General features: G+C 39.0%; 50 protein-coding genes and 1 tRNA gene (1 of these 51 running past the window's edge). 23 read left to right on the forward strand and 28 right to left on the reverse strand.

The annotated features are described in order from the left end of the window. Positions 1 to 578 precede the first annotated feature (578 nt). From RIB54_RS17910 to RIB54_RS17975, 14 genes are all read right to left on the reverse strand, one after another. Positions 579 to 1,103 (reverse strand): GNAT family N-acetyltransferase, encoded by a 525-nt coding sequence (locus tag RIB54_RS17910; RefSeq protein WP_350102171.1) that lies wholly within the window; start codon positions 1,101 to 1,103, stop codon positions 579 to 581. Between the two features lie 18 nt (positions 1,104 to 1,121). Next, entirely contained in the window at positions 1,122 to 1,553 is a 432-nt protein-coding gene (locus RIB54_RS17915; RefSeq protein ID WP_350102172.1) for a DUF2141 domain-containing protein, read from the reverse strand. Between the two features lie 9 nt (positions 1,554 to 1,562). Beyond that, positions 1,563 to 3,749, reverse strand: coding sequence for a hypothetical protein (locus RIB54_RS17920; RefSeq protein WP_350102173.1), 2,187 nt, complete (start codon positions 3,747 to 3,749; stop codon positions 1,563 to 1,565). Further along, on the reverse strand, positions 3,746 to 5,782 hold the full coding sequence (locus RIB54_RS17925) for an OmpA family protein (protein WP_350102174.1): 2,037 nt from the start codon (positions 5,780 to 5,782) through the stop codon (positions 3,746 to 3,748). The genes RIB54_RS17920 and RIB54_RS17925 overlap by 4 nt, the downstream gene beginning before the upstream one ends. Before the next feature lie 19 nt (positions 5,783 to 5,801). Next, positions 5,802 to 9,815, reverse strand: a complete 4,014-nt coding sequence (locus RIB54_RS17930; protein ID WP_350102175.1) for a CHAT domain-containing tetratricopeptide repeat protein — start codon at positions 9,813 to 9,815, stop codon at positions 5,802 to 5,804. A 174-nt stretch (positions 9,816 to 9,989) separates the two neighbouring features. Continuing rightward, positions 9,990 to 12,374: a penicillin acylase family protein gene (locus tag RIB54_RS17935; protein ID WP_350102176.1), complete on the reverse strand. Its 2,385-nt coding sequence runs from the start codon at positions 12,372 to 12,374 to the stop codon at positions 9,990 to 9,992. A gap of 18 nt (positions 12,375 to 12,392) precedes the next feature. Beyond that, positions 12,393 to 13,067, reverse strand: coding sequence for an MCP four helix bundle domain-containing protein (locus RIB54_RS17940; protein ID WP_350102177.1), 675 nt, complete (start codon positions 13,065 to 13,067; stop codon positions 12,393 to 12,395). A 103-nt stretch (positions 13,068 to 13,170) separates the two neighbouring features. Beyond that, positions 13,171 to 14,064: an SDR family oxidoreductase gene (locus tag RIB54_RS17945; RefSeq protein WP_350102178.1), complete on the reverse strand. Its 894-nt coding sequence runs from the start codon at positions 14,062 to 14,064 to the stop codon at positions 13,171 to 13,173. Beyond that, positions 14,061 to 14,918, reverse strand: a complete 858-nt coding sequence (locus tag RIB54_RS17950) for a peptidylprolyl isomerase (protein WP_350102179.1) — start codon at positions 14,916 to 14,918, stop codon at positions 14,061 to 14,063. The genes RIB54_RS17945 and RIB54_RS17950 overlap by 4 nt, the downstream gene beginning before the upstream one ends. Then, positions 14,915 to 15,283, reverse strand: a complete 369-nt coding sequence (locus tag RIB54_RS17955) for an endonuclease domain-containing protein (protein WP_350102180.1) — start codon at positions 15,281 to 15,283, stop codon at positions 14,915 to 14,917. The genes RIB54_RS17950 and RIB54_RS17955 overlap by 4 nt, the downstream gene beginning before the upstream one ends. Before the next feature lie 84 nt (positions 15,284 to 15,367). Further along, positions 15,368 to 16,297 (reverse strand): hydroxymethylbilane synthase, encoded by a 930-nt coding sequence (gene hemC, locus RIB54_RS17960; RefSeq protein WP_350102182.1) that lies wholly within the window; start codon positions 16,295 to 16,297, stop codon positions 15,368 to 15,370. Continuing rightward, positions 16,298 to 17,416, reverse strand: coding sequence for a DNA polymerase III subunit (locus RIB54_RS17965; protein WP_350102183.1), 1,119 nt, complete (start codon positions 17,414 to 17,416; stop codon positions 16,298 to 16,300). It lies immediately after the preceding gene. A 3-nt stretch (positions 17,417 to 17,419) separates the two neighbouring features. Then, positions 17,420 to 18,604, reverse strand: coding sequence for a GlmU family protein (locus RIB54_RS17970; protein ID WP_350102184.1), 1,185 nt, complete (start codon positions 18,602 to 18,604; stop codon positions 17,420 to 17,422). Positions 18,605 to 18,675: 71 nt separating this feature from the next. After that, positions 18,676 to 18,918 (reverse strand): type B 50S ribosomal protein L31, encoded by a 243-nt coding sequence (locus RIB54_RS17975; protein WP_350063889.1) that lies wholly within the window; start codon positions 18,916 to 18,918, stop codon positions 18,676 to 18,678. 142 nt (positions 18,919 to 19,060) lie between these two features. On the opposite strand from RIB54_RS17975, the gene RIB54_RS17980 reads away from it, so the two are divergent. From RIB54_RS17980 to RIB54_RS18000, 5 genes are all read left to right on the forward strand, one after another. Beyond that, on the forward strand, positions 19,061 to 20,728 hold the full coding sequence (locus RIB54_RS17980) for a hypothetical protein (protein ID WP_350102185.1): 1,668 nt from the start codon (positions 19,061 to 19,063) through the stop codon (positions 20,726 to 20,728). A gap of 35 nt (positions 20,729 to 20,763) precedes the next feature. Further along, positions 20,764 to 22,590 (forward strand): ABC transporter ATP-binding protein, encoded by a 1,827-nt coding sequence (locus RIB54_RS17985; RefSeq protein WP_350102186.1) that lies wholly within the window; start codon positions 20,764 to 20,766, stop codon positions 22,588 to 22,590. 63 nt (positions 22,591 to 22,653) lie between these two features. Further along, positions 22,654 to 23,025: a hypothetical protein gene (locus RIB54_RS17990; protein WP_350102188.1), complete on the forward strand. Its 372-nt coding sequence runs from the start codon at positions 22,654 to 22,656 to the stop codon at positions 23,023 to 23,025. Positions 23,026 to 23,035: 10 nt separating this feature from the next. Beyond that, positions 23,036 to 23,614 carry a D-sedoheptulose 7-phosphate isomerase gene (gene lpcA / locus RIB54_RS17995; RefSeq protein WP_350102189.1) on the forward strand — a complete coding sequence of 193 codons (579 nt, stop codon included), beginning with the start codon at positions 23,036 to 23,038 and terminating at the stop codon, positions 23,612 to 23,614. Beyond that, a complete protein-coding gene (locus RIB54_RS18000; protein WP_350102190.1) occupies positions 23,614 to 25,152 on the forward strand; it encodes a YifB family Mg chelatase-like AAA ATPase in 1,539 nt (512 codons plus the stop codon). The genes lpcA and RIB54_RS18000 overlap by 1 nt, the downstream gene beginning before the upstream one ends. Positions 25,153 to 25,234: 82 nt before the next feature. On the opposite strand, the gene RIB54_RS18005 is transcribed toward RIB54_RS18000, so the two are convergent. Further along, positions 25,235 to 25,675, reverse strand: coding sequence for a Dps family protein (locus tag RIB54_RS18005; RefSeq protein ID WP_350102191.1), 441 nt, complete (start codon positions 25,673 to 25,675; stop codon positions 25,235 to 25,237). Between the two features lie 152 nt (positions 25,676 to 25,827). Here RIB54_RS18005 and RIB54_RS18010 point away from each other — a divergent pair, with 152 nt between their 5' ends. The 6 genes from RIB54_RS18010 to RIB54_RS18035 all read left to right on the forward strand — a co-directional run bounded on the left by RIB54_RS18010 (position 25,828) and on the right by RIB54_RS18035 (position 30,707). After that, on the forward strand, positions 25,828 to 26,289 hold the full coding sequence (locus RIB54_RS18010) for an NADH-quinone oxidoreductase subunit A (RefSeq protein WP_350102192.1): 462 nt from the start codon (positions 25,828 to 25,830) through the stop codon (positions 26,287 to 26,289). Positions 26,290 to 26,384: 95 nt separating this feature from the next. Further along, positions 26,385 to 26,900, forward strand: coding sequence for an NADH-quinone oxidoreductase subunit B (locus RIB54_RS18015; RefSeq protein WP_350102193.1), 516 nt, complete (start codon positions 26,385 to 26,387; stop codon positions 26,898 to 26,900). After that, complete coding sequence (locus RIB54_RS18020) at positions 26,893 to 27,429, forward strand: NADH-quinone oxidoreductase subunit C (RefSeq protein WP_350102194.1); 537 nt, start codon at positions 26,893 to 26,895, stop codon at positions 27,427 to 27,429. The genes RIB54_RS18015 and RIB54_RS18020 overlap by 8 nt, the downstream gene beginning before the upstream one ends. Positions 27,430 to 27,432: 3 nt before the next feature. After that, positions 27,433 to 28,650, forward strand: coding sequence for an NADH-quinone oxidoreductase subunit D (locus RIB54_RS18025; protein WP_350102195.1), 1,218 nt, complete (start codon positions 27,433 to 27,435; stop codon positions 28,648 to 28,650). Beyond that, the gene (locus tag RIB54_RS18030) at positions 28,650 to 30,134 is read left to right on the forward strand and encodes an NAD(P)H-hydrate dehydratase (protein WP_350102196.1); all 1,485 of its coding nucleotides are present in this window, start codon (positions 28,650 to 28,652) and stop codon (positions 30,132 to 30,134) included. The genes RIB54_RS18025 and RIB54_RS18030 overlap by 1 nt, the downstream gene beginning before the upstream one ends. 207 nt (positions 30,135 to 30,341) lie before the next feature. Further along, positions 30,342 to 30,707: a T9SS type A sorting domain-containing protein gene (locus tag RIB54_RS18035; protein WP_350069014.1), complete on the forward strand. Its 366-nt coding sequence runs from the start codon at positions 30,342 to 30,344 to the stop codon at positions 30,705 to 30,707. 80 nt (positions 30,708 to 30,787) lie between these two features. On the opposite strand, the gene asnS is transcribed toward RIB54_RS18035, so the two are convergent. Then, positions 30,788 to 32,230, reverse strand: a complete 1,443-nt coding sequence (gene asnS / locus RIB54_RS18040; RefSeq protein ID WP_350102197.1) for an asparagine--tRNA ligase — start codon at positions 32,228 to 32,230, stop codon at positions 30,788 to 30,790. Positions 32,231 to 32,367: 137 nt separating this feature from the next. Here asnS and rpoN point away from each other — a divergent pair, with 137 nt between their 5' ends. The 3 genes from rpoN to RIB54_RS18055 are packed head-to-tail and all read left to right on the forward strand — an operon-like array spanning position 32,368 to position 35,205. Continuing rightward, a complete protein-coding gene (gene rpoN, locus RIB54_RS18045) occupies positions 32,368 to 33,801 on the forward strand; it encodes an RNA polymerase factor sigma-54 (protein WP_350069020.1) in 1,434 nt (477 codons plus the stop codon). Then, positions 33,801 to 34,421 (forward strand): PA-phosphatase, encoded by a 621-nt coding sequence (locus tag RIB54_RS18050; RefSeq protein WP_350102198.1) that lies wholly within the window; start codon positions 33,801 to 33,803, stop codon positions 34,419 to 34,421. The genes rpoN and RIB54_RS18050 overlap by 1 nt, the downstream gene beginning before the upstream one ends. 4 nt (positions 34,422 to 34,425) lie before the next feature. Beyond that, a complete protein-coding gene (locus RIB54_RS18055) occupies positions 34,426 to 35,205 on the forward strand; it encodes an enoyl-CoA hydratase/isomerase family protein (protein ID WP_350102199.1) in 780 nt (259 codons plus the stop codon). A 44-nt stretch (positions 35,206 to 35,249) separates the two neighbouring features. Here the strand turns inward: RIB54_RS18055 and RIB54_RS18060 are convergent, their stop codons facing one another. Beyond that, positions 35,250 to 35,999: a porin family protein gene (locus RIB54_RS18060; protein WP_350102200.1), complete on the reverse strand. Its 750-nt coding sequence runs from the start codon at positions 35,997 to 35,999 to the stop codon at positions 35,250 to 35,252. Between the two features lie 116 nt (positions 36,000 to 36,115). Here RIB54_RS18060 and RIB54_RS18065 point away from each other — a divergent pair. Both RIB54_RS18065 and RIB54_RS18070 read left to right on the forward strand, forming a co-directional pair. Then, positions 36,116 to 36,189 (forward strand) — tRNA-Arg (locus RIB54_RS18065). Between the two features lie 308 nt (positions 36,190 to 36,497). After that, on the forward strand, positions 36,498 to 37,631 hold the full coding sequence (locus RIB54_RS18070) for a Fic family protein (RefSeq protein WP_350102201.1): 1,134 nt from the start codon (positions 36,498 to 36,500) through the stop codon (positions 37,629 to 37,631). Positions 37,632 to 37,728: 97 nt separating this feature from the next. Here RIB54_RS18070 and RIB54_RS18075 read toward each other — a convergent pair whose 3' ends face one another. Continuing rightward, on the reverse strand, positions 37,729 to 38,025 hold the full coding sequence (locus RIB54_RS18075; RefSeq protein WP_350102202.1) for a HigA family addiction module antitoxin: 297 nt from the start codon (positions 38,023 to 38,025) through the stop codon (positions 37,729 to 37,731). Between the two features lie 14 nt (positions 38,026 to 38,039). After that, positions 38,040 to 38,321, reverse strand: coding sequence for a type II toxin-antitoxin system RelE/ParE family toxin (locus RIB54_RS18080; RefSeq protein WP_350102203.1), 282 nt, complete (start codon positions 38,319 to 38,321; stop codon positions 38,040 to 38,042). 187 nt (positions 38,322 to 38,508) lie between these two features. On the opposite strand from RIB54_RS18080, the gene RIB54_RS18085 reads away from it, so the two are divergent. After that, entirely contained in the window at positions 38,509 to 39,201 is a 693-nt protein-coding gene (locus RIB54_RS18085; protein WP_350102204.1) for an ion transporter, read from the forward strand. A 54-nt stretch (positions 39,202 to 39,255) separates the two neighbouring features. Further along, the gene (locus tag RIB54_RS18090; RefSeq protein ID WP_350102205.1) at positions 39,256 to 39,489 is read left to right on the forward strand and encodes a hypothetical protein; all 234 of its coding nucleotides are present in this window, start codon (positions 39,256 to 39,258) and stop codon (positions 39,487 to 39,489) included. Between the two features lie 170 nt (positions 39,490 to 39,659). On the opposite strand, the gene RIB54_RS18095 is transcribed toward RIB54_RS18090, so the two are convergent. Beyond that, positions 39,660 to 40,952 carry a DEAD/DEAH box helicase gene (locus tag RIB54_RS18095; RefSeq protein WP_350102207.1) on the reverse strand — a complete coding sequence of 431 codons (1,293 nt, stop codon included), beginning with the start codon at positions 40,950 to 40,952 and terminating at the stop codon, positions 39,660 to 39,662. A 188-nt stretch (positions 40,953 to 41,140) separates the two neighbouring features. Between RIB54_RS18095 and RIB54_RS18100 the strand changes: the two genes are divergently transcribed. Then, positions 41,141 to 42,754, forward strand: a complete 1,614-nt coding sequence (locus tag RIB54_RS18100) for a SulP family inorganic anion transporter (RefSeq protein ID WP_350102208.1) — start codon at positions 41,141 to 41,143, stop codon at positions 42,752 to 42,754. On the opposite strand, the gene RIB54_RS18105 is transcribed toward RIB54_RS18100, so the two are convergent. Continuing rightward, a complete protein-coding gene (locus RIB54_RS18105; protein ID WP_350102209.1) occupies positions 42,751 to 43,800 on the reverse strand; it encodes an ArsO family NAD(P)H-dependent flavin-containing monooxygenase in 1,050 nt (349 codons plus the stop codon). The genes RIB54_RS18100 and RIB54_RS18105 overlap by 4 nt on opposite strands. Positions 43,801 to 43,898: 98 nt before the next feature. Here RIB54_RS18105 and RIB54_RS18110 point away from each other — a divergent pair, with 98 nt between their 5' ends. Beyond that, positions 43,899 to 44,231 (forward strand): hypothetical protein, encoded by a 333-nt coding sequence (locus RIB54_RS18110; RefSeq protein WP_350102210.1) that lies wholly within the window; start codon positions 43,899 to 43,901, stop codon positions 44,229 to 44,231. A gap of 50 nt (positions 44,232 to 44,281) precedes the next feature. Here RIB54_RS18110 and RIB54_RS18115 read toward each other — a convergent pair whose 3' ends face one another. The 7 genes from RIB54_RS18115 to RIB54_RS18145 form a co-directional block, all read right to left on the reverse strand. Next, complete coding sequence (locus RIB54_RS18115) at positions 44,282 to 45,049, reverse strand: hypothetical protein (protein ID WP_350102211.1); 768 nt, start codon at positions 45,047 to 45,049, stop codon at positions 44,282 to 44,284. Between the two features lie 85 nt (positions 45,050 to 45,134). Next, complete coding sequence (locus tag RIB54_RS18120) at positions 45,135 to 46,181, reverse strand: hypothetical protein (RefSeq protein WP_350102212.1); 1,047 nt, start codon at positions 46,179 to 46,181, stop codon at positions 45,135 to 45,137. Then, positions 46,181 to 46,990, reverse strand: coding sequence for a hypothetical protein (locus tag RIB54_RS18125; protein WP_350102213.1), 810 nt, complete (start codon positions 46,988 to 46,990; stop codon positions 46,181 to 46,183). Before RIB54_RS18125 ends, RIB54_RS18120 begins: the two co-directional genes overlap by 1 nt. A gap of 2 nt (positions 46,991 to 46,992) precedes the next feature. Further along, positions 46,993 to 47,562, reverse strand: a complete 570-nt coding sequence (locus RIB54_RS18130; RefSeq protein WP_350102214.1) for an RNA polymerase sigma factor — start codon at positions 47,560 to 47,562, stop codon at positions 46,993 to 46,995. 99 nt (positions 47,563 to 47,661) lie between these two features. Further along, positions 47,662 to 47,919, reverse strand: coding sequence for a hypothetical protein (locus RIB54_RS18135; RefSeq protein WP_350102216.1), 258 nt, complete (start codon positions 47,917 to 47,919; stop codon positions 47,662 to 47,664). Positions 47,920 to 48,024: 105 nt separating this feature from the next. Beyond that, on the reverse strand, positions 48,025 to 50,478 hold the full coding sequence (locus RIB54_RS18140) for a PspC domain-containing protein (RefSeq protein ID WP_350102218.1): 2,454 nt from the start codon (positions 50,476 to 50,478) through the stop codon (positions 48,025 to 48,027). 40 nt (positions 50,479 to 50,518) lie between these two features. Then, entirely contained in the window at positions 50,519 to 50,851 is a 333-nt protein-coding gene (locus tag RIB54_RS18145) for a PadR family transcriptional regulator (protein ID WP_350069072.1), read from the reverse strand. 284 nt (positions 50,852 to 51,135) lie between these two features. Here RIB54_RS18145 and RIB54_RS18150 point away from each other — a divergent pair, with 284 nt between their 5' ends. The 3 genes from RIB54_RS18150 to RIB54_RS18160 all read left to right on the forward strand — a co-directional run. After that, positions 51,136 to 52,209, forward strand: coding sequence for a putative type IX sorting system protein PorV2 (locus tag RIB54_RS18150; RefSeq protein ID WP_350102219.1), 1,074 nt, complete (start codon positions 51,136 to 51,138; stop codon positions 52,207 to 52,209). Next, on the forward strand, positions 52,206 to 57,242 hold the full coding sequence (porU2, locus tag RIB54_RS18155; RefSeq protein ID WP_350102220.1) for a putative type IX secretion system sortase PorU2: 5,037 nt from the start codon (positions 52,206 to 52,208) through the stop codon (positions 57,240 to 57,242). The genes RIB54_RS18150 and porU2 overlap by 4 nt, the downstream gene beginning before the upstream one ends. Before the next feature lie 69 nt (positions 57,243 to 57,311). Next, a protein-coding gene (locus tag RIB54_RS18160) for a sensor histidine kinase (RefSeq protein ID WP_350102221.1) crosses the window boundary here: on the forward strand, positions 57,312 to 57,671 show its beginning. 2,631 nt of this gene lie beyond the right edge of the window; only the first 360 of its 2,991 coding nucleotides appear in the window; its start codon is at positions 57,312 to 57,314; its stop codon lies beyond the right edge, outside the window.

Below are 57,671 nucleotides of genomic sequence, written 5' to 3' on the forward strand. Positions count from 1 at the left end.
GAAGAGAGGTTCATTCCACTTGGTAAGTCCTATTGCTGGCAGGTTGCTCCTCAGCAGAGCCTACTTCCTCTTCAGATTTACAATCACAAAATAATACAATGATCCACTAAAAATCACCAACCATTTTTGGCACCATTACCACATTTAAGGAGAGGTCTTCTTCAGCATAGGGGATTTCTCCCTCGTGCCTCAGTCGAAATGACGGCATTCATCGGATGACTGTCTTTCACTATGCACATAGTCATCTGATGAATTTAGTATGATGTGGCGCAAACCTTATAGGTTTATTTGCTCTCCCTTGGTCTGTGACTCACAGACCATTTGTATTAGACATGTTCTGTGTGCCACAGAACTTGGTAGCGGGTTCAATAATGTAATACTCAAAATAGAATCGTCACCTCGACATTTAAGGAGAGGTCTTCTTCAGCATAGGGGATTTCTCCCTCGTGCCTCAGTCGAAATGACGGCATTCATCGGATGACTGTCTTTCACTACGCATATAGTCATCTGATGAATTCTGGTTAAAACCTTAGGTTTATCTGCTGCTTGAAAATCAAACCTATAAGGTTTTTAAAAGTCTACAACTCCAATTTCATCATAATATCTGTCTGGTCATCATCACCAATGGTGAAGGTGTGGGTGCCGAAGGGTTTATAGCCACACTTTTCATAAAAAGCTATAGCATCAGGGTTCTCTTCCCACACACCTAACCAAATAAAAGGCGCCTGATGCGCTTTTGCTACCTCTATGGCCTTTTCCATAAAAAGTGTACCAATGCGTAGGCCTTGAAATTTCTTTAAAACATAAATTCTTTCCACTTCAAAGGCTGCAGCTTCTGTTTCTTCCGTCTGGGCACCTCCGGTATTTAGTTTGAGAAAACCCACATACTCATTGTCCTTTGCTGCCAGGTAAAAGAAGGAGTCAGGATTACGGAGTTCAGACTTTAACTGATTGAGTTTGAAATGTGCATCCAGATATTCAATCATATTGTCGACAGAATTGTCTTTAGCGTAAGTTTGCACAAATGTAGTCCTGCCAAGATCAACAAGGGTGTTAAGATGCTCTTCTGTGGCCTGAAAAATGTGAATGGTGTTATTAGTCATAATCTAATAACCGTTTAATCAAATATGCTTGAGCTTAATGTTAATTTCTACCTTAGACTGGACTAACTCAATTTCACAATCTTTAAAACTTGGCGGGCCAAATCTGCCCATCTTATTGTTTGAGAAGCCAAATCCTTCTGTGGGTATGCCAATAAAATTTTTATCAAGCACCCCATTGAGGTTCTTATCATGAATTACACTTACTGAATAATTGCCTTTTGGCAAGTCATTAAAGATGGCCACTACCTTTCCATCGTCACCGACTTTAACTTTTTGACTGGTATATTCCTTTTGAAGAAAATCCACTTCATTATCAAAAACTGCAAATATTATCTCTCCCTCAGCCTCTTTGATATCATCAATAATTACCACCAGCTGACTGGTGTCGGCCACCTTAAAGGAGGTCAAAGCCAATAAATAAATCAGAAAAACAGCCAGTGTAAACTTCATGGTTGTGATTTACAGTTCTATATTCAATACTTCAGGGCTTTGGTTGATGATAATATGAACATCATCTCTTTCGGGTATTTCAAGAGAGCCCTTCTTGCCCAGCAAATTTATAATCTTGTCATTTATTTTAATAACTCTGTCAATGTAGTAATTATTGTTTGATTCCACAGGAGTAACGGCCGCTAGTTTACCATCATTGGCAAATCGTGCAGCAAACGCATTGGTCTGACCGGTATTTATCCTGGTTCTAAAGGTCTTGCCTTCTGTGTCTTTCAGTTCGGCATAATTGCCAATAAGTATGAAGCCCTTACCGAGATTAACAAGATCCACAATATTGCCAGTGAAATTAAAGGTCTGCGACCAGAGGATGTCTCCCAGGATGTTAATACTTGTCAAGCTCGTCTCTTGCTCTTCTTTATAATTCTGGGTAAAGGAAGCACCTTTATGGGCGAAAATGAAGGCGTTTTTCGACTCCACATATTGCATGCGTCTGGGAAACCATGAGGTGGCTAATTCCTTATTGAATATTTCTTCACCATTTTCATTTATATAAAACAAGGTGTTTTTAATGCCCACATCATTTTTTGACCTTACCAGAAGTGCACAGCCCTCAGGCGTAATGGCAATATCTCCAATGTCATTAATATTAGGAGAGGCATTATCTTCTGTCATTGAAAACTCCTTATACCACTTAACTTTTAACTTGTCATCGGTCTTGGCAACAAATACATTGGTATGGCCGGGCTTTCGGTTCATTTTATTCAGGCCCACAAAATAGTGGCTGCCATCAGTGCTCAATTCTGTATGGGTGGTAATAATATTTGCAGAAACAGAATCCCCGTTGATAGGCGAAGCTTTTGTAGGGATTTTGAGGTTTTTATAAGTGACAAATTCATTAACCGTTATATCTTCATTGTTCTTGATGTTAATAATCATCTCTGATACTGCTTTGTCAGCAGCATCTTTAATGACTTTTTGCTCAGTGGTGATGAACTGATTCACTCCATTTTCGCCATTATAATGTGTTTGAAAGTATGCCGGATATTTGCTGATATTTTCAGCATTCAGCCTGTTTTTAGTAATCAACAAAAGACTATCCGCCTCTCGCGCCTTATAGATCAATTCACCAAGGTGGACAAGGTATAATTCGTTGGCTGTTGTGTCCCGATCATTTACCTGGGCTAACTGATGGATAAGGTCCTGCTTAAATTGCTTATACTTTAATACTGCAACTGGCAGTGATTGGTTATCATATTTCACCAGACTAAAAATCAGTTTGCTATCCACTTTATATGGGGTGTAATCAGGCCCCAATGCCAATGGGCTCAATTTCTTTAATGAATTATTGACTGACAACTCAGCCATATTAAGCTCGTTTCTGAGGCTTGATACATCAGTGCTTGCCTCATCTATGGCATTTTGAGCCCAGGTTTTATAATCCCAGATTTCTATTTTATTGACAAGAAAATTGGGGCTTGTCAGCAAGCCTTGCAACCTATAGGTATCAATTTTTTTGATGCTATAACTCTGTTTAAATGCGGTGCCATTGTAAGCTTTTGCTGTAGCAAGATATTTGTCCAGATAGATAATACTTGAGTCATAATCACTGATCATTTGCTGCAGCTTGGTTTTGAGATCGGGATTATACATCAGCAATAGCTTGTCCCTGCTCCCAAATTGCCCGTTTATTTCATTAAAGGCTTTTATTGCATTGTCATGAAAATTCACACTTTTGGTAAAGTATTCATAGATGACGGGCATCTGCTCAGTAAACTTTGCAGCGGAGTCATATGCTGTTCTGATCTTGGTACTTACCGTGCTGTAATCAACTATAGGTCTGCCTTTATTATCATAGCCAGTGGCAAAATCTGAATAATACCCCGAATTTTTACTTACCTCTTTTTCTGTAACCACAGCCGCACTTTTACCAAACCTAAGTTTAGCTTCATTGGCATTGGCAATCGCCTTTTCGTATTCAGTGATAGGATTGCAGGCTTTATATCTTCTTTCATAGATAAGTGCCAGCCTCAGGTTGGAATTAGGGTGATCCAGGTCTTCGATCATATAAGATTTGATGATCGACAATGCTTCAGTATCAGATGCCTTGAGTAGTTGAGGAAATACATCCTTAAACCTTTGAGCATAGCTTAGGTTTAAGCACAATATTAAAAGTAGGGGAGTGATTAACCTTTTCATATTCCTAATACTCTAAGTTCAACGCGTCTGTTAGATGCCCTGTTATCGTCCGTATCATTAGCAACTTTAGGCAATGATTCTCCATAACCTTTGGCCACAAAACGTTCGGGGTCAATTTTATTTTCCATCAGAAATTTAACCACACTGTCTGCCCGTTTATCTGAGAGCTGCAGGTTGTAGTTATCTGAACCCACATCATCAGTATGTGCAGCTATTTCTACTTTTAAGGTTGGGTTTTCTTTCATCAATTGAATAACCCGCTCCAGTTCAATAAATGAGATGTCCGATAAATTGGCAGAGTTAGACTCAAACAGGATGTCTTTTAGCTCAAGTTTAGCATTTATGTCCAGCTTCAAAAGCTTTAAGCTTACATTGGTGTCACCATTTTTGCCAACCTCAAGGTTGGTGGAGTTGAATGCATAACCCTGATCGCTGGTGGCTTCAATTTCATATCTGTCTCCAACTCTTAACGAAACCATGCTATTGCCATCTACCTCTATGCGTTCGTCACGGTCTTTGTTTCTAAGGATAATTTTAGACTTAACTTTTGAGTTATTGACCAAATCTGAAACGTTGATCATTACCTGCTTTTTCTCTGGAGTGAGTGGCAACTCTTTTTCGAAGTTTCGATATAACACCAACCCTGTTAAATCCAGGGAAAAGAGGTCGCTTTTAAAATTCGGTGCAGACACATAAAACTCATAGTGCGAACCGATGGGCAAAGCTATCTGTATAGTGCCATTGGGAAGTATGGTTTTCACCTTCTTGAAGAAAGCGCCAGCACCATCTCTCTTTACTTCTATATCTGCTTCAAGTCCCTCAAATAATTCAATGTCACTTACAGATACATCTAGAAAGACATTTTGAAAAAGCGCTATGTCCTGCTGTTGTTCCTGGTAGATTTTAACATTCCTAAGGTCATAAGATTTTATAAAACTTGAATAGCCTTCCTTAACAACTTCAAGATTGTAGTATTTGCCAGCCGCCAATACCACAGTATATGCACCATCTTCAGGGTTGTTGTCTATTTCTGAAATTATATTTGATGTTAAAGCATCCCTGATAATGATTTTAGCTGCAATACCTTCATTGGTATCTGCATCCGTTATTTTGCCCTGTACTATATTGTTGACAAACTGCCTTAGCTCTGGAGGTATAACTACTGAGTAGATGTCCTGATTGTTATAAACAAAATACATTAAATCACCCTGTGCTGCAATAGTGGGTAGCTGATCACTAAACTCTGAGTTTGCGAAATTTAAAGGCACTGGTATTGACCAATCGCCCAAAGGTTTAAGTGTAGACTGGTACATATCAAAGTCACCTAACCCTCCTGGCCTGTTTGATGAAAAGATCAAGGTCTTACCATCGGCCATTATTCTAGGAGCCTTTTCACAATCCTGATTAATAGGGTAAGGTAGTTTTTTGGGTTCTCCCCAGGTTCCGTCATCTTTCCTTTCAGATTGGTAAATGGAATAACAGAACTGATCCAGTTTTCTCAAGTCACGGTCTTGAGGGCCTTCCATATTCTGACGCACAAAATACAGAAATTGACCATCTGCCGATATTGATGGAAAAGCCTCATAGCCATCAGAATTTATGGGCGCGCCAATACTCCGCGGTATACTCCAACCTGTTTTTTCCCTTGTGGAGTAGTAGATGTCAGCACTATTACCAAAACCAATGGTAGCGAAGAAATAGAGCGTATTGCCATCAAAACTAATACTAGGGCCACCGATCAAGTCAGTAGAATCACCATAGTTATTGACATTTTCGATGGGAGTTGGTATTTCCCAGTCGCCATTTACAAATTTCGATTCGAAGAGCTTATAACTGCCCCCTTTGTTCGCTTCAAAAATCATGGTCTTGCCATCAGCAGAAATGGAAGGAGCATACTCCACGGCTTGCGGGTCGCTCAGGTTAGGGATGATTTTTTTTGATGAGTTTTCATCTACAACAGGCTGATCTTGCCCAAAAGCTGAAGCTACAAAGAAGGTTAATAAAATTGATGCTATATATGACTTCAAATGCATTGTCTTACAAATTCCTCTATTATTCAGTACCTAATATGATGAAAGCACCCCAATGAAACGGATCCGCATATTCTGACTTTAGCTCTCGCTGTGCCAACTTAAATGACTCAAATTTATCCTTTCCTGAAAGCCAGTTTTTATAAAAATTGATCATTAACTTCTGTGTGGTGTTATCATCCACTTGCCATAAACTCATAATCACTGATTTAGCACCAGCCACCATAAATGATCGCTGTAATCCATAAACACCTTCACCATTTCTAACTTCACCAATACCAGTTTCGCAGGCTGAAAGTACAACAAGTTCAGTGTTGTCAAGGTTTAAATTCATGGCCTCGTATGCAGTGAGCACACCATCTTCCTCATCAAAAGAATTGCTCACATTGGCAGATTTTGCCGAACCGGCTAGCAGTAGACCCGACCTAAACAATGGGTTCTTTTCTACATGATTGAATCCATTGTCATAGCTTTCGTTTTGCTCGAATTCCACATCACTTTTAAAGAAACCGTGGGTGGCTACATGCAATAATTTTGGCGGACTAATCGCTTTTATTTTCTTTTCGTTAGCTTCTTCTCTTAAATACAGATTAGTCGTCCACTGCTCTTCAGCTAATAGCTCACTTAGTTTATTCACCTCTACCTTAGTGCCTGGCAAGTCTGGTATTTCATCTGTGAAACCAAACTCACTTGCCCTTGTTGTGGTAGAACTATTGCCCTGAAAATCGGCCAGGCTTAAATTAAAGTCTGGGTTACCAAAGACTTCCGCTGTATTGTTGATCCCTACAGGTTGAGTGTTCGTTTGTACTATCTCTCTGGTGTTGCTGATATTCCGTACATTATACTCGTCAATCACATAATTTTCAACCTTTGTATTCCAGAGTGTGTTAATGTTGATCTTGTTGAATATCCCATCTGTGGAAGCAAAGACCTGCTCCATATTGTCAAGACGATCGTCCACAGGCTTCCAGAATTCTTCAAATGATTTGTCATCGCCAACTGCAAACTTGATGGCATTTCTGTAGTAGTTGAAATATCTTTTTTCAAGTCGCTTTCCGTCTTTTAGTATTACCATTTCAGGAGATTCGACCGAGGCCTTTTTTACAATTAAAGCCACATACATCACAGAATCAGGAATGTATCGCTTTTTGATTCTTATGATCTCCAAAGCTGCTTCCTGCTGTTTCAATACGTTTTGAACATCTTTCCAGGTGGAGCTTTTTTGTTCAACATCGCCAGCAAATAACTCTGATTTTTGAGATAATGACTTCTCTAAATTGTTAATTTCATTAGCAAGCTCTGTGATGTTAATATTTTGCTCAGCAAGCTGCTCATCTGAATAAGCGAGAAATTTTGAAAGTTTTTCTTTAGACTCAGTCCATGAAACATATTCATTTATTAAATCAGTGTTACCACTATCGAATATTCTGTTTCTTACTTTATTAGACGAATGAAGTAACAAGGCCTTGGTACTTAATTGTAGATTGAAAAGCTCGCCTATTATATTTTTGGAATTAGGTATTCCGCTTAATGCGTATTCAACACAGAAGTCCTGATAAGACTCAAGTACAGGCTTGATCTTTGCATAGAATGCACCTTTCTCATTTTCGCTTAATGAAGGGAAGAAGTCTTTGATCTGTTGTAGATAATTTATGATTACCTGATCATAATAGCTTTTGGCCTGATCATATTTTCTTATAGCATGATACAATCCCGCCAAGCCATATAAAGAGTAAGCATAATCAGGATGGTTTTCGCCTAGTATTGATTTTCTAATTTCAAGACACTCTTTGAAATTATTCTCAGCCTCATCGAACCTGCTTAGCTGCTGATTTAAAACCGCTAAATTGTAAAGTGTTGAAGCATACGCAGGGTGCTGAGATCCATACACATTTTTATCAATGGTCAGCGCTTGCTCATATAGACTTCTGGCTTGCTCAGTCTGATCAAGGTCTTTGTAAATAGACGCAAGGTTGTGCAGCGTTATAGCATAGCGCGGGTGGTTTTCACCATAGATATTTTTGTCAATGGCCAATGTTTTGTCTAGCAAAGTCAGTGCTTTTTGATCCTGACCTTTGAGTTTGTAGAGTGTCGCGAGGTTTTCTAAAGTGGTAGCGTATTCAGGGTGTTGATCACCGTATCTTTTCTGGTAGATATCAGAAGCTTCTATGAATAGGGGCTCAGCTTTTTCATAGTTTCCCATGGTCTGAAATAGCAGTGCGGAGTTATTTAGAGCATTGGCATATTCAGGGTGAGTGGCACCAAAAAGTTCCTTTTTAAGTTTTGTCGCTTCTGCAAATAAAGGCTCGGCTTCCTGATACTTGCCTTTGAATTGCTTGACTCTTCCCAGATTTTGAATTGCATTGGCATAGAGAGGGTGATTTTCGCCTAAAAGTGATTTGCGAATAACGATACATTCATTGATTAACTCCTCTGCTTTGGAATACTCACCCAGCTGAGTTAGTGTTAATGCTAGATTTTCAATAATGCCAGCATATTCTTTGCTGTTTTTACCAACTTCCTTTACCACAATAATTTCAGCATCTTCCAGATACTTTGCGGCCGCAATAAAGTCGGCCTGGTTCTGTTTGACTGTACCCAGATTATTAAGAATAGTTGCATAGGGCATTGAAGATGTCTGACCTATTTTGGTGAGAATGGCCAACTGCTTGTTGATGTAATCTTCAGACTTTTGATAGTTGCCGGTTTCCTGATAATGTACCGCCAGGGCGCCTAAAATATTGAGATAAAGGCCGCTGTTAATATTATTCTTTTCCAGAAGTGCGAGCGCTTCATTGTAATGCTTATAGGAGTTGTTCCAATCGCCAGACTGATCTTCATACTCTGCCAGAATGTAGAAGTATTTGGCCGTTAAAGGCTCATCAGCGCTAAACTGGCCGTGCAAATCAGTAGCTTCTCTAACAAGTGGATTAGCTTCTTCCAATTTTGATTGTAGAATTTTGGCCTGAGTCAGGTCTAACAATATTTCAAAATAAGTCTTGACATCGGTTGTTTTGTCTATCCCTGTCAATGCTTCGGTTAGTAATTTATCTGCACCAGCAATATCACCTTGCTGGATAAGTAGCATGGCTTCATTGGTTTTCGCTGAAGACTGCATTTCTGCATTACCACTTTCACCTATCATAGCCAGCAGTTCAGCGGCCCTGTTCGTATCACCTAGTTTTTCGAAGTTTACAGCACGTAGGTTGATCATGTTGTAATATGCCGAGCTATTTTCTTCTTTAATGAGGCGGTACAAATTGTCAGCTTCCAGATAGGCCTCTTCTGCTTCAACATACTTGCCCGACTTGTGCAGACATAGACCTTTGTTGGTATTGATCAAAGCCAAATCTGCTTCAAAACCATCTCCAAACTGTTCATAGATATCCTTTAGATCGAGGAGATAGTTAAAGGCAATGTCATATTGAGCCATGTCAATCAGAATATTAGAATAATTGAAAATAGCGTTGACATAGTCCATCGTGATTCCTCCTGATATGTCATAAGTTTCTATCGTACGGTTATAGACCTCAAAAGCCTTATCAGTATTCTTTAAGGCATAGTTGCTGGCAGCCACTTTCCACTCACATTCAATCAGAGTTGGATTATTGCTTTCATAAAACTGCTGAAAGATGTTCAAAGCGCTTTCAAAAGTTTGAAGGGCCTCTACAGATTTATTCATTACTTCAAGAAATGATCCTTTATTATACAATGCCACTGCGTATTCAAGATCACCAGTATTTCCTATTTGATCTCTTACACTCAGTTCTTTTTGGCTGTATTCCAGGCCACTTTCATATTCTCCAGCCTCAAAGCTGAAATTTGAAAGCATCCTGAGTATACTTTCATAATTAGAATTAAAAGTGCCATCCTGACTTTGATAATTTTTAAGGCAGTTTTTGGCTTTTAGAAGGGCGGAAGCAAGGTTGTCATTATTATATTCTTGCTGTGCATCTGAGTATAACGTTCGCCAATCCTGAGCGTGAATTAAGGAAAAATTAAAAAGAATAATAAAAGCTACAACTAGAGACCGCATGCAAAGAGTTTTAAATATCAAATATATGGATAGTTTATAATCTTTGTGTTAACAAATTATAATTAATCCAGACTGACAGAAAGCCTTTAAAAGCCTCTATTTAAGTATTTTATATGAAAATATAAATACCTTAGAATGGGTATATCGCAAACCTATTAAGGTCCTAAAATGGGCTTAGTTGCCTGACGGGTTTAAGGTTAATTTATTGATGGTCTTTTCATCAATTTCCTGCGGATTCATAAGCATCTTTCTCCATTTTCCCTGTGTGTACATTTCAACCTGATCTTTATAGTGAGGACTCAAAGGGTTCCCACTTTGGCCAGCAGGTATAATGCTCAATGAATTTTCAACATTAGCAAAGTTTATAATCCTTCGGGATGATGGCCCTGACGTTATATTGTAAACTCCAGTACCATTTCTTTGAAAGGCCAGCTTATTCAAGACTGCGTCACTAGCATCCATCTCATAAGTACCAACATTAAGATATGGTCTTAAAGCCGCTACTTTACCCATAGCATGAGGTAGCTCAAAAGTGTGAACCTTGCCCCATTTCCAATTTTCAATGTCACCTAGCTGTGCTGTCAGTTCTTCGAGCGTAATATCAAAGGCTTTATTAAAAACTACTTTTCTTGATTCAACTTCAGCAGTTGAAGGGTCATCCCACCACTTAGAACTGTCATTATGCATCAATCTATCAAAAGTCCGCTTCATCAGGTGGGAGTTAACAAAACCTATAAACAGGCCAGAATCCAGCTTGTTTTCCATCGCAAGTCGCATAGAGTGGAACAGGATCTTTTGATATATCACAGGCGCTGTTTCATCAACTTCATGATTACCCGTCCAGGCAGTGAGTATACCTTTTGCCTTTTCTTCCAATTCACTTTCTGCATCAATTTGCTCGATAAATGTTTTTGTAATTTTTACAGCCACATCAGACTGACCGTCCAACAACATCGCTTTATAGTCATCAATGGAAAGTTTTTCCTTGGCTTCTAGAAGATCAACCAATCGCTGCGCCCTATCTTCACCTGCATAATACCCAGGGTAGAGCCCTCCCTTAATTGTATCTGTCTGATTATTGGTGCTATAAACATAATTCCATGGTGGGTTTTCCGACTGTGGATTTTCTTCAAATGGAAGCCATTCTGTTGGTTCATCTTTACTGGTTGTTCCATCTAAGATCAAATTTCTGTTGACATGATCAGCGGTGAGGTGAAGTTTAGCCGATGCCCACCAGGCAATATTCCCTTCTTTATCACCATACATGACATTAAGTCCTGGTGCCTTAATTTTTGAAGCTCCGGACCTTGCTCCATCAATGTCTTTGCTATGATTAAGCTCATATAGCGCAGTCATGGATTCATTTTCTAGTTGGGTATAAATCCACCACATAGTAATAGGGTTGTCTGCGGGCAAAGCACCTACAACTTCATTCATCACAGGACCATGACCAGTCTCTTTAACAGTTAAATCTATTGACTCACCATCTTTTACATTCACAGTTTCTTGTCTTGTGCTGTAGGTTTTCCATAAGTCATTGTGTAGGTATTGATTTTCATTTTCAGGATTGGTTTTCTCTTGGTAGAAATCAATATCATCATTTTCAAACATGGTAAGACCAATAGCATAATTTCTATTGTGCAGCAGCAGAGCAAAAGGAATTAGTGCGGCATGATAGCCATATCTTTCAAAAGTTGGAGTCTTAATGTGAGCTTCATACCATACACCCGGCTGACTAAATCCCATATGCGGGTCGTTGGCAAAAATAACACTACCTGTGGCCGATTTTTCAGGGCTGACCACCCAACTGTTACTTCCGAGCCATGCCGGAGCGGGAAGGTTGTTCATCACCGAATTTATCTTTGCTGTCAGGCTATCCAAAACAGCAGATCTTGGGTGGTTTTTGATCATTTCTGTCTTTCCGGTAGGTACAATATCTAAGTCAAGCATATATTCTTCACCGAGATTATTAAGAATCTGTGTAACAATAGGATCGCTTTTTTGTGCTTCGGCAAAGCTGAAAGCGATATAGCCCATCACATTATAAATATCTTCGATAGTATAGTGCTCCTTTTCTAAACCAAGAAGTACAAACTCAACCGGAGTGGGACCATTGTCCATGAATTGGTTAATGCCATCTATATAAGCCTTTACAGCAGACTTGAGTTCTTCATTGACAATGTCATCAAAACGGGCAGCTTCTTTTTGAGCTACTCTATGGATGCCCACGGTTTTGAAGAATTTATCAGTTTCTGTAAGGTCAGCACCGAACATTTCTGATAGTCTTCCCGGAGCAATCCTGCGCATCAGTTCCATTTGCCAGAGCCTGTCTTGGGCATGCACATACCCTAAGGCTCTATAAGCGTCTTCTACATTATTTGCTTCAATATGAGGGATGCCATAAGTATCATATTTTACTTCAACAACCTCATTTAAGTTGTTGAGACTAAATTCACCTGAATAGGAAGGTTTTAATGTTTGTAGGTAGATGTAGCCACCAACTGCGACAAGAAGTACAAGTGCTAAAAGAGCAATGATAATGCGTTTAAATATTTTCATACATATTGAGGATCTGATTTAGTTCAAATGAAAAGGTTGATTGAGGTTCTTATTTATCTTTACTGACTTTGCCAGTACAAAAGCAAAAACACCTACTATGATAATAAGAATCATTCGCAAATTAAAGATGAGTTGCGAACCCGCAAATTGTAAATTTGATTCATAAATTAGCTCCTGCCCAACAGTGGTCTGAACCTTAGCCAGATCATTTAAATCACTAGTAAGTGCCATGAAAAGCGCACGCTGTTTGTTTTGAATTTCCTGAGGTAAAACTTCACCTTTATCCATTAACATGATGTCATTTTCCAGTGACTTCTGATTGGAAAGGGTTTGCTTGAAGTGCGTTAAATATTGATGTTCCTTAGCCACAAAGTATGTTTTCTCATATTCGTGTAATAGCGAGTCAATAAGGCTGTTTTTGCTCTTAATTTGGGCTAACAATTCATTGTTTGGCTGTTGTGTATTATTAACTTGACCAAAAAGCATTTGCTTGTCATACAACTGGTTTGCTAAGAAATGCAGCTCTGTGGCAGGTACTAATCTATCAGAATAGATAGAGCTGAAATTAGTATGGATTTTCTGAATTTTTTGGGTTTGCCAATAGTCTATGACTATCATGATAACCATGAACACAGATAAAATGGTTGCCAATTTTATTCTGTGTGTCAGGGTGATATTATATAAGGTTTTCATAACTCTTCATTTAAAATGAACCAAGGAAATATATTCGCATTTCCATTATTCTGGTTAGAGTGAATATAAGCATTTCCACTCAAAGAAAGGTGATGGTTGCGTGTTAGTCTAATTGCGAGGCAAGAACTTTCAAGCCGTCTTCAAAAGAATTGGGTGAATAACCAAGTTTAGTTTTTGCCTTGTCAATGATAAACCCTGTTTTAGGCGGTCGCTTGGCAGGCTGAGAGAACTTTGAACCGTCCGTTTCACTGATTAATGACTTGTTAAGTTGAAAGTACTCTGCAGTCTTGATGGCAATATCATAAGGGGTCATCAGCTCTTCACCACTAATGTTGTAAATACCTGTTGCTGATTGAGAAGCTATCAAATAGCAGCCCATTGCCAGATCTTCTGCCAAGGTTGGTGTTCGCCATTGGTCGTTTACCACGTTGATCGCCTTTCCAGCTTCCAAACTATTTTTAACCCAAAGTACTATATTAGACCTGCTCATATCATGGGCTATTCCATAGACCAGAACAGTTCTAGCGATACTCCACTTGATTTGACTTTCAGTTACCAGCTTTTCTGCAGCCAGTTTACTCTCACCGTAATAACTGATGGGATTAGGTGCCTCTTCTTCTGTCAAAGGCCCATGACTGCCATCAAAAATAAAATCTGTAGAAACATGGAGTAGGTGAGTGCCTGTAACTTCGCAGGCCTCAATCAGATACTTAACGGCATTCACATTTAAATCCCAGCAGGCTTCCTTTTCAGATTCACACTGGTCAACATTGGTCATGGCTGCTGTGTTGATAATTACATCAGGCTTGTACTTGCTCACAACATCAAGCACTTGCTGTTGGTTGACAATATCCAAAGATTCATATTGATACTGACCATCATTTGGAAGCCTATTAGTACCTCTTGATGTCGCGATGACCTCCATTCCCTCATCACACAATAGTTTGATTAACTTCTGGCCCAGTAAGCCATTACTTCCTGTGATCAGTATTCTCATTTTTCTTCAGCGGGATATTCGTAACCGTAAAGTTTAGTAATTTTCTTCTTCGGTAGTTCCTCAACTGACATCGTAACAATCACATCTTCAAGCGGTCTGTTGGCCCTATCTACTTTGTTGTCAGCAATTTTGTCAACAACTTCCAATCCATCGATTACCTTGCCAAATACTGTATATTCATCGTCCAAATGCGGTGCTCCACCAATAGTAGTATAAGTTTTTAGCCTTTCTGGCGACATGTCTTTGGTTACATTTACCTGCATCTCTTTTTCCACCATATCTTTCAAAGAGACTAATTTTTCACCATAAGCTTCGAGCCCTTCGGTTTGATATGTGTTAATCAGTATAGTTCTTAACGAATCAAATCTTGGTTGTTGCAGCATCTGCTGACACGCTTTGCCAAGGGCTTGCATATCCACGGTCAACTCTTCTTCAGTCCAAACTTTGCCCTGGACAATATAGAATTGGCTTCCGCTTGACTCTCGTTCAGGATTAACCTGATCTGGCTGTCTGGCTGCTGCCAAAGCACCTTTTTCATGATAATACTTTTTATTAAACTCTGCAGGAACATTATAACCCGGACCGCCATTACCTAATCTTGCTCCAGGTGCGATACCTTTAGAGTTAGGGTCACCACCCTGAACCATAAACTCTTTCATTACCCTGTGAAAAAGTGTGGAGTCATAAAAACCCTCTTGTGCCAACTTGATGAAATTGTCCTTATGCTTTGGTGTCTCATCATATAAGATGGCATGCATGTCACCATATTCGGTTTTGATGGTTACCAGATAGTCTTTATCAGTGGCGCATGAGAATAGTGTACTAAAAAGTAGAAGGTATAGAAGGTTTTTCATGAGTTGTTTATGAATGTATTTAACTTATTGATTACTGAATCTAAGGATTCATTGATTGCTTTATTTGAAAATCTTAATATTCGGTAGCCCATATTTTTTAAAATGATCTCCCTTTCTTTATCATAGTCTTTCTGAAGGAGATGAATGAGACCATCTATTTCAATGACCAAAGATAATTCATGGCAAAAGAAATCAGTAATGAAGTAGCTCTCTCTTCCATGTTGATTATACTCAATCGGATGCTGCCTTAAGAATTTAAATCCACGGAACTTTCTATTTCTTAGAAGTGACCAACAAATGGCTTCTTCTGGAGTTTGATTTCTTCTTAACGCCCTTGCTCTTGATATCTTCTCAGATCGGTTCATAGTAATTTACATCTCACCCCAATTCAAACAAAGTTTGAATTTTCCCCTCTCTTTAAAAGAGAGGGGCCAGGGGAGAGTTATATTTCATTTCCCTAATTCTGTTTTTATCTCTTTTAATATTTTTTCTCCTCCAGCTTCAAGTACTTCAACGGCCAGATTATGACCTAACTCTTCAGCTTTATCTTTATTTCCTGTCACGGATTTTCGAATAATTTTCTGACCATCTAAACTGACAATCCCACCTTCAAAAGTTATATCTTCACCATTCAGAGTGGCCAGGCCAAATACAGGTATACTACAACCACCCTGGAGCTTTCTTAAAAATGCTCTTTCACAAAGCAGTCTGCATTCTGTTTCTGTGTGATTAAGTGCCTTGCGAATGGCTTTTCTTTTATCACCACCCAATGTCGTGGAACATTCTATAGCCACACTTCCCTGACCCACAGCAGGCGTGAATTGATTCAATGGTAATTCATGGCGGATCATATCTCCATAACCCATTCTGAACATGCCTGCATAGGCAAGCATAAGTGCATCGCAAGCACCATCTTTCATCTTTCCTATCCGTGTCTGTAGGTTGCCTCTGACAGGAACAGTTTTTATATGCGGATAAAAGTGTTTTAACATGGCAACCCTTCTGGTTGAAGAAGTTCCAATGACCAAATCCTTATCATCAAGATTGATATCCGCCTTTTCGCTCACTAGTACGTCATTCACCTTCTCCCTTTCAGTGAAGGCAATAAGCTCAAAAGGTTCTGGCAGTTCCGACTGCATATCCTTGGCACTGTGCACTGCAATATCAATGGTGCCATCAAGAAGTTTGGCCTCTATCTCTTCGGTGAAGACTCCTTTGCTTCCGATTTTTGCAATGGACACATCCAGAATCTTATCACCAATAGTCTCAATGGTAATGATTTCAGTAGCAAGACCAGCCAATTTCAACTTCTCTTCCACGTAATAAGCTTGCCACAATGCTAGCTTACTTCCTCTGGTGCCAATTCTTATTTTCTCCATTTACTTAATTTCTGCAGCTATGTGTAATGATAAATCCAGGAAGATCATTTTTGGGCTGCCGTTTCTTTCTAAATGATAGTATGCTTCATCAATCAATGAAGACATTTTCTCTATTTTTGATTGGTGCAGCACCTTGCTGAAATTTTTGATGAAGTCAAGAACTGAGCCGTTAACTCTGTTAAGGTTAGGCGCATTTTGATATAATAGTGACTCCCTGAAAGTGCTTAATGCATATTTCAATAAACTTCTTTGAGACAACTTATTGCTTCCATGAAAGTCATCGGCCATGTTTACCAAATCACTGAAGTTTCTGCTGAAGCAACTTCGCATCCATTTGGCAAAGAAGTCATGGCTATCATTCTCGGTTTGCTGCGCTAGTTTAAATGCATTATTTAAATCACCATCTGCCAAATGGGCGAACTGAGATGCTTTTGCATCATCAAGACCATTTTTCTCAATAAGAATTGACTTTATTTCTTCATCTGCAAATTGAGGAATAGTCACTATCTGTGTTCTGGAAGTAATGGTGGTCAATAGCCTTTCCTTATCATTGCTCACCAAAAGGAATAGAGTTTTCTCTGGGGGCTCCTCGAGTATTTTAAGAATCCCATTGGCCGCTGTAGGGTGCATAAACTCAGGCAGCCAAATAATCATGACTTTATATTTTCCTTCAAAGGATTTAAGAGAAAGGCTTTTTATAATTTCCCTGCTCTCTTGCTTAGAGATGTTTACCTGTTTGTTATCACCACCATAAGCATCCCTCCAGGCATCAAGATCATTAAATGGGCTTTCGGTGAGAAACGAGCGCCACTCTTTGATGAACTTTTCACTGATGGCATCTTCAGATTTTACGTCCTTAGTACCACTTACCGGATAAACGTAATGAACATCCGGATGTATGAATTTGGTGTTTTTAGAGCATGATGGACAAGTGCCACAGGCATCATTTTCACCTCTATTTTCACAATTTAAATAGGTAGTGTAAGCCAGCGCCATTGCGAGGTTCGGACTTCCGGGTTTTCCAACAAAAAGCTGGGCGTGCGCCACTTGCTCATTTTGAAGTGCATTTACCAACCTTCTTTTTACATCATCAAGCCCTTTTATATCTCCAAATAGCATAGCCTATTTTTTATCCCAAATTCTATATGGTGATGTAATTTCATAAACGTGCTGGAGTATTCCTGCTTCTATCTCATCATATTTCAGGTTTCTTCTTTCCAATACCCTTGCTGCCACTTCATCTGCCTTCTTAATGTTAAAGGTCGTTAACCCGGATACACCTCCCCATGAAAAGGAGGGAATGAAATTTCTAGGAAAACCCGCTCCAAACACATTGGCAGAAACCCCAACTACAGTACCCGTATTAAACATGGTGTTGATACCACTTTTTGAGTGATCGCCCATAATAAGGCCACAGAATTGCTCGCCAGTATTTACAAAGCCCTGCTTCTCATAACTCCAAAGTTTCACCTGATCATAATTATTCTTCAGGTTAGAAGTATTCGTATCTGCTCCAAGGTTACACCATTCGCCTAAAACTGTATTTCCAATAAAACCATCATGGCCTTTATTGCTATATCCAAAAATCACTGAATTACTGATTTCTCCCCCAGCTTTACTATAGGGTCCGATGGTTGTATCTCCTTTTATTTTGGCTCCCATTTGAATATGAGAGCCTTCGCACAATGCAAAAGAGCCTTTAATTATCGCTCCTTCATGCACCTGTGCATTTTTGCCTATATATATTGGGCCACTTTCAGCATTGAGAATAGCGGCCTTAATAGACGCCCCTTCTTCAATAAAAATATTCTCCTTACCGTATACTATGGTATGCAAATCTGTAATAGAGGCGGAGGTGCGGCCTTTTGTTATTACTTTAAAATCTGATTTGATCTGAGCAGCATTCTGTTTGAATATCTTCCAGGGCTGATCTATTAATGTCACTTCGTTTGGAAAAGTTGTAAGCTTTAAATTTTCTTTGGATGCTTCAAGATCTTTGGCTCTTGCTATTAGCAGCTGACCGTTTAATTCAATTCCTTCACCCACATTTAATTTTTGAACAGCTGCAATCAGCTTTTCATCTGGGCAAAGCGCACCGTTGATGTAGTAATTATCTTCAGTCTTATTTAATGCAAATTTTTTGGTAAGGTAATCTTCCGTAAGATATGAAACAGTTCCCCCCAAATGCTTCTGCCATTTTTCGGCAATAGTCATAATACCAATGCGACAAGCCGCAACAGGTCTGGTATATGTAAGTGGCAGGAGAGAAGTCCTTATAGAAGGCTCATCAAACAGAATAATGTTCATGGCCACAAAAATAAAAAAGTCTTCAAGATAAGCTCATCTTGAAGACTTTTAAAATCGAAATCTTACGATCTTTATTTTTTATATTTTTTGTTGAATTTCTCTACTCTACCAGCAGTATCAACAAATAATTTTTTACCAGTGTAAAAAGGGTGAGAAGCAGAACTAACCTCCACTTTTACCAAAGGGTACTCTTTTCCATCTTCCCAAGCCATCGTCTCGCTAGTGCTGATGGTTGATCTTGTCATAAATTTCTCGTCACTTGAAGTATCATGGAAAATTACTTCTCTGTATTCTGGATGTATATCTTTTTTCATTTTATTAGTCCTTTTCTTTTCAATCCTCTCAAAAGAGGCACAAAATTAGTTATTTACTAATTAAGTGCAAAACATTCAACAACTTTATTCTACAAAGATAAACACAAAATTTATGTATTTTGCAGCGTACATCAATTAAGGTATGAAGAGAGTACTTATTTTTTTGATTTTTTCGACTTCTGCAGCCCTGGCGCAGAGTAGTTATGCCCCCTTAAATGAAGATTATTATCATTGGATCGACCGTTATGAGATAAGAAGTGGTGAGATTAACCCTTACTTTTTCTCCTCATGGAAAGCATATTCTAGAAAAGACATTGCAACATTTTCAGATTCTATTCAGAACAATGATACATCACTTTCTGAGGTGGACAAGTTTAACCTTAACTACTTAAGTAATGATAATTGGGAGTGGTCTGAAATATCAAACGAAAGTTCAAAGCCAATACTAAAGCATTTTTATAAATCCAAGTCTGACCTCTATCATGTCAACGAGCCTGATTTCGACTTGCATATAAACCCCGTACTATACTTAGGTGCTGGTCAGGAGTCATCTTCCGATGTAAAAACCTTTGTTAACACTAGGGGAGTAGAGATTAGGGGAATGATTGACAAGAAGGTTGGCTTCTATTCTTTTATCGGTGAAAACCAGTTCATAGGCCCTGAATATGTCAGAAATTATATCAGCACTAATTTAGTAGTTCCGCATGAGGGTTTTTGGAAAGGGTTTAAAGATGATGGGGTTGATTTCTTTACAGCACGGGGCTATATCAATTTCAATGCTACGAAACACATCGAATTGCAATTTGGCCATGACCGCTTCAATGTTGGTAATGGCTATCGGTCGCTAATCTTATCTGATTTTGCGCCAGCTTCATTATTTCTGAGAATGAACACGAAGGTTTGGAAGCTGAACTACACAAACCTATTTACTCAGATGACGGCCAATGTCAGGGGCAATAGTGGTGGATTAACAGCGGCTGATGGCTATCCCAATAAATACTTGGCTTTTCACCATCTGGGACTGAATATTGGCAAGAAGTTAAATGTCGGGATATTTGAGTCGGTGATTTACAGCAAGCCAGATTCGGTAGGGAATAACCCTGAACTTAAATACTTGAACCCTATCATTTTTTACAGGGCAATTGAGCAGCAAAATGGCAGTTCTGACAACGTATTATTAGGCCTTGACTTCAAGTGGCTGGCAGCAAAACGCATTTCTTTATATGGTCAATTGGCATTGGATGAGTTTTTATTGGAAAATGTCAAAGAGGGCAATGGCTGGTGGGCCAATAAGTTTGCCTTCCAGCTGGGTGGAGAATATATCGATGCATTCGGCATTAGAAATCTTGACCTTCAGGCCGAGGCTAATATTGCAAGGCCATACGTTTACTCCCATAGCAGCCAGTATGGAGAATATTCTCATTACAGGCAGCCATTGGCGCATCCGCTAGGTGCGAATTTTAAAGAGTGGGTAGGAATAGTGAGGTATCAACCTGTTAAGAAACTATACTTGACCGGCAAACTGATAGCAGCAAACTACGGAGTAGATAGGCCAGACGAAAACTGGGGAGGTAATATACTGCTGGATAATAGAACAAGGGAAAAGGAGTATGGCAATGAGATTGGGCAAGGTGTATCTACTGACTTGCTAATGGCCAACTTTACAGCTTCTTATCAGCTAAAACATAATGTTTTTATAGATGCAACCCTTGTTCACAGATCAGTGAAAAGTGATTTGGCAGAAGAATATACCAATTTCACCTCGTTTTCGTTAAGATGGAATATTCCTCAAAGGCTAAATGAGTTTTAATCATTAACAGCTAACTTGCAGCCGATTTAAGAATTATGAAAATATTTTTTAGAATTTTTGGTTATGCCAAAAAGCTGCGATTGTTTCTGCCGCAGTATATCACTTTTGTTTTGTTAGGCTCTGTTTTCAGTGTTTTTAATCTCGCGCTGATTGGCCCGCTTCTATCTGTGCTTTTCAAAGAAGAAACTGATGAGACTTTTGTTAAACCTGAGTCTTTTGAATTAAGCATCTCATATATCAAAGACATGTTCAATTATCAGTTTTCAACCATAATTGAACAGCATGGCGAAAAGGATGCACTCATATTTGTTTGTATTGTCGTTCTCATTTCGGTTTTGTTTACCAATGTATTTAGATACCTCTCGGCTATAATTAGTGCTCGCATAAGACTTGATGTGGTGAAGTACCTGAGGATGGATGTTTATAATAAGGTGTCTAAAATGCATCTTGGATTCTTTAGTAGTGAGCGAAAGGGCGACCTTATTTCCCGGGTAACTAATGATGTACAAGAAGTAGAAGTATCGATATTAAGTAGCCCTAAATCTCTTTTTAGAGAGCCGGTAACCATTATTGTCTACTTTATTGCACTTTTCAGTATCTCTGCTAAACTTACTTTTTTCACGCTTTTAATACTGCCAACGGCTGGTGGTGCATTGGGTTATATTGTCAAGAAACTAAAAAAGAAAGCAGTTCAAAGCCAGGAGTCTTTGGGGCGTATAGTTAATATCCTTGATGAAACACTGGGGGGCATGCGGATAATCAAAGCGTTTAACGCCCGCGAGTATGTGCAAAGTAAAATAGATACAGAAACTAACTTTTATAGGAAAGTGAATTTATCTTATTCTTATAGAAAGGAGTTAGGATCACCTATTTCTGAGTTTTTGGGGATTGGAATTGTTACTGTCATCTTGTGGGTTGGTGGCTCACTCGTGCTCGACAATCAATCAGATTTAAGCGCTGGGGAGTTTATAGCTTATTTGGCCATATTCTCTCAAATTATTTCACCAGCTAAAGCATTTTCCCAAGGACTTTCCGGGGTTCAGAAGGGCATTGTTTCCGGAGAGAGAATTTTCAGCGTGATCGATAAAGTTCCTGCCATTCAAAACAAGCCCAATGCTTATGTGATTGATGGGTTTAATGAAAGCCTTAAATTTGAGAACGTCTCTTTTTCTTATGACAACGACAATCAGGTACTCAAAAATATAAACCTTGAGATTCAGAAGGGTAAAACGATTGCGCTTGTCGGACAATCAGGGGGAGGGAAGTCTACACTGGCTGATCTTATACCGAGATTTTATGATGTAACTGGTGGCGATATAAAAATTGATGGCCATTCTTTAAAGGATTGCAATATCGACTCTATCAGAAAACAAATGGGTATTGTTACTCAGGAATCCATACTTTTCAACGATACCATATTTAACAACATCGCCTTTGGTCTTGAAAACACTCGTGAAGAGGATGTAATCAATGCCGCCAAAATTGCCAATGCTCACAACTTCATTATTGAGCTTGAAAATGGCTATCAGACCAATATTGGTGAGCGGGGCATGAAGCTTTCTGGTGGCCAGCGTCAACGAATAAGTATTGCCAGGGCTGTGCTCAAAAACCCACCAATTCTTATTTTGGATGAGGCCACTTCCGCCTTAGATTCAGAATCTGAAATGCTGGTGCAGGAGGCTTTGGCCAACCTGATGAAAAACAGGACCTCAATAGTTATTGCCCATAGACTGAGTACCATTCAGCATGCTGACAAGATAGTTGTTATTCAAAATGGGGAAATACTGGAAAGAGGAAAGCATGATGAGTTATTGGCCAAGGATGGGGTTTATAAAAAACTCAGTAGCATGCAAAATACTTAATTTAATTTTTGTAGTTTTATTTTCATGGTTTATTGACAGCCTATTGTATTCTAACTTAACATTATGAAAAAGCCAAAGTCGATTTTTTTCCTTGTTTACTTGTTATTCCACATAACACTTTTGGTTGTCTCCATCTATGTAAACTATCGTTCCGAAGATTTTGAGTTCCTTCTTTATTTAAGAGGGAAAATGTCACTGATGGTGTATGTGTCTGCGCTGGGCCTGGTGCTGTTTTTTATAAATCTGATATTTTCAGGATTGGATGCCCGAACAAGTTCTAAAGAAAAGGCTGCCTTGGAGCAGGAGGTGAATGCCTTGAAAGCCAAGATGTTTGACCTTCAAGAGGCTACAAGCTCTAAAAGACATGAATCTACTACTATACCAACTGAAGCAGGCAATAAAAGCACTTCAGAGGCTGATAGTGACGACAATTAACTAACTTTTTATGGACAATCAGCTCATCATCAAACAAGAGCTTTTGCACGCCTATGACGTGCTTGATAAATTTATAGCCGACCCTGAAAATATCAATAGCATCGAAGCGGGAGCTGCTTTGCTAGCCAATACTTTTAAAGCCGGAGGCAAGGTTATTTCATGTGGTAATGGTGGCTCTCATTGTGATGCCATGCATTTTGCTGAAGAGTTGACCGGCAGGTTTAGGGATGACAGAAACCCGCTTCCGGCAATAGCCATCTCTGACCCAAGTTATATGTCCTGTGTGGGCAATGATTATGGATTTGATTACGTGTTTTCCAGATTTGTTGAAGGTGTTGCCAAGGAAGGCGATGTGTTATTAGCAATTAGCACCAGTGGCAATTCCAGAAATGTGATTAACGCAGTAAAGACTGCCCAAAAGAAGGGGGTAAAAGTTATTGCACTTACCGGAAACGGTGGCGGCCAGATGGCCGGTATGGCTGATGTGGAAATACGAGTGCCGCATTACGGTTACGCAGACCGCGTTCAGGAAATTCACATAAAGGTTATTCACATCCTTATTTTATTGGTTGAAAAACTGGTTAAATAATGCTTGCTAAGTCATTTGGAGCAGCAGTATATGGCGTAGATGCCAAAATCATCACAATAGAGGTTAATGTTGGGCAGGGAGTTAAGTTCTTTATGAGCGGACTGCCAGATAGTGCCATTAAGGAAAGTGAGCACCGCGTTGAATCTGCCGTTAAGCAATATGGCTATAGGATGCCCCGCCAGAAGGTGGTGGTTAACCTGGCTCCTGCTGATATTAAAAAGGAAGGAAGCGCCTATGACTTGCCCATTGCGCTAAGCATTCTTAAAGCTTCTGACCAGATAAGCGCAGATAAGATGGAAGAGTATCTTATTATGGGTGAGCTTGCATTGGACGGTTCATTACGCCCGATCAAAGGTGTACTGCCTATTGCCATCGAAGCAAGAAAAAATAAATTTAAAGGGTTTATGCTTCCTAAAGAAAATGCAAAGGAAGCGGCCATTGTTAATGACCTTGATGTCATTGGGGTGGAAACCATTGCCGAAGCCGTTGCCTTCTTTGAGGGTAAACTACAGATAGAACCACTGGAAGTAGATACCAGAGATGTGTTCATGGCGCAAATTGATAATTATAGCGCAGATTTTAAAGATGTTCAGGGGCAGGAGAATATCAAACGAGCCCTTGAAATAGCCGCTGCTGGTGGACATAACGCCATTATGATTGGCCCTCCGGGCGCAGGCAAGACCATGCTGGCGAAAAGGCTTGCTTCAATACTGCCGCCATTAAGTTTGCATGAGGCACTTGAGACAACCAAGATTCATTCGGTAGCTGGAAGGCTGGGTGCAGATGCTTCATTGGTTTCAACCAGGCCATATCGCTCACCTCACCACACAATTAGTGATGTGGCCTTAGTAGGTGGAGGTGGAAATCCGCAGCCCGGGGAAATATCTTTGGCGCACAATGGGGTTTTGTTTTTGGATGAACTTCCTGAGTTTAAACGTACTGTTTTGGAAGTGATGCGCCAGCCCATGGAAGATAGGAAAGTGACCATTTCCAGGGCAAAAGTTTCATTGGACTACCCAGCCAATTTTATGCTCATAGCCAGTATGAACCCGTGCCCATGTGGGTATTATAATCACCCTGAGAAGGAATGTGTTTGCGGCCCTGGTGTTGTGCAGCGCTATTTGAGTAAAATCAGCGGCCCTTTACTGGACAGAATTGATCTGCACGTGGAGGTAACGCCAGTTTCATTTGATGAAATGACGGCTAATAGAAAAACCGAAACTAGCGAAGAAATTAGGACTCGGGTGGTAAAAGCCAGAGACATCCAGACCAATCGATTTGAAAAGGTAAAGGAGATTCATTGCAACGCCATGATGCCCTCACAAATGGTGAAGGACATCTGTGAGATCAATGAAGCAGGCAAGACATTGCTGAAAACTGCCATGGAAAGACTCGGACTATCAGCCAGAGCCTATGACCGTATTTTGAAAGTATCCAGAACCATCGCTGACCTGGCAGGATCAGAAGAAATTAAGATAGAGCATTTGGCTGAAGCCATTCAATACAGAAGCTTAGATAGAGAAGGTTGGGCGGGGTAATGAGCTATTAGCTTCGAGCCGTAAGCTACAGGCCTACCTATGTTTTTGCTTGAAGCTTATAGCTCGTCACTCAAAGCTGATTTTATTTAAGCCATGCTTTCATCATCCACAAGGTTTTTTCCTGTTGGTCTATGAAGTCAGACATCAGGTCTTCGGTACCATGATCATCAGCCTTAACGGCCAGTTCTTTGATCTCACGTTCAAGTGACAATAACTCTTGCAGGTTATCGGCTACAGTAGAAACCGAAGTTTCACCATCATGAACATTTTTGGTCACTTTAATGGTCGATGTTTTTAAGTAATCTTCAAATGAGTGCAATGGCAAACCTTCTATGGTCAATATGCGCTCAGCAATCTCATCTATCTTTAAAGCCGCATCGGTGTACAGTTCTTCAAACTTTGCATGCAACTGAAAAAAGTGCTCGCCTTGTATGTTCCAGTGAAAACCCCGGATGTTCTGGTAGTAGATCTGATAATCTGCTAACAGTACATTCAGTCTTGAAATTATTTCCGCGTTTTTCATGATATTTTTCCTTTTTGTTATACTTCAAATTTACGAAATTACATTTCATTAGTAAAATTGATACTTATTATGATTCAATAGATTATACTTATATCTTCTTAATTCAAGTGTTCGGTATAGGCAGTCTTATTGGTTATATTTGGTCATAACATATGTCAGAATACGGAGAAATATTGCTTTTTATAATTGGGGGGTTACTCTTTCTTGCAGGTGGGCTATTCACTAATTATATATTGAGGCCATCCCGCCCCAATGCTGAGAAGTTGACTACTTATGAAAGTGGTGAAGAGCCAATCGGCTCGGCACGAGGTAGGGTGAATACCAGATTTTATATTATAGCTTTGATATTCCTGCTGTTTGAGGTGGAGATCATATTTCTATTCCCATGGGCTACGGTATTTGGCAATAAGGAGAAAATAGCCGCAACTGACGGGTTATGGGGATGGTTTTCTTTGATTGAAATGTTTGTATTCATAGGCATTCTTGCTTTGGGCTTAGCATATGTTTGGGTTAAAGGCCATCTGGACTGGCCAAAAATTGAAGTTCCTAAAAATGATTTTAAGTCACCCGTACCAGCAAAGTTGTACGATGACATTAATAAGAAATACAGTTGATTAAGAATGGTAAACCAGTAAGATACAATGGTGTTTAAATACTAATGTCCAACTGCTTACTACTAATAACTAACTACTAAAGACTAACTACTAAAGTGGGCTTACTAGATAAAGAATTTAATAGCGGAGGTGTAATTGTCACCAAAATAGATGATCTCATCAACTGGGCGAGATTATCTTCTATGTTTCCCATGACATTTGGGCTGGCATGCTGCGCTATAGAGTTTATGAGCACCGGTACTTCAGCTTATGATATGGATCGTTTTGGTATGGCACCCAGAGCTTCTCCAAGACAGGCTGACATTATGATAGTGGCAGGGACAGTCACTTTTAAAATGTCCGATAGAATAAAAAGACTTTATGAGCAAATGGCCGAACCTAGATATGTTATTTCTATGGGTTCGTGCTCAAACTGTGGCGGACCGTATTGGGAGCACGGTTATCACGTGGTAAAAGGGGTAGATAAAATTATTCCGGTTGATGTTTATGTGCCCGGTTGCCCTCCGAGGCCAGAGGCTTTAATTGGTGGCTTCCTGAAATTGCAAGAGAAGATTAGAAATGAAAGTTTGATGGCGCCTAAGGCACTCGAAAAGATGATGGAAAATGGCTGAGCTTGATACTAACCAAATCGTTGAACTGATCAAAAGCACCTTTGGTGAAGCTGCTGTTATTGAGGTAGTAGAAGCTTCGAGTCCCACTGTTGTAGAAGTGGCCGTAGATCAAAGTCTATCAATTTTTGAATTTCTGTATAAAGATGAGCGGCTGTATTTCGATATGCTTTCGTGCATCACAGGTATAGACAATGGTCCTGAAGCAGGAATTATGGAAGTGATTTATAATCTATATTCTATTCCATTCGAGCAAAGCCTTGCCATTAAATTAAAAGTATCAAGGGAGCAACCAGAGGTGCCTTCATTGGTTTCTATCTGGCGTGCTGCCGACTGGATGGAACGTGAGACTTACGATTTGTTCGGTATTAATTTCAAAGATCATCCTGACTTGAGGCGTATTCTATTGCCAGCAGATTGGGAAGGTTACCCGCTTCGAAAAGATTACAAGCATCAGGATAAGTATAGGGGCATGACGGTCGCGCACAAAGATTTGTTAAATAAAGAAGATCAACCAGAAGGTAGGGAATAAGTTTTGTCCAGTAAAATTCAATATCAATATCAAGAAGGTGGTCTGATTGCTTCAGAACCCAATAAGTATGTTGAAGCTAATCTGAAGTCAGACGAAATGGTGGTCAATCTCGGCCCACAGCATCCGTCAACACATGGTGTGTTACGATTGGAGGTTTTGACTGATAATGAAATCATCAAAGATGTAATTCCGCACATTGGGTATCTGCACCGTTGTTTTGAAAAGCATACCGAGGCATTGCCCTACAATCAGATTATCCCCTATGTAGATAGAATGGACTATGTGGCGGCCATGAATAATGAGCATGCCTATGCGCTGGGGGTAGAAAAGATGCTGGGAATTACAGATAAGATTCCAAAACGAGTAGAATATATCCGGGTTCTGGTGGCAGAATTAAATAGACTGGCCTCGCACTTTGTGGCGGTTGGCACCTATGCCATGGATATTGGAGCTTTTACACCTTTCTTCTGGATGATGCGAGACAGGGAGCATATTCAAAGGCTACTGGAATGGGTCTCTGGTGCGCGCATGCTGTATAATTACATCTGGATTGGTGGATTGTTTTATGATTTACCTATCGGTTTTGAAGACCGTTGCGCAGAGTTTGTTAAATACTTGAAGCCAAAGCTTAAAGAACTCGAGACACTGGTTACTGATAATAAGATTTTTATAAATAGGACAGCTAATGTTGGAGTCCTACCATTAGACTTAGCCATCAACTATGGAGTCACAGGACCAATGCTTCGGGCCTCAGGACTTAAGTTTGACCTAAGAAAAGTAGATGCCTATTCTGTTTATCCTGAAATAGACTTTAATATTCCAATTGGCTCAGGGCAAATGGGCACACTCGGTGATTGCTGGGACCGTACTTATGTTAGGGTTCGTGAGATTCATGAATCGGTAAGCATTATTGAGCAATGCTTGGTTAAGCTACAGAATGAACATAAGCGTACCAGAGATTTTGATCCACAAGAGCTGGTGCCTAAGAAAATAAGGCCTAAAGCTCAGGATTTATACATCAGGGCTGAGAACCCTAAAGGTGAATTGGGCTTCTATTTCAGAGCTGATGGCCGAAGCGATATGCCTTTCCGTTGTAAAGCACGCTCATGCTGCTTTTCTAACCTTTCGGTGATTGCAGATATATCTAAGGGCAGCATGATAGCTGATCTAATTGCTATTTTGGGCTCCATAGATATTGTACTTGGCGAAGTCGATAGATAATGAAAATTCTAAGCATTAACGATACACGGGCACTTGATGAATACACCATCAAGCACGAGCCAATATCCTCTGTTGACCTTATGGAGCGGGCATCACTGGCTTTTTGTGATTGGTTTATTGCCAATGTTTTCACAAAAAGTGTGACAGTGATTAGCGGTACGGGTAATAATGGTGGAGATGGACTGGCCATTGCTCGCATTCTAAAATTAAAAGCATATGATGTTTCTGTCTATGTGGTAGGAGACGCTGAAAAAGGGTCAAATGACTTCAAGTTGAATTGGGAAAGGATGGATATAAAGCCTCAGGTTCTGAAAGACAATCTTCCAGATATAGACCCAGGCTCAGTTATTATTGATGCGATGTTTGGCTCTGGCTTGTCCAGGCCTGTTGCCGATCATTATGCCGAGGTTATTCGGTATGTTAATGCACAGGATAACACAGTCATCTCTGTTGACATTCCCTCAGGGTTGTTTGCAGACCAAGCTTCAGCTGGTGAGGCAATTATTAAAGCGAATGCCACTGTTACTTTCCAGTTGCCCAAGTTGGCGTTTATGTTTCCTGAAAATCATCAATTTGTTGGTGAATGGGAGGCTGTTGATATTGGGTTGTCGCAGCAATTTATCGAATCTACTGCTACTAACTTTTACTACCTCGAAAGCAATGACATTCAGCCATTAATTCAACCTTTAGCTAAGTTCAGCCATAAAGGTTCAAATGGTCACGGGCTGCTCATAGTTGGTTCTTATGGAAAAATGGGAGCAGCGGTGCTTTCGGCAAAAGCGGCTTTGCGAACCGGAATTGGTCTGTTAACTGTTCATGTACCCAGATCAGGTAATGAAATCCTGCAAAGCACAGTTCCTGAAGCTATGTCAATACCCGATGTTAATGATGGGCATATTTCAGAAATGCCTGAAGTTGAAAAATATTCAGCTATCGGAATTGGTCCCGGTCTTGGTAGGCATGTGAGCACCGTAAAAGCATTGGGTGAGCTACTTAGAACAGTATCAAAACCTTTGGTTATTGATGCAGATGCCTTAAATATTATTTCTGAAAATCAGGAGTTGCTGGAATTGGTTCCTGAGAATTCAATATTAACACCACACCCAAAAGAGTTTGAAAGACTGGTAGGTTCATGGTCTGATGATTTCGACAAGCTCAATAAGCTCCTACAATTGGCCAAAAGATTTAATCTGATTGTAATTTTAAAAGGGGCACACACGGCCATAGCTTCAGCTGATGGTGTTGTTTATTTTAACTCTACCGGCAATCCTGGTATGGGCAAGGGGGGAAGCGGAGATGTTCTTCTCGGAATGCTCACCTCATTAGTGGCTCAGGGTTATCAGCCTCTTGATGCAGCCAAAATTGGCGTTTACCTTCATGGATTGGCTGGAGATATAGCTGCAGATGCTTACCATGAAAGAGGAATGATTGCTTCCGACATTATCGATATGATTCCTTCAGCCTATCAGGAATTGACATCATAAGGTGTTATCTAATTGTTAACTTTTTTTGTTAAAGTGACCTTGGACTAAAGTTTTGAGGTGGTTCGTTGTATTTTTTCAGAAAACCTGCCTGTAGCGATAACTTTTGCTTCTGTTAGCCGTATTTAGAAAAAGTGTTTGCAACGAATCAAGTTTTTAAAAATTGTATTTTTTGGTTTGATTCTTGCTATTGAATAGAAAAAGTAAAAAATGAAATTTGCCAAATATCTACTTATTACATTATTGATTGCCGGTGTTGGACAGGTTTCTTTTGCTCAAAATACTGGCGAGCTGAACAGATTCTCTAATGAGTCTTTATCAGTTAAAAATGAGGTGAAATTGTTTCCTAACCCAACTACGGATTATCTGGAAATAAAAATCAATAACGCCACTTTCGAAAATGCCACGTTAACTGTTCATAACATTATTGGCAATACTGTAGAAGTAGAAACTGAGCTGGTTGGTGAGAACAACTATAGAATAAAAGTGAAGGATTTGGCTCCTGGTTATTATCTACTGGCTATCAAGGATGAAAACAATGTATTTAAAGAAACTTACAAGTTTCTAAAACGATAAATCACAGGTTAATTGAAATTTAAAAACCCTGTCTCAGTATTGCTGAACAGGGTTTTTTCTTGATGTTTATTTAGAGCCTTTTAAAACTCAGCGTTATCAGGAGTTCTTGGAAAAGGTATTACATCCCTGATATTACCCATACCCGTAACGAACAACATTAATCTTTCGAATCCAAGTCCAAACCCGCTATGAGGCGCTGAACCAAATTTTCTTAAGTCCATATACCACCAAAGGTCTTCTTCTGGAATGCCCATCTTCTTGATCTTGGCTTTCAGCACATCATACCTTTCTTCACGCTGTGCGCCACCAATAATTTCCCCAATACCAGGGAACAAAACATCCATAGCGGCTACAGTCTTTTCATCTTCATTTAGGCGCATATAGAATGCCTTGATGTCTTTAGGATAGTCACGAAGTATAACAGGCTTTTTGAAATGTTTTTCAACCAGATATCTTTCGTGCTCCGATTGCAAGTCAGCACCCCATTCATTGATCAGGTATTGGAATTTTTTCTTCTTGTTTGGATTTGAATTTTTAAGAATATCAATGGCTTCAGTGTAAGTAAGCCTTACAAATTCATTTTCTGCAACAAATTTAAGTCGCTCAATAAGACTCATTTCAGCACGCTCTTGTTGAGGTTTCTGCTTGTCTTCCTCAACGGCCCTGTTATTCAAAAACTCGAGATCATCTTTACAATTGTCAAGCGCATAGTTCACAAGGTATTTCAAGAATTCCTCAGCAAGATCCATGTTGTCAATGATGTCATAAAAGGCCATTTCCGGCTCAATCATCCAGAACTCTGCAAGATGCCGGGAGGTATTCGAGTTTTCAGCCCTGAAAGTAGGGCCAAAAGTATAAACTTCAGACAATGCCATACAAGCCGTCTCAACTTCAAGCTGCCCGGAAACAGTTAAGTTGGTTTCCTTGCCAAAGAAATCTTCCTTAAAATCGATATGCCCTTCCTCTGTTTTCGGAAGGTTTTCTAAGTCAAGGTTAGTCACCTTAAACATTTCTCCGGCACCCTCGGCATCACTGCCTGTGATTATTGGGGTGTGGATATTAAAAAAGCCCTTCTCAGTAAAGAATTTGTGTACCGCAAAAATCATAGCATGGCGCACTCGATAGATAGCACTGAAAGTATTTGTTCTTACCCTTAAATGAGCGATCTCTCTCAAAAATTCAAGAGAGTGTCTTTTAGGCTGTAAGGGATATTTGTCAGCATCAGCATCGCCCAATATCTCCAGTTGGCTCACCTTGATTTCAACTGATTGGCCTTTGCCTTTAGACTCAACAACTTCACCTATTACAGATATGCACGCCCCGGTAGTAATGCGTTTCAGTATTTTTTCATCAGTGGTTGTAAAATCAACAACAGCCTGAATATTATTTATTGTAGAACCATCATTTAAAGCTATGAACTGGTTGTTTCTGAATGTTCTTACCCAACCTTTTACCACTACTTGCGCTCCAACTGATGTACTTCCCAATACATCAATAATTTTCGTTCTTTTTTTAGCTTCCACGATGCTTTTTTGTTACACTTATTCTTTTAAAAATGACCGCAAAAAAACGATAAATAAAGCTTTTTATCAAAGAATAGGTGAAATATAATAACTTTGACGTAAATTTAGTTAGGGTCAAAAAATAGCGTTGAAAACACATGCAGAAACTTGGTTTAACCCAAAGTTTACAACAGAAATTATCTCCGCAGCAGATACAATTTATCAAGCTGTTGCAAATACCTACTGCCGAACTCGAACAGCGGGTTGAGGAGGAGTTAGAGGATAATCCTACGCTAGAAGAGGGCAAGGAAGAACCTGAAGAAACTACCGAAGATTTTGAAGATGATGACATTCCGAGCGATGAGCTGGATGTAGATGACTATCTTCGTGATGATGACTTTAGTGGTTATAAAATGCAAGGCGATGGAGATAATGGCGAGGACAGAGATATGCCTATTGCCATGTATTCAACCCTTAACGAGCAACTAATCAATCAGTTAGGGTATTTAAAACTTGATGACCGTCAGTACAACATTGGTAAGCAGCTGATAGGGAGCATAGAAAGTGACGGTTATATAAGAAGGGAGCTGGAGGCTATTATCAATGATTTGGCCTTTTCTCAAAATATAGAAACTGACCTTGACGAGGTTGAAGAAATCCTTTATAAAATTCAAACTTTTGATCCTCCTGGCATAGCGGCACGTGATCTACAGGAGTGCTTGTCACTTCAACTTGAAAGAAGGGCGGACGATCAGAATGTAGATGTTATAGTTGCAAAGCTTATTATAGAGCAGTGCTTTGAAGAGTTTACTAAAAAGCATTACAGCAAAATACTGAAGAAGCTTGATCTTGAGGATGAAGATTATGTGAAAGATGCTATTGAGCTAATCCGTAAATTAAACCCAAAGCCAGGAGGCTCTTCGGAAGGGATGGCAAGGACTCAATACCTCATTCCAGACTTTATTTTATCCAACGATAATGGTGAACTGGAGCTGTCGCTAAATTCCAGAAATGCTCCTGAGTTGCGCATTAGCAGATCATATTCTGAAATGCTGAAGGCGTACGACAAAAGTGATAAAACCGATCGAAAGTTGAAGGATACTGTCTCATTTGTAAAGCAAAAGCTTGATGCGGCCAAGTGGTTTATTGATGCGATAAAACAGCGCCAGCATACTTTGCTAAACACCATGCGCGCTATTGTTGACTATCAATATGAATATTTTTTGGAAGGCGATGAAAGCAAACTTCGTCCTATGATTTTGAAGGATATTGCTGAAATCATTAAAATGGATATTTCTACCGTATCCAGAGTGGCCAATAGTAAGGCAGTGCAAACAGATTTTGGAATTTATCCCCTTAAATATTTCTTCTCAGAAGGTATTGCCACAGACTCGGGTGAAGATGTGAGTAGTAGAGAGGTGAAGAATGAATTGAAGATTTTGATAGAAGGAGAGGAGAAAAAGAAACCTTTGTCAGACGACAAGTTGGAGAAGTTGTTAAATGCCAAAGGATATAATATAGCCCGTAGAACTGTAGCCAAGTATAGGGAGCAATTGAATATCCCGGTGGCCAGATTAAGAAAAGAGTTATAGTGCAGAAAAGACTGGCCAATTTAGTTTCTTATGTGTTTCACCCATTGTTAATGGCAACCGGATTGGTGGCTATTCTCTATTATTTCGCCCCATCTGTAATTCAGCCTATAAGTGAAGCATCGATAATACCCATCCTTTTAATGGTGTTCATCTTGACCTATATTATCCCATTGATAAGTATAGGCATGCTGAAATTGACTTCTTCCATCTCAAGTTTTAAATTGAGCAATAGGAAGGAACGCTTGATGCCATTTTTTTTTGTGACCATTTATTACGCATTAACAACCTATTTGTTTGCAAATAAAGTGGTGCTTGGTAGAACTCTTATTATCATCTTTTTGGCCATTACAGCAATTATTTTTTTAGTGGCGGTAATCACTATTTTCTATAAAATTAGTGCGCACAGTGCAGGTGCTTGGGGGCTGGTGGGCTTCTTTTTAGGGCTTTATTTTAAGTATCCTGATAATCATTTGTACTATCCAATAATGGCCTTTATTGTATTGGCAGGTATTATTAATTCATCCAGGCTGTATTTAAATGAGCATGATTTAGAAGAGACTTTTTGGGGTTCTATCTTGGGGTTTTCTATCAGTTTTGGAGCTATTTATTTATTAACTTGAGAATATGTTTGAATTTTTGAAATATGAGAATAAGGGTGGAGTGGCCACAATAACGCTCAACAGACCGGAAGTATTTAATGCCTTTAACGATGGTTTGAGTTATGAACTACAAGATGCGCTAAAGCAAGCCAGCAAGGATGAGTTGGTACGTGTTGTTGTCATTACAGGTGAGGGAAAAGCGTTTTGTTCAGGCCAGGATTTGAAAGCCTCTTCAGCCCAGGAAAAGAGATCATTTATTGATTCATTGCATAAGCGCTATAATCCAATAATACGTGCGATGCGAAATATGCCAAAGCCTATTATTGCCAGATTAAATGGCGTTGCCGCAGGAGCAGGATGCTCTTTAGCACTCGCATGTGATATTATTGTTGCTGCCGAAGAGTCTATGCTCGTGGAGGTTTTTGTAAATATTGGTTTGGTGTTGGATTCAGGATCATCATATTTTCTACCTCGTCTGGTAGGCAGTGCCAAGGCTTTTGAAATGAGTACAATGGGTAGCAGAATCAAAGGTAAAGAGGCATTTGAAATTGGTTTAGTCAATAAGGTTGTTCCATTGGCTGAGCTTGATGAAGCCGTCAAAGTTTATACCGACTATTATGCATCAGCACCTACCAAGGCCATAGGTATGATGAAGAAAATGTTGAACAAAGCAGGCAACAGTTCACTTGATGATATGTTAGACTATGAAGCTTACTGCCAGGAGATAGCGGGTAGCACGGAAGATTATAAAGAAGGAGTGAATGCCTTCTTAGAAAAGCGAAAAGCTGAATTCAAAGGAAGATAAAAAAAGCCTCGTTGGAGGCTTTTTTTATCTTGTTCTTATGCTTTTTAGAATCCTGTGAATGACAGGCCAATTGTTATGTTGCTGGCTTCTGTCATATTCGGGCCTTTGCCTTTTTCAAATAATGGTGTTAAGTTTTGATAGTAGAATACATTGAAACCTCCAATGCCTATTCTGCCAGTTACTCCATATCTAAACCTGGTAAGTTCAAATGAATCTTTTACTTTTTCCTTTACACGGTTGCCATCATCTTCCTTCTTTATTTTTGTATGCGAGCTCATCAGCATTCCAACTTTGAACCCTACACCAACTTTAAAACTTCTTCTTTGATCTTCAGGATTTCCATAAAATCTTAATTCTAATGGAATGTCAAGATAGTTAGTAACAAGCATAGACTTTTTAACGTCTACTGAATCGAGGTTGCTAAAAGCAACTGATTTTACACCCACGCTATCTATAGCTCTGGTTAGTGTTACATCTTCTTCAAACTTATACCTGTCAAGTCCAACACCAACTCCTGGCAAGAAGTAGAATTTTGAATTTCCTATTCTAAAATCATACAAATAGTAGAAGTTCAAAGTTCTCGAGCCTAGTATTTCTGTTTCTATTGCAGGATCATCATTGAGCAATAAGTTTAAACCAAATTCGATCAATAAATGTCCTGGAACATCAGGTCTGGCTTGTCTTTTTCTAATCTTCATTGGCCCTCGCTCTGCTTTCAGCTGTGGTACCCCTTCCGCCATTACAGATAATGAAACCGTAGAAAGTATAAGTGTTGCTATTAAATTCTTCATCATATTTTATAAACCTAAATCTGCCCTATTTATTGTAGCCGCGCAAAGATAGTGTTTTTTAAAAAAGTACCTTTTTTTGAGAGAATTAATTATTTACCTTTGCGACTCCTTAAAAGAAAGGCCTCGTAGCATAACTGAATAGTGCACTTGATTACGGCTCAAGAGGTTACAGGTTTGAATCCTGTCGAGGTCACAAAATGAAGCTAGTTTTGGAGTTAAATCTGAAACTAGCTTTTTTTGTTTTATCGGGATGCTTAATATGAGAAAATATTTAATCATTTCGAGATACGCTTTCTTTAAGCGAAAAAGAGGTTTCTTTTTAAAGGTGTTAACTGAATCTATTGAATTGTGTGATTGGTTTTAATGTTTGTTTTTAAGTAGACATTAAAAAACGCTGAATTTAATGTCTACTTAGTTGTTGGCATCATTTTAATAGTCTACTTTAGAGTAAACATCAAATATTTAATTATTTAATGTTTACTAGAATACAGACATCAATAAATGAAAGAGCCACTTTTTACAATTAATCCTGATCGGAACGTTCCATGGAATGATCTTCCAGATTTGCCTATTCATGAAAAACTTTATCGTACAATTAACATCATGGAGCAACTGGCCAATACTAAAGCTGCGCTTGGCCGCTTGCATGGAAGGTCAATTGCTATTCCTAATCAAGGAGTATTGATTAATACTATTAGTTTGCAAGAAGCTAAAGCTTCAAGTGAGATTGAAAACATATTTACCACTGATGATGAGTTGTACCAGGCTTATAGTGAAAGAGAAGAGGACACAGCACTAAAAGGGGCACCTAAGGAAGTTTTACGATACAGAGAAGCATTGTGGTCGGGGCATGATTACCTAATAAAAAATAATGAGTTTAGTGAAGATTATTTTGTCCAAACCTATCGTAAGATAAAGCAAACAAGCGATGGAATAAGACCAGCTAGTGCTAATATTTATATAAAACAGGGTGGAAGTGGGCCAAATGCCGGAGCGGCTATTTACACACCTCCCAGGGGTAAAGGTGTAATAGAATCTAAATTGAAGAATTTAATTGAATTCGTTAACGATGATGAGGCCTATAACATTGATCCATTAATTAAGATGGCTATAGCACATTACCAATTTGAAGCGATACACCCGTTTAGAGATGGAAATGGTCGTGCAGGAAGAATATTCAATATTAATATATTGACCCAAAAGGGATTGCTCGATCTTCCTATCTTATTCTTAAGCCGTTATATTATCGATCATAAGAATGACTATTATTCTTTACTGGCAGGAGTTACACAAAGAGGCCAATGGGAAAAGTGGATATTATTTATGCTCAAAGCGGTTGAGGTGACCTCAAACCTAACATTCAATAAAATCAATGATATAATCTCAGCTAAAGATGGAATAATAGAAGCAATTCAAGAGGAAACAAAAATCCGCAAACCAGAACAACTAGTACAAATGATCTTTACGCAACCTCTCACTAAAGTGAGCCATTTAACAGATGCGAAAATCTATGCCGAAGGCACTGCAAGAAATTATCTAAACGAACTCTGTGAACTTGGAATCCTAGAGAAAAAGACCATGTCTGGTCATCATTATTACTTGAATCTTGAACTATACAGGATATTATCTGAGTAAGGGTAAATCGCATTTTTTGTCACAAATCAGTCACAAAATGAAGCTAGTTTTAGAGTAAAATCTGAGACTAGCTTTTTTGTTTTATTGTAAGATGTAATCAGGCAGCGCTGGTTACGCTTTTAATTTCACTTAATATCGCTACCTTATTTTGTCTTTCTTCTTCAAGATCATAGTCATCTTGAAGACCGAGCCAAAATTTAGCAGTTGTACCAAAAAATTTCGAAAGCCTTAAGGCTGTATCGGCTGTGATTCTTCTATTTCCTTTTAAAATCTCGCTAATACGGGTCTGTGGTATAAACGTTTCCTTAGCCAATCTGTAGGCCGAAATGTTCATTGGTTCTAAAAACTCCTCTTTTAAAACTTCTCCTGGGTGGATATTTGCTAACTGTTCCATTCTTTTTTCACCATTTAGTGGTAGTCTTTTATCTCAACTTCAAACGCATCATTATTGATCCATTGAAAAATAATTCGCCATTGCTTGTTAATTCTTATGCTATGAAAATCCTCTAAGTTACCTTTCAATTTTTCTAATCGATTGGCAGGTGGTATTCTCAAATCATTAATATCATGAGCATTGTTAATCATCCTTAATTTCCTTTTGGCCATATTCTGAATTTCATTAGGAAGCTTTCTCGAGCGAATTCCTTCCCAGATTAGTTCAGTTTCTTTGTCACCAAAGGATTTAATCATTTAATATAAACGTATTGCGTTACTAACGTATAAAGTTAGTAAATAGTTTTGAATTGGTTAGATATATTTTATCAATTTATTCTTGAAGAACTACAAGTAGTGCGGTTGCCAGCTTCGTTTAAGATACACTGTTTTCCTTTCTTTTTTTGTAGTTTCATCATTCAAAAAAAAATGCGATAAAGGTATAGTGAAAGCATTACGAAAAATTATAATAGAAAGTGATTCAAGGCAAGGTAGAATATTTGATATATTCATTCAGGTTCTTATTGTTATATCACTTATTACATTCTCAGTTGATACACTTCCAAACAAAACTGAATCTACAACCCGACTTTTAAGAACAATTGAAATAATTACCGTTAGTATTTTTACTATCGAATATTTATTCAGAGTTGTATTGAGTGAGAGGAAGTTAAAGTTCGTTTTTAGCTTCTTTGGTTTAGTTGATCTGTTATCAATATTGCCCTTTTACCTATCAGTAGGTTTGGATTTAAGGTCATTGAGAGCTCTGAGGCTTCTCAGATTGTTTAAGCTATTTAGATATTCGAAAACGATTAGAAGAATGAAGGTGGCATTATCAATAGCCAGACAGGAATTGGTTCTTTTCTTCTCATTGACGTGTATTCTATTATATCTTTCCGCGGTAGGTATTTATTACTTTGAAAATGCAGCCCAGCCGGAAAGTTTTTCTTCAATATTTTCCTCACTATGGTGGGCCGTTGCCACACTAACTACAGTTGGATATGGTGACATTTATCCTATTACTGTAGGTGGTAAGATATTTACTTTTGCAATACTAATGGTGGGTTTAGGAATTGTGGCAATACCTGCAGGGATCATTGCTTCTGCAGTTGAAAAGGCTCGCGACATGGAGGGATAAATATTTTAATACGAGTAAATATTTCTACATATCGAAAACTCCTAAATTTACCTCATGAAATACACCACTAAAGAATTAAAATCCGGAATTCTGTCTATAGATTTAACGCCTGAAAATGAGATTGAATCGAAGTTATTGGTAAAAGGAGATAGTGATAATGACGAAATTATAGATATCTATTATCAGGATGCGGTGAGCAAGTACAATAGCAATTATGAGCTGGTTCAAATCATTGATATAGCCAAATGGCCTAACGCTGCTGTAGTTAAATATGAAGTAGTGAAGTGACTTGGAAAACAGCGTAACTAATAAAGGAGGTGTCTCAAAAGTTAAGCGTCATTGCGATCCGCCAGCTGGCGGATCGCAATCTCTTCTAAGGACTCGAAGACAACTATGAGATTGCTTCGGTTCCTCGCAAAGACGAAGTCCTAATACTTTTTAGACAACTTCTCTTATCATTATCTAGATCTTGAGGATCTATTAAAATTCTTCTTTTTGGCACCCTCGGTTCTTGGTCGCTTTCCACTATTGGAGTTTCTGGAGTTTGAATTTCTGGAAGAGTTGTTATTTCTTGAGTTGCCGCCTCTACCATTGTTCTTTTTAGGCTCAGAAGGAATGTTGTTTGGCTCGAATCCTTCTACAATTTCTGATGGTATTCTAATGCCAATTAACTTTTGAATATCACTCAAATAATCTACTTCATCGATACACACCAATGAAATAGCCTGTCCGTCAGCACCAGCACGGCCAGTACGGCCTATTCTGTGTACATAGTCTTCAGCTATGTTAGGCAACTCATAGTTGATTACATGCGGTAATAATGGAATATCTAAGCCCCTGGCCGCTATGTCGGTAGCAACGAGCACACGCACATTGCCACTTTTAAAATCGGCCAATGCTTTAGTTCGGGCACCCTGGCTCTTATTACCATGTATGGCTGCTGAAGTTATTTTACTTTTAGACAGCTTCTCGCTCAGCTTATTGGCACCGTGCTTGGTACGGGTAAACACCAATACCTGCTGCCAGCTGCCCTCATTTATCAATTTGACTAAAAGCTCATTCTTATTGCCTTTATCAACTCTATACACTAATTGGTCTATTTTTTCGACAGTAGTATTTTCTGGAGTTGCTTCAACAGAAACTGGGTTGCGCAATAAACCATTGGCCAGCTCTCTTATTTCTTTAGAAAATGTTGCTGAAAAAAGCAGATTCTGCCTCTTTGCTGGAATTAGGCTCAAGATCCTTTTGATGTCTCTTAAGAACCCCATGTCCAACATTCTGTCAGCCTCATCAAGCACAAGTACTTCGATATCACTTAATGAAAGTAAATTCTGACTGTTCAAATCAATGAGCCTTCCAGGAGTGGCCACCAAAACATCAACACCACTTCTAATAGCATTGACCTGTGGATTTTGATTGACACCACCGAATATCACAGCCGATTTTAGGTTTAAATAACTGCCATAATATTTTACATCTTCAAACACCTGAGCAGCAAGCTCGCGGGTTGGGGTTAATATTAAGGCCCTTACTTTCCTTCTTCCTGTATATTGCTTGGCACTTAGGTTTTGCAACATAGGCAGCGCAAAACCTGCGGTCTTACCGGTTCCTGTTTGTGCTGATGCCAATAAATCCTTTCCCTGTAAAACTACTGGTATGGCTTTCGATTGTATAGGAGAGGGGGTTTTGTATCCTTTTTCGCTAATTGCTTTTAGCAGGGCATCGGACAACCCCAGATTATTAAATGACATATAAATTGTTTGTGAAACGACAATTTATTAATAGAGTCATTTCTTATGAGATGCAAAGGTACACTTAATTTACCCGATAACATCATGCTTCCGAAAAGGCAAACGTTTGAATAATAATAAAGATTATCAACACTGTCAATTGGCTATAATTAGGGCTATATTTGCGCCCTTTTTAAAATAATTGAGCCATGCGTAAAATATTCCACAGCTTCACTTTTAATCCTAAAAACGATGTTCTTTCAGGTCTTACTGTAGCACTTGCCTTGGTTCCTGAAGCGGTAGCCTTTGCCTTTGTGGCTGGTATCGATCCGTTGGTAGGGCTTTATGGAGCCTTTATGATGGGGCTTATTACAGCGTTATTTGGTGGTAGACCGGGTATGATATCTGGAGCGACAGGAGCAATGGCTGTAGTTATGGTGCACATGATTCAGCAAGGAAATATTGTTGGTGAAAATCTGGCTAACCCTGTAGATAATCTTGGGTTGCAGTGGCTATTTATTACGCTTCTGATAGTTGGTGGTATACAAATAAGTGCTGGCGTTTTGAGACTTGGTAAGTTCGTAAGACTTATACCACATCCCGTTATGATGGGCTTTGTGAATGGTTTGGCGATCGTGATCTTCTTATCACAGTTGGGTCTTTTTAAAGAGAATGTTAATGGTGAGGTACAGTGGCTTCAGGGAGCTGACCTGTGGACAATGATTGGTTTTGTTGGACTTACCATGGGTGTAATGTTTGGTTTGCCAAAACTTACGAAAAAGATACCTGCAGCTTTAACGGCAATTATTGTTGTAGCGGCCATCACCATTTTAGGTGGAATAGACGTGAGTACAGTGGGATCTTTCATTAAAAATGGAGGAGGAGAAGGTCTTGAGGGTGGATTGCCAACCTTCCAATTTCAAATCTTCGGTTTGTTGGATACACTGAACGGCCATTGGGGCTTGATCATATCTACAGCATTTTTATTGGCTGCAGTTGGTTTAATTGAGTCATTGATGACTTTGAACTTGATTGACGAGATGACCGATACTCGTGGTAGTGGAAATAGGGAATGTGTCGCTCAGGGTGGTGCGAATATATTAAATGGTCTTTTTGGTGGAATGGGTGGCTGTGCCATGATCGGTCAGTCTATTATTAATATAAATTCTGGAGGTAGAGGAAGGTTGTCAGGTGTTGTTGCTGCTATTGCATTATTATGCTTTGTGTTATTTGGTGCTCCACTGATTGAGCAAATTCCAATTGCGGCTTTGGTAGGTGTGATGTTCATGGTGGTGATAGGCACATTCGCATGGAGTAGTTTTAGAGTAATCAATAAAATACCCAAATCTGATGCTTTTGTATTGGTAGTAGTATCAGCAATAACAGTATGGCAGGATTTGGCAATTGCTGTGCTTTCAGGTGTTGTTATTTCTGCTCTCGTATTTGCATGGAAAAATGCTACTATGATTCGTGCCCGTAAAAGTATCAAGGAAGATGGTACCAAAGTTTATGAAATCTGGGGGCCTTTGTTTTTTGGTTCTGTTCAGAATTTCAATCAAAAATTTGATGCTGCTACAGATCCTGAGAAAATTGAAATTGACTTTATTGAGTCAAAAGTTACAGACCACTCAGGCATTGAGGCCGTTCGCAACATTGCCAATAAATACCTTGATCTGGGTAAATCGGTGAAGTTGACACACTTGAGCCCTGAGTGTAAAAAGCTTTTACTTAAGGCCAACCCGGGGTTTGAAGAAGTAATAGAAACTTCAATTGATGATCCAAGGTACTGGGTGGTTACAGATTTGTTGGATAAGGAAGTTTAAGCTGTAAAATATTCCGCCACTTCCTGAGCGGTTTGTCTTGCTGTGCGACCTACACCAATAAGTGTGGCCGAAGCATAGCCCGTCCAGCTACCATAACCTACAAACCAGAGACCTTCTATGTCAATAGACCTGGTAGATTGGGTTTTGGGTTTCTCATCAGTGGATAGCCCCAATCCTTTTAAGTGATCTAGCGCGGGTTTGAAGCCAGTGCACCATATAACTGCATCAAATTCTTCTTTACTTCCATCAGTCCAGATAACACCATTTTCATAGAATGATTTAAACGGCCTTCTGCTTTTTAGAACGTTTCTTTCCCTGGCTTCTTTAACAGTGTCAACCATTACAACATCGCCTAGTGATCCCACTGGTTGGATATCACGGCCTTCAAGTTTAGCCTTATATTGCTTCGTGGCAAATTCAAACAAATAGCGCCCGTCAACTTCATCAGGTAGAAACTTGGGCTCCTGGAGTGTAACCCAGGTTGTATTAGCAACTTTGCTTACGTCAGCAAGGATTTGTGCACCTGAGTTGCCGCCACCAACAATCAATACTTTCTTGCCTTCCAAAGCTTCTGCATTTCTATATCTGGCGGAGTGCATAGAAGTGCCTTTGAATAATTTAAAATCTGGATAATCAGGAATAAAAGGCTTTTGCCAGCTGCCTGTAGCGCTGATAAGCACCTTGCACTTATAGTTGCCCTTGTTAGTATTTAAGGAGAATATACCATCTTCTTTAGTGACATTTTCTACTTTTACTGGGCGCTCAACAGGCACGTTATACCTGTCCTCATATTGTTTGAGGTAGTTGATTACATGTGTCCTTCCTGGATATTCTTGCTCTGATTTTGGCATGAGCCACCCTGGTAAAGAGCTATGTTCTGCAGGAGAAAATAACCTTAACGATTCCCAGCCATGGAGCCAGGCACCACCAGCTTGATTTTGATCGTCAAGAACTAAATAGTCAAGCTTAGTCCTTCTCATAAAATAGGCAGTAGCTAATCCACTTTGCCCACCACCAATTATTATAACATCAAATATTTTTTCCATGTGACTCAAAGATATACAACGTGAATTTGCTATTGATCAATTTGAATATTTGGTTAGATTTATCATCAAATAATTAATGATTAATAAAGATTAAGACTTTGAAAAGTAAGGAAGCATTACTTAAGGATGTGATCTGGATGAGAGATCACGGTGAAACAATAAGATCAATATCTAGTTTTCTAGAAGCTAATTGTGACGATCCCGAAATTATAAAATCAGTAATCATACTACTTGAGGCATATGATAGGGAGAAAGAGGGGCAGGGGCTGAGTTGGGTTAAAATGTTAACCTTGAGTAATATTCTCGGAGTAATCTTTCTTTGCTCTGGATTATTTATGGTTTTTTATCTGTGGGGTATGGGTTGGGTATCAACCGTACCATTTATTTTGATTGGAATTGGGGTTTTGGCTTTAACAGGTTCTATTAAATAAAAAAAAGGAGTACTTAAAAGCACTCCTTTCCGAGTTGTGAGTTGTTGTTATTAGATAGTTATCCCGAAGCTAAAGGCATTCAACTTTGGTCCTTTGTCTTCTACGAACATTTCGTTTAAGTCATAGGTAGCAAACAGATCCATACCTCTGAAGCCTACCTGCACCCTTACACCGTATCGGACATTGTTAAGGTAGAAGCCGTCATGGTCACGGTCTTTATTTCTATCATCTATCACTGTTTTAGCATGACTTGCAATTTTATAACCTGCATAACCACCAACACCGAATCTCAAACCACCAGCATGTCTTCCAAATCCATCCCAGTCCCAACCACGTCTGTGTCTGTGGCCTCTATGGCTGCTGCCTAACTTAATCATAGGCACAAAGCTGGCATTTACATATGAGGCAGTTAGCTTACTTTTCTTGGAATCGACATCTGCCGGAGCTTCAGTAAATATCACGGCATCTGGCCCTTCTTCAATTCTGGTAGCTTCATTTTCAAATTTGAAATTGTACCAGCTTACGCCAAAACCCCACTCGATATGTAAAGGACCGGCTATATGAGTATCGTTATTGGCATTTAAGCCTACATACCATGAGCCCCAAGGACGTACGGCATACAGCTCATTGTTGTCATTGGGAAACTTTTCGTCTTCTAACCAGTTGTTGATGCCCAGATCAACCTGAAAGTTATGACGTGTGCCGTAGTTGTACTTTCTTTTCTTTTCTTTAATAGTAGTATCATCATCTTGTGCTATTGCAGACGACATCACCGTAAATAATAAGACTGCTACCATAAGTAATTTTGACCTTTTCATTTTCTTTTGAGTTTAAATTTTAGACATAATTTTAGCGCTACACCTCATTTTGAGATGCCAAATAGTTATAATATGTTGTTAGTTGTTACAAGATTATTCCGAAACTGAAGGCATTTAACTTAGGCCCTTTATCTTCAGCGAATAGTTCATTTAAATCATAATTAAAAAACAAGTCCGTGCCCCTGAATCCCATTTGCAACCTGACGCCATAGCGCAAATTGGTAAGGTTGAAATTGTCCCTGTCCTTATCTTTTTTGCCACCTTTATATTTTACTTTAGCGTGGCTCCCTAACCTATAGCCGGCATAGCCACCAACACCGATTCTGAATCCAGCATCTGGCTGACCGAAGTTTATTTCATCCCAATTTTTAAAGTTTCTGCTTCTTCTTTTTGGGTTGCCAAAATTGACCATTGGCACAGCAGTGAAATTTATAAACGTGGCAGTTAGTTTACTTTTTTTATAGTCAACTTCCATATCCGGGTCTTCAAGGAAGATGGTCTGGTCGCCAATTTCAGTAATGCGTGTACGGCTATTCTGAAACTTAAAATTGTACCAGCTGATGCCAGGTCCCCATTCTATATAAAACCTTTTCGCCAAACTTGTCTGATATATTGAGTTGATACCGAAGTACCATGACCCCCAGGGGCGAACTGCATAAGCTTCATTGTCCTCGTCAGCAAACTTACCATCACCATTTAGGTAGTTGTTTGTTCCAAAATCAAAGTTGATCATGTTGCGGGTTCCCCGACTTCTATACCGCTCTTCATTTCTCCATCGGTTATCAGAAGCTTTGTAATCATCATTGGAGTAGCTATCATCTGAGTAATTGTAATCATCATCATTGTTGTTTTCAACCACTACAGTTGTATCTCCAATGACTGTTTCTTCTGAGCCATTGTCACTTACTAAAGTGGAGTCACCATTGAGCTTCATCTTCAGGCTTTGAAGAATCTCATTAAGATCATACTTTTCCATTTGCTCAAGATCTGCTTTATCTTCAATCAGGAAGATAATCTTGCTCTTTCCAACATTGACAATGAGTGTATCTGTCTTTTGCTGTGCAAAGCCTTCCATTACCGCCAGGCAAAGCGCAAGGATGAGTATAAGTTGATATTTAAGGGTTCTGATCATTATTTTCCTTCTTTCTTCCCATTAAAAGCAAGTATGTTATTTTTAGCGGCTCTAATTTCTCCAAGGCCACCTTCACCTTGCTTTAACTCTTTTGCTTTGTTGAATATCTGTAACAATTTTGATTCTTTTTTATCTGTGTCAGTAGCTGCTACCGTGGTTTTGCTATCCTCAAATTGACTAATATCAAAAACCAGTGTTTGGCCGCCTTTGCTCTTCTTTACTTCAGATGCCGATGTTTCTGGAATGGTTGCATCAGGTGTAGAAATTTGAGCTACAGCTGTAGTATTTGATGTTAATTCATCAATTTTTAAATCAACTACTTCATCTTTATTGTCAAGCGTTTTGATTTCTTCTTTAGCATCTTTTGTGTTATTAGAGGCCGTGAGTTCACTAGCAGGAGGTAATTGAATAAATTCTTTTTTCTTGGTAGTAGTGGGTTTTTGTGCCTCTTTACTTTGCTCTATAACCTCTTCCTTTACACTATTTTGTACTGCCTCTGGTTCAGTTTCAGAGGGCTCAGTAATTGCCTCTTCAACTGCTACCGCATCATTAGCATTGATGGCAGTTTCAGTATTCTCAGAAGCTATTACCTGTTGACTGTCAGTAGTCACAATATCATTTTTTAAGAACATGTATGACAATGACATCAAAAGTAGAAGCGAGGCGGCAATGCTTAGGTATATCCAAGGACTACGCTTTTTTGGCTGCTCTATCTTTTCGTCAATTCTATCCCATAAACTGGAGGCTGGTGATTTCTCAAAATCCTCAAGTTTATTTTTAAATAAGTTATCAAGCTCTTTGTTGCTCATGACTATTTTATTTTTTCTTTTAAAATAACTTCTGTTTCCAGAAGTTGCTTTTGTAGCAAAGCCCTTGCTCTGCTAAGCTGCGATTTGGAAGTATTTTCGCTTATTCCTAACTCGTCAGCTATTTCTTTGTGCGAGTACCCTTCAATGGCGTAAAGGTTAAACACCGTTCTGTATCCTGTTGGAAGCTCCTGAACCAGTTTCATAAGGTCATCAGCTTCAAGCTGATTGTTTAATGAACCATAGTCCGGTTCCCGGTCTGCCATTTCAATATCTACCTCCAGGTACATGCTTTTGTTCTTTCTGATATAGGTTAATGATTCGTTTACCATTATCCGTCTTATCCACCCTTCAAAACTTCCTTCACCTTTAAACTGATCAATTTTTTCGAAGATTTTCACGAAGGCGGTGATTGCTACATCTTCGGCCTCTGTTGGTTCTTTGACATAGCGGAGACATACAGCAAACATTTTGGCAGCGTACTTCTCGTACAATGCTTTTTGTGCTTGCCTGTCGAATTTGTGGCATTGGCCTATTAGCGCCTCTTCGTCAGTTTGGTGAATTTTCAGTTTCATTTAAATCCGTACAACTATCAGATGCAAAATTGATTAACAAGGTTGCATCGGATATTGAATTAAATTTCCTGCTTTTTTCGGAATAATAGGAGGGGGTTGTTATTTATCTTCAAGCTCTTTGATGAGATTCCTAACGGTAACACGATAGGCAAGCTTTATCTGATAGTCATCCATAAGCTCTCTGACCTTGGCAAGTTGCAGTCTGCGTTGAGCATCTTTTAGTTTTTCATGATACTCAGGGTGATTGCTAACTGCTTTTAAAGACAATTCATACAGGTTCTCAGGATTGCGATCAGCAAGCTCAGTAAGTTGTTTGATTAACTCAGTATTGGCCATAGTGTTAATTGAGGAATTCATTCCATTGCGAATATAAGGATAATTAAAAATTTACGATAATGAAAAAAGCCGTTCTAAATTAATGAACGGCTTTGGAGTGTTGTTATTGAGAATTGATGTTGAGTCCTAGAAGTCTGAGCTAACCCTTGCGCCACCCCTTAATTTAATATTGCTGATAAATGATTCATCCATGCGCACATTATCGGTAACATAAGCTTTTATTGATGATACACCAGTAGCTTCCAATCGGGCATCATCCACTTTAAAACTATAAGCGTCAAGGTGAGAGGCACCTATAACATCAGCAACAAGCAAACGACCTTTGCCGCGAAGCTCCATATTAGAGGCTCCTGTTAAATCAATTTCTATTTCATTAGCGGTAATATCTGCTTTCATAGAAGAGGCACCCATTAAATCAAACTTAACATCATCAAGGTCAAACTTTGAAATATAGCCTTTAGTCGCACCTACAAGCTCAACGTATTTGATATTAGGTGTAAGAATGGTAATTTCTATATCATTTCTTGAAAAGTTAAAGTCTTCCATTCTATCGAGATCTTTATGGCTGATTCTTAACCTGTCATTGTCTTGTCTAATATCAAGGTCATCTAAATATCTCGACCGTCCTTTTACAAGCACTCTATAAGAGTCACTTTTTTCAATATTTACAATGTAGGCACCTTTAATGTCAATTTCATCGAATGGGTCAAAGTCATAACTTTTATCGAAATCACCTGAACTAATAGCTGACACTTCTCGCTCATCGTTGTCTAATTCTTCCCTTTCATATTGATATTCCTCATCAACACTATCCTCACGTTCTTCTTCTGGACAAGTAAGACATTTTAAGCCGTCATTGGTAAAAGTCCACACATTGTCTTCTATCATGGAGCTTCTATAGCCGTACCACCAGTTGTTGTTGAGGATGTACCTTAAGTCATCATCCATAGTGAATTTAGTGCCATAAGGAATATACAATGTCATATGCAGACGCTGTGCCCTGAATATTGCATCTTTCTCAAATTCTATGTTAGAATCAAAGTAGATTGCAGAGTCTTTAGCTTCCACATTGTAAGTAACCATCTGAGCATTCTTTTCAGCTTCTCGTCTGTCTCTGCCTTGTGCCTCGAATACTTGAACCAGTTTGATCTCATCCCCATCATAACCTCTTATTTTAAGGTTGGCTCCTTCATATTCATCAAGACCTACATCCCTTAGTTTAAGATATGTGGTTTTATCGGTAGCATTGAAAGTCATTTCTTTTTCATATGCCCCATCTTCTTTGAAGCTATACACTATTGTAGGAACATTGATGGCAAGTACCACAGCACTGATCATGAATATGGCAAAAACTGTCCAGCCAGTATTTGAAGAAAAAACTATCTTTTTGGCTATTAGTGAAGCACCTAGCATAATTAGTAAGAAACTTGGAATAGTTACTACAAAGAATGCTGCAAGCAAAGTAAAGCTTGGAATACCGCTGCTAAATATGTCAAGAGGCAAGCCCAAATCACCAAAGTTTAGATTGCCAATCCTAATTAAATCGGAAGAGAAAAGGCCGATAATAACACCTACAGCTATAATTAAAGCCAGAATGCTCATTATGCCTCCAAACACGAATGATGCACCAACTATTATTCTTATAAAGTCAACAAGAAGTCTGAAAATTGGCCCAAGTGCTTTAGATAATGCATCTATAACTATGGCTATTAACCTGAACGGGAATAATAATATTTTAACAAATACGCTCTCATCAGAATCTTCTTTTACATTGAGACTCTGCTTTATATTACTTTCAATATTGGTTAAAGTGATAGGATCACCCTTCATTTGCACTTTGTCACTAATAGTTTTAGCCTCTGGTAGAATTATCCAGAGGATGATGTAAGTGATAAACCCAAAACCACCGAGAAACATCGAGATGACAAACAACACCCGGATGATGACTATATCTACCCCAAAGTAGTTGGCAATACCTGCTGCCACACCACCCAAGGCCTTATGTTCGGAATCCCGAAACATTTTCTTGAGTTTCTTATCTTCCGGAAGTTGATCACTTCCCGGTATAACTGCCCACATTGCAAAGTAGGCGATTAAGATAAATCCTGCACTACCAAGTAGTATGATGGTGAAAAGTAGTCTTACCCACAGTGCATCTATACTGAAGTAATGAGCTATACCAGCGCACACACCGCCAACAATCTTCCTTTTTTCATCCCGGAATAGTTTTTTGCTACCATTGGTATATGTTTTTTCGGAACCACGGCTTTTACTTTGCTGCTCCCCGCCAGTGCTATCACCTAACTCCGGATCTTCAACTGCCTGAAAATCACTGATGCTACCCATGGTGGCTATCAGCCCCTCTACATCTTCAGTGGTGATAACCTGCTTGTCTTCACTCAGCTTAGAAAGAAATATTTCTGCTATTCTGCTTTCTATATCAGCTATAATCTCCTGGCTATCATCGAAAGTTGAAAAATACCTATTGATACTATCCAAATAGGCTTTAAGTCTATCAAAAGCATCTTCCTCGATGTGAAATATGATGCCGCTTATATTGATACTTATATTCTTTTTCATTGTATTGTGTTTTAATATTTAGGATTAGATCTGATTGGAACTAGTTTTTAAAAGAGGTGATTTTCTCAGTTGAATTGACCAGATCTTTCCATGTAGCATCTAAGTTTAGTAAAAAGTCGTTTCCTGCATCTGTAAGCGTGTAATATTTTCTTGGCGGGCCACTATTGGACTCCACCCATTTATATTCTACGAGCCCTGCTTTCCGCAGCCTTGTGAGCAGCGGATAGAGTGTGCCCTCAACCACCATAATTTTTACAGAGGTAAGTTCTTCCAGCATATCGGAAGCGTACACTTCTCCTCGCGAGATTATGTGCATAATGCAGTATTCAAGAATACCCTTTCGCATTTGCACTAATGTGTTTTCAAGATTCATAATGTTTACAATTTGTTGACCCTGAGTAGGGGAGATTTTAACCTTTACAGTACCTATACGGGAAAGGTACTATGCATGGCCATGTACTAGGTGAGAAATATTAGCTTGTATTGAATATTCTTTAATAATTAATATACAAATAAAATATTATTATATAAATGAATGAAATATATGATACTAACCTGAGTTACTTTGATGGATGAAATACAATAAACAGCTAATATTCAGTGATTCTTTTATACAAATTGGGATACTCATTTGATATATTTACATCTGCTATTTTTATGAAAAAACTCTGGTTTCCATTTTTATTGATCTTCGGATTGGCAAGCACATCCGATGCACAGCACTCACCAAAATACAGCAATGAATTTTTGTCCATTGGGGTAGGTGCCAGGGCGCTAAGCATGTCAAATACACAAGTATCTAATGTTAACGATGTCACCGCTGGGTATTGGAACCCTGCTGGCCTTTTGGGCATTTCAAACACCTATGAATTTTCTCTAATGCATGCAGAATATTTTGCAGGGATAGCTAAATACGACTATGCAGGCTTTGCCACTAAGATAGATAGCTCAAGCAGCCTTGGTGTATCGGTAATACGATTTGCCATAGATGACATACCAGATACCCGGTTTTTGTATGATGCCAATGGAGCTATTAATTATGATAATATCAGGTTTTTCACAGCGGCTGATTATGCTTTCTTAATATCTTATGCCCGAAAACTTAATGTTTTAGGTGGAATTGATATTGGTGGAAATTTTAAGGTTGTTCATCGTGTTGCAGGTAGTTTCGCCAATGCCTGGGGTTTTGGTTTAGATGTAGGAGCGAAAAAGACAATCGGTAAGTGGCAGCTAGGTTTGATGGTACGTGATGTAACGGGCACTTTTAATGCATGGACACACAATACTGAGTTAGTGGCTGATGTTTACACTCAGACGGGGAATGTAATACCTGACAATTCTGTTGAAATAACATTGCCAAAGGCGATAGTTGGTGTGTCAAGATATTTTGTAATTAAACAAAAATTCGGCCTGCTGGCTTCTTTTGATTTTATAAGCTCATTTGACGGGGAAAGGAATGTACTTTGGAAGTCGAAGCTAATCTCAACGGAGCCATCTGTAGGTTTAGAAATGGATTATAAAAAAACTTTTTATCTCAGGTTCGGAGCGGGGAATGTTCAGGAGGTGCAGCGCTTTGATAAATCAACTTACAAAACCTTTCAGCCGAACTTTGGAATAGGTGTTGTAATAAAGCAATTGAGCATTGACTACGCTCTCACGGATATTGGCGACCAGACATCATCACCATACAGTCATGTGTTTTCATTAAAAGCCCATTTTGATAAAAAATGATAAGCAGCAGAAGGATAGTGCTAGTGTTTTTATTGTTAGTGAGCCACATTGGCTATTCTCAACTTTATGGTGATGAATGGATAGACTATAATAAAAAGTATTACAAAGTCACGCTTGCGCAGGATGGGCTGTATCGTATATCATACGCTGACCTTACCAATGCGGGCTTTCCCATAAATAGTGTTGACCCTAGAAGATTACAATTGTTTCATAAAGGTGTAGAGCAAGCCATATTTGTGCAGGGCCAGGGAGATGCTGTATTTAACACAACAGATTATATTGAGTTTTATGGTGTTAAAAATGATGGTAAGGCAGATGAGCGACTTTATAAACCGGCAGAAGCCCAACCCCATCAATTCTATAGCATCTATAGTGACAGTTCAGCTTATTTTCTAACGTGGCATTTGACTACAACCAATGGAAAAAGGATGACCAGTTATTCCGAAAATAATACAGGTGGACTAATAGCTCAGACTTCTCATCTGGAAGAAAAACGACTAATTAATACAGCTCAGTATTCATCAGGACAAGGGTATTCCACCAATGAGTACACCCGGCTTTCAAGTTTTGATTATGGTGAGGGGTGGACAAGTGCGGCTATTCAGGAGAATAATTCCGCTGATTTTGTGATTAATGGAATTACAAATGGTGTTCAGGCAGATGGTGTTCCATCAATTGAATTGCTTTTAACTGGCCGTGATGACCTGCCACACAATGTGGATATTTTAGTTGGTACATCAACAGCTACTCTGAGAAATATTGGGAATGTACAATTTGATAATTACGAAAGCTTAAAGTTCACATCCGACTTACTTTGGACAGATATTTCTGCAGGAGGTTCAATAACTGTAAGAGTAACCGCATTAGGGGTTAGCGGGGGAAATGACAGGATCAGTACTTCTTATATTAGGTTATTTTATCCTCAAAATTTCAATGTTCAAAGTTCGAGCGTAAAAGTTTTTAATCTTAAAACAGAGCCTTCAAACAAATCATATGTAGAGTTTAGCAATGTTCCTAATAATACCCAACTCTATGATGTTACTGATACTGACAATGTGATCAGGATAGGCAGCAACCAGGCGGGGAGTGATTTGAATGCTGTTATTAACGGCACAGCAATACCCAGAAGGATTTTTATCAATTCACAGAACTTTATTACCCCGGTTGTAAAAAGAGCACCATTTAGGGATATTAATGCTTCATCGCATGACTACATTATTTTAAGCCATAGTCAGTTAATGAAGCCTACAGGTAATGTTAATGACCCCGTTAAAGCATATGCAAGTTATAGGGCTTCTTCAACGGGTGGTGGGTATGACACGCTGGTTGTAGATATCGATATGTTGTACAACCAATACAACTACGGTATTAAAAACCCATTGGCGATTTTTGATTTCATGAGGTTCATGGTCAATAATGGAGATCCCAAGTACCTTTTTATTATTGGTAAGGGGTTAGATCCGAGTATTAACTTTTATAGGAATGCCACTGGTTCAATACCATTCACAAGGCAAGGTATTACGTATCAAGCTAAGGATTTGGTGCCAACTTCGGGTAATCCCGGATCAGACATGCTTTTTACGGCAGGGTTGTCAGGAGAAGCTAATATTCCAGCAGTTCCTGTAGGGAGGATTCCGGCACTTACACCTGCCCAGGTCAATGCTTATTTAAATAAAGTAATAGAAATGGAGGGGCTGCCTTTTGATGACTTATGGCGCAAGAATGTTCTTCATTTGAGTGGAGGTATTACAGTGTCTGAATTGGTGGTTTTTAGGGCTTATATGAAAGGTTTTGAAAATATTGCCGTGGATGACTATTTGGGGGGTGATGTAAAGACAGTTGCTAAAACGTCTGGAAGCACTATACAGCTCATCAATGTGGCGGATGAGGTGAATAAAGGACTGTCTTTGATTACATTTTATGGTCACTCTGCTCCTAACATCACTGATATCGATATAGGGTATGCCACTGATCCTGAATTGGGCTATAACAATGCAGGGAAATACCCGATGTTTCTCATAAATGGATGTAATGCCGGAGCGTTTTTTAGGGCAGATTTTACGTTTGGTGAAGACTGGATACTCGCTGAAAACAAAGGAGCCATTGGTTTTATAGCCCATAGTTCATTTGGCTTTAGTGGAAATTTGCGCAGATATTCCAATACATTTTATGATGTTGGGTATGGTGACTCTGTATTTGTGAGCAAGCCTATAGCAGACGTTCAGCAAGAGGTGGGCAGACGGTATTTGAATAATGTGTTGACGGATCCAACCAACGTTAGTCAAACCCAGCAGATGGTGTTGTTGGGAGATCCTGCAGTTAACTTGTTTGGTCCTGAAAATCCCGATTATGAGATAACAAATGACAATCTTTATATTGACTCTTTTACTGAAGAGCCAGTTACTGCTAAGGCCGATTCGTTCGCTTTAAAAATGATAGTAAAAAATTATGGTCGAACAAGGTCGGATTCTATTAGAATAGCCGTTAGCAGGACATTACAGGACAATAGCATTTTAGAATATGATTCGGTTTTTGCTCCCATTAATTACCTGGATACAATTTCCTTTAGAATAATAAGAGGCGAAGAAAATGGTTTTGGAAATAATAGGTTTTCTGTTCAGCTTGATTACTTATCTGAAATACCTGAATTAAATGAAAACAATAATACTGCCTCCTTAGATTACTTTATTCCGCTGTTTGGTACGCGTAATATATATCCAAATGATTATGCAATAGTAGCTGAACAACCTGTTGAGTTACTAATTCAATCGAGCAACATTCTTGAAAAGGAAAGACAGTTTTCTATTGAAATTGACACGGTAAACACCTTTGATAGTCCGTTTTTAAAACAGAACAGTTTGAATGCCCGATTATTGGCCAGCTGGAAGGTTGACTTACTTAATGATGTACCTTTAAATGATAGTACGGTATACTATTGGAGAAGTAAGTACGCGGATATTCAGCCCGGGGAGAGTGATGAGTGGGTAACCAGCTCCTTTACGTACATTAAAGATAGTCCTGAAGGTTGGTCGCAAAGTGCCTATAATCAATTGGAAAACAGTGTCATCAGCAGCCTTCAGCGCAATGATGACAAAGAAGAGTTTGATTTCCTCAGAACCTTCAGGGATGTTCAGATTACGACTTTTGGTGCCGCTAACCCAGCTTTAAACTCTGAGGTATCTGTGCTTATTGATGGCACAGAGTACATTATTAATAATGGCTTTGGGTGCCGGGATAATACTGTAAACTTAATAGCGTTTGACAAAAATACTGCAATACCATATGCGGCCGTTCCTTTTCTTCAAGTGGATAGCAAAACTTGTGGTAGGGTGCCTCAGATTATAGATAGCTTTACCTTTTCGGAAATAGAAAGTGTTATCAATGATAACCTCATTACATATATTGATAATCTTCAAGAAGGTGATTCTGTAGTGTTTTTTACAATTGGAGATCCTCAGGTGGCCAATTGGTCGGCTAATATTAAAACCAAGCTGGAAGAAATAGGGGCTTTAAGTACTGATTTTGATGCCGTTGTGCCAGGTGAGCCTTATATTTTGGTAGGTAAGAAAGGAGCACCTCCAGGTGCTGCGCAGCAATTAAAAACAACAGTCTCACCAGAAGCTGAGCAGCAGATACAATTGACATTAAAACTAAGTGGTGTAGAGTCGTCTGGTAAATTAGCATCTTCATTAATTGGGCCAGCTAAGCAATGGGGTTCCGTTATTGCAAACGCCAGCATATCTGAATTACCTAAGACTGATGAGTTTACATTTGATGTTATAGGAATGGGTAACAACGGAAACGAACAGGTTTTGATGAATGATGTTACAAACTTTCCGTTGGACTTATCCTCTGTAAATGCTAATCAGTATCCATATTTGAAATTGGTTATCAATATTGCTGATGACATTAACCTTACCCCGCCACAACTTGAGAAATGGTTGGTTCTATTTACTCCCGTGCCTGAAGGTATATTTATTGCCAAAGATGAAAATACTGAGCAAGTGACAATTCAGGAAGGGGTAAGAATTCAAAAATCCTATGGTTTTAAAAATATATCGAAACAACCATTTTTGGATTCTCTGGAAGTAAAACAACAGCAATTTAATATTGATAGTCGAAAAACCACTAATGAAACATTTAGGATAAAAGCCCCATTGCCAGGAGATACCACTATGTTTAACATCGATTTGGTGAGCTTAGGCTTTACCGGAGACAATGACCTAAGAGTAGAGGTTAATCCACAGCTTGAACCAGAATTGTTTTATGATAATAACACCCTTGATTTAAAAAGATTTCTGACCGTTGAAAAGGATAATATAAACCCATTGTTGGATGTGTTGTTTGATGGCAGATATATTCTGAATGGCGATATTGTATCCCCCTCACCTTTAATAACAATTCAATTAAAGGACGAAAATCCCTATATTATGGTAACGGATACAACCAGCATGAACATTTTTCTTCGAAAAGAGTGTGAAGGATGCAATTCTAAAAGAGTTAATTTTTCTTCTAATGAGGTGCAGTGGTTTGCCGCAACGGAACAGACTTCCTTTAATGTTGAGTACAAGCCATCAACACTTGAAGATGGTAGGTATACCCTGAGTGTTCAGGCTTCTGATGCCAGTGGAAATTTATCGGGCGATGATGCATATTCTATCTCATTTGAGGTTATTAATGAATCAACTATTACTAATTTTTATCCATACCCTAATCCGTTTTCAACCAGTACAAAATTCATTTTTACACTCACCGGTAGTGAGGTCCCGCAGGAAATCCGGATTCAGGTCATGACTGTAAGCGGCAAAATAGTGCGGGAAATAACTCAGGATGAGCTGGGGATTGTGAGGATAGGTAATAATATATCTGATTATGCCTGGGATGGGAGAGATGAATTTGGAGATAAACTGGCTAATGGAGTTTACTTATACAAAGTTATAGTCAAACAGAATGGGCAAAGCTTAAAGCAACGATCTACCTCAGCTGATAAAGCATTTACAAAAGGATTTGGTAAATTGTACATTCTTAGATAACCGCTGATATAAATCCCCCTAAAGAGGTGATTATATCTTTTATCTTTCTTCCGAAGTTGGTGCTAACGTATGTTGATTACTAAAATTAAGGGCTTCCTATCATTTTTATTCTTTTGGTTGATTGCCATTTCAACCTATGGGCAGGCCTATAATTTCATAAATTATGACATTGGTGATGGCCTTGCACATGAGCGAATTATGGACATCTGCGAGGACAAATTTGGTAATTTGTGGTTGGCAACTGCTGGTGGTGGTTTGTCAAAATTCAATGGAATAGAGTTCGAAAATATCACGATAAAGAATGGTCTGCCCAGTAATTACGTTAGAAGCATTCTTTGCAGCATGAATGGGGATATTTGGGCTGCAACAGCCTCAGGAATTTCCAGATATAATGGTAAAGATTTTACTATTTACCAAGTCGACTCGCTT

The sequence above is a fragment of the Fulvivirga sp. genome, from assembly GCF_040218215.1.
Lineage (GTDB): Bacteria > Bacteroidota > Bacteroidia > Cytophagales > Cyclobacteriaceae > Fulvivirga.

Coding starts and splice junctions, on each gene's coding strand:
- RIB54_RS17910 (WP_350102171.1), bottom strand. CDS start 1,103: ATGACTAATAACACCATTCACATTTTTCAGGCCACAGAAGAGCATCTT.
- RIB54_RS17915 (WP_350102172.1), bottom strand. CDS start 1,553: ATGAAGTTTACACTGGCTGTTTTTCTGATTTATTTATTGGCTTTGACC.
- RIB54_RS17920 (WP_350102173.1), bottom strand. CDS start 3,749: ATGAAAAGGTTAATCACTCCCCTACTTTTAATATTGTGCTTAAACCTA.
- RIB54_RS17925 (WP_350102174.1), bottom strand. CDS start 5,782: ATGCATTTGAAGTCATATATAGCATCAATTTTATTAACCTTCTTTGTA.
- RIB54_RS17930 (WP_350102175.1), bottom strand. CDS start 9,815: ATGCGGTCTCTAGTTGTAGCTTTTATTATTCTTTTTAATTTTTCCTTA.
- RIB54_RS17935 (WP_350102176.1), bottom strand. CDS start 12,374: ATGAAAATATTTAAACGCATTATCATTGCTCTTTTAGCACTTGTACTT.
- RIB54_RS17940 (WP_350102177.1), bottom strand. CDS start 13,067: ATGAAAACCTTATATAATATCACCCTGACACACAGAATAAAATTGGCA.
- RIB54_RS17945 (WP_350102178.1), bottom strand. CDS start 14,064: ATGAGAATACTGATCACAGGAAGTAATGGCTTACTGGGCCAGAAGTTA.
- RIB54_RS17950 (WP_350102179.1), bottom strand. CDS start 14,918: ATGAAAAACCTTCTATACCTTCTACTTTTTAGTACACTATTCTCATGC.
- RIB54_RS17955 (WP_350102180.1), bottom strand. CDS start 15,283: ATGAACCGATCTGAGAAGATATCAAGAGCAAGGGCGTTAAGAAGAAAT.
- hemC (WP_350102182.1), bottom strand. CDS start 16,297: ATGGAGAAAATAAGAATTGGCACCAGAGGAAGTAAGCTAGCATTGTGG.
- RIB54_RS17965 (WP_350102183.1), bottom strand. CDS start 17,416: ATGCTATTTGGAGATATAAAAGGGCTTGATGATGTAAAAAGAAGGTTG.
- RIB54_RS17970 (WP_350102184.1), bottom strand. CDS start 18,604: ATGAACATTATTCTGTTTGATGAGCCTTCTATAAGGACTTCTCTCCTG.
- RIB54_RS17975 (WP_350063889.1), bottom strand. CDS start 18,918: ATGAAAAAAGATATACATCCAGAATACAGAGAAGTAATTTTCCATGAT.
- RIB54_RS17980 (WP_350102185.1), top strand. CDS start 19,061: ATGAAGAGAGTACTTATTTTTTTGATTTTTTCGACTTCTGCAGCCCTG.
- RIB54_RS17985 (WP_350102186.1), top strand. CDS start 20,764: ATGAAAATATTTTTTAGAATTTTTGGTTATGCCAAAAAGCTGCGATTG.
- RIB54_RS17990 (WP_350102188.1), top strand. CDS start 22,654: ATGAAAAAGCCAAAGTCGATTTTTTTCCTTGTTTACTTGTTATTCCAC.
- lpcA (WP_350102189.1), top strand. CDS start 23,036: ATGGACAATCAGCTCATCATCAAACAAGAGCTTTTGCACGCCTATGAC.
- RIB54_RS18000 (WP_350102190.1), top strand. CDS start 23,614: ATGCTTGCTAAGTCATTTGGAGCAGCAGTATATGGCGTAGATGCCAAA.
- RIB54_RS18005 (WP_350102191.1), bottom strand. CDS start 25,675: ATGAAAAACGCGGAAATAATTTCAAGACTGAATGTACTGTTAGCAGAT.
- RIB54_RS18010 (WP_350102192.1), top strand. CDS start 25,828: ATGTCAGAATACGGAGAAATATTGCTTTTTATAATTGGGGGGTTACTC.
- RIB54_RS18020 (WP_350102194.1), top strand. CDS start 26,893: ATGGCTGAGCTTGATACTAACCAAATCGTTGAACTGATCAAAAGCACC.
- RIB54_RS18030 (WP_350102196.1), top strand. CDS start 28,650: ATGAAAATTCTAAGCATTAACGATACACGGGCACTTGATGAATACACC.
- RIB54_RS18035 (WP_350069014.1), top strand. CDS start 30,342: ATGAAATTTGCCAAATATCTACTTATTACATTATTGATTGCCGGTGTT.
- rpoN (WP_350069020.1), top strand. CDS start 32,368: ATGCAGAAACTTGGTTTAACCCAAAGTTTACAACAGAAATTATCTCCG.
- RIB54_RS18055 (WP_350102199.1), top strand. CDS start 34,426: ATGTTTGAATTTTTGAAATATGAGAATAAGGGTGGAGTGGCCACAATA.
- RIB54_RS18060 (WP_350102200.1), bottom strand. CDS start 35,999: ATGATGAAGAATTTAATAGCAACACTTATACTTTCTACGGTTTCATTA.
- RIB54_RS18070 (WP_350102201.1), top strand. CDS start 36,498: ATGAAAGAGCCACTTTTTACAATTAATCCTGATCGGAACGTTCCATGG.
- RIB54_RS18075 (WP_350102202.1), bottom strand. CDS start 38,025: ATGGAACAGTTAGCAAATATCCACCCAGGAGAAGTTTTAAAAGAGGAG.
- RIB54_RS18080 (WP_350102203.1), bottom strand. CDS start 38,321: ATGATTAAATCCTTTGGTGACAAAGAAACTGAACTAATCTGGGAAGGA.
- RIB54_RS18090 (WP_350102205.1), top strand. CDS start 39,256: ATGAAATACACCACTAAAGAATTAAAATCCGGAATTCTGTCTATAGAT.
- RIB54_RS18095 (WP_350102207.1), bottom strand. CDS start 40,952: ATGTCATTTAATAATCTGGGGTTGTCCGATGCCCTGCTAAAAGCAATT.
- RIB54_RS18100 (WP_350102208.1), top strand. CDS start 41,141: ATGCGTAAAATATTCCACAGCTTCACTTTTAATCCTAAAAACGATGTT.
- RIB54_RS18105 (WP_350102209.1), bottom strand. CDS start 43,800: ATGGAAAAAATATTTGATGTTATAATAATTGGTGGTGGGCAAAGTGGA.
- RIB54_RS18115 (WP_350102211.1), bottom strand. CDS start 45,049: ATGAAAAGGTCAAAATTACTTATGGTAGCAGTCTTATTATTTACGGTG.
- RIB54_RS18120 (WP_350102212.1), bottom strand. CDS start 46,181: ATGATCAGAACCCTTAAATATCAACTTATACTCATCCTTGCGCTTTGC.
- RIB54_RS18125 (WP_350102213.1), bottom strand. CDS start 46,990: ATGAGCAACAAAGAGCTTGATAACTTATTTAAAAATAAACTTGAGGAT.
- RIB54_RS18130 (WP_350102214.1), bottom strand. CDS start 47,562: ATGAAACTGAAAATTCACCAAACTGACGAAGAGGCGCTAATAGGCCAA.
- RIB54_RS18135 (WP_350102216.1), bottom strand. CDS start 47,919: ATGAATTCCTCAATTAACACTATGGCCAATACTGAGTTAATCAAACAA.
- RIB54_RS18140 (WP_350102218.1), bottom strand. CDS start 50,478: ATGAAAAAGAATATAAGTATCAATATAAGCGGCATCATATTTCACATC.
- RIB54_RS18145 (WP_350069072.1), bottom strand. CDS start 50,851: ATGAATCTTGAAAACACATTAGTGCAAATGCGAAAGGGTATTCTTGAA.
- RIB54_RS18150 (WP_350102219.1), top strand. CDS start 51,136: ATGAAAAAACTCTGGTTTCCATTTTTATTGATCTTCGGATTGGCAAGC.
- porU2 (WP_350102220.1), top strand. CDS start 52,206: ATGATAAGCAGCAGAAGGATAGTGCTAGTGTTTTTATTGTTAGTGAGC.